This is a genomic window from Paraburkholderia hiiakae (assembly GCF_904848665.1).
In the GTDB taxonomy this organism is placed as follows: domain Bacteria; phylum Pseudomonadota; class Gammaproteobacteria; order Burkholderiales; family Burkholderiaceae; genus Paraburkholderia; species Paraburkholderia hiiakae.
The window spans coordinates 1-56077 of record NZ_CAJHCQ010000013.1 but is presented as its reverse complement, the minus strand read 5'-3'; the positions used below and the strand labels follow the sequence as shown (position 1 = coordinate 56077).

General features: G+C 65.7%; 52 protein-coding genes and 1 tRNA gene (1 of these 53 cut by a window edge). 24 read left to right on the top strand and 29 right to left on the bottom strand.

Going from position 1 to position 56077, the window contains the following annotated elements; all coding sequences use genetic code 11:
- A protein-coding gene (gene metK, locus JMY28_RS23465; RefSeq protein ID WP_201698300.1) for a methionine adenosyltransferase crosses the window boundary here: on the top strand, positions 1–45 show its final stretch. It extends 1146 nt beyond the left edge of the window; only the last 45 of its 1191 coding nucleotides appear in the window; its start codon lies off the left edge, out of view; the stop codon is at positions 43–45.
- A gap of 130 nt (positions 46–175) precedes the next feature.
- Here metK and JMY28_RS23460 read toward each other — a convergent pair whose 3' ends face one another.
- Positions 176–544 carry a hypothetical protein gene (locus tag JMY28_RS23460; RefSeq protein WP_201698299.1) on the bottom strand — a complete coding sequence of 123 codons (369 nt, stop codon included), beginning with the start codon at positions 542–544 and terminating at the stop codon, positions 176–178.
- Between the two features lie 526 nt (positions 545–1070).
- Between JMY28_RS23460 and JMY28_RS23455 the strand changes: the two genes are divergently transcribed.
- Positions 1071–1832, top strand: coding sequence for a phytanoyl-CoA dioxygenase family protein (locus tag JMY28_RS23455; RefSeq protein ID WP_201698298.1), 762 nt, complete (start codon positions 1071–1073; stop codon positions 1830–1832).
- A 22-nt stretch (positions 1833–1854) separates the two neighbouring features.
- Here JMY28_RS23455 and JMY28_RS23450 read toward each other — a convergent pair whose 3' ends face one another.
- A complete protein-coding gene (locus tag JMY28_RS23450; RefSeq protein ID WP_201698297.1) occupies positions 1855–2061 on the bottom strand; it encodes a DUF3185 family protein in 207 nt (68 codons plus the stop codon).
- A gap of 243 nt (positions 2062–2304) precedes the next feature.
- Here JMY28_RS23450 and mgrA point away from each other — a divergent pair, with 243 nt between their 5' ends.
- Both mgrA and JMY28_RS23440 read left to right on the top strand, forming a co-directional pair.
- Positions 2305–3348, top strand: a complete 1044-nt coding sequence (gene mgrA, locus JMY28_RS23445) for an L-glyceraldehyde 3-phosphate reductase (RefSeq protein ID WP_201698296.1) — start codon at positions 2305–2307, stop codon at positions 3346–3348.
- Between the two features lie 158 nt (positions 3349–3506).
- The gene (locus tag JMY28_RS23440) at positions 3507–4535 is read left to right on the top strand and encodes a fatty acid desaturase (protein ID WP_236597000.1); all 1029 of its coding nucleotides are present in this window, start codon (positions 3507–3509) and stop codon (positions 4533–4535) included.
- Positions 4536–4624: 89 nt separating this feature from the next.
- On the opposite strand, the gene JMY28_RS23435 is transcribed toward JMY28_RS23440, so the two are convergent.
- From JMY28_RS23435 to JMY28_RS23415, 5 genes are all read right to left on the bottom strand, one after another.
- Positions 4625–4810, bottom strand: coding sequence for a hypothetical protein (locus JMY28_RS23435; RefSeq protein WP_028203177.1), 186 nt, complete (start codon positions 4808–4810; stop codon positions 4625–4627).
- 315 nt (positions 4811–5125) lie between these two features.
- A complete protein-coding gene (locus JMY28_RS23430; RefSeq protein WP_236596999.1) occupies positions 5126–6367 on the bottom strand; it encodes an MFS transporter in 1242 nt (413 codons plus the stop codon).
- Positions 6368–6481: 114 nt separating this feature from the next.
- On the bottom strand, positions 6482–8038 hold the full coding sequence (locus tag JMY28_RS23425) for an efflux transporter outer membrane subunit (protein ID WP_407945529.1): 1557 nt from the start codon (positions 8036–8038) through the stop codon (positions 6482–6484).
- Positions 8035–9279, bottom strand: a complete 1245-nt coding sequence (locus tag JMY28_RS23420; RefSeq protein ID WP_201698294.1) for an efflux RND transporter periplasmic adaptor subunit — start codon at positions 9277–9279, stop codon at positions 8035–8037. The genes JMY28_RS23425 and JMY28_RS23420 overlap by 4 nt, the downstream gene beginning before the upstream one ends.
- Positions 9280–9289: 10 nt before the next feature.
- On the bottom strand, positions 9290–12472 hold the full coding sequence (locus JMY28_RS23415) for an efflux RND transporter permease subunit (protein WP_201698293.1): 3183 nt from the start codon (positions 12470–12472) through the stop codon (positions 9290–9292).
- 546 nt (positions 12473–13018) lie between these two features.
- Between JMY28_RS23415 and JMY28_RS23410 the strand changes: the two genes are divergently transcribed.
- Complete coding sequence (locus JMY28_RS23410) at positions 13019–13231, top strand: hypothetical protein (protein WP_201698292.1); 213 nt, start codon at positions 13019–13021, stop codon at positions 13229–13231.
- Between the two features lie 136 nt (positions 13232–13367).
- Positions 13368–14429 carry a serine/threonine protein kinase gene (locus JMY28_RS23405; protein WP_407945533.1) on the top strand — a complete coding sequence of 354 codons (1062 nt, stop codon included), beginning with the start codon at positions 13368–13370 and terminating at the stop codon, positions 14427–14429.
- 15 nt (positions 14430–14444) lie between these two features.
- Here JMY28_RS23405 and JMY28_RS23400 read toward each other — a convergent pair whose 3' ends face one another.
- The gene (locus JMY28_RS23400) at positions 14445–16403 is read right to left on the bottom strand and encodes a DUF3857 domain-containing transglutaminase family protein (RefSeq protein ID WP_201698290.1); all 1959 of its coding nucleotides are present in this window, start codon (positions 16401–16403) and stop codon (positions 14445–14447) included.
- Positions 16404–16852: 449 nt separating this feature from the next.
- Between JMY28_RS23400 and JMY28_RS23395 the strand changes: the two genes are divergently transcribed.
- From JMY28_RS23395 to JMY28_RS23385, 3 genes are all read left to right on the top strand, one after another.
- Positions 16853–18253, top strand: a complete 1401-nt coding sequence (locus JMY28_RS23395; RefSeq protein WP_201698289.1) for an L-lactate MFS transporter — start codon at positions 16853–16855, stop codon at positions 18251–18253.
- Positions 18254–18266: 13 nt separating this feature from the next.
- A complete protein-coding gene (locus JMY28_RS23390; protein WP_201698288.1) occupies positions 18267–18395 on the top strand; it encodes an MFS transporter small subunit in 129 nt (42 codons plus the stop codon).
- A gap of 201 nt (positions 18396–18596) precedes the next feature.
- Positions 18597–20003, top strand: coding sequence for an HdeD family acid-resistance protein (locus tag JMY28_RS23385; protein WP_201698287.1), 1407 nt, complete (start codon positions 18597–18599; stop codon positions 20001–20003).
- 29 nt (positions 20004–20032) lie between these two features.
- On the opposite strand, the gene JMY28_RS23380 is transcribed toward JMY28_RS23385, so the two are convergent.
- The 14 genes from JMY28_RS23380 to JMY28_RS39000 all read right to left on the bottom strand — a co-directional run bounded on the left by JMY28_RS23380 (position 20033) and on the right by JMY28_RS39000 (position 35536).
- Positions 20033–21055 carry an XdhC family protein gene (locus JMY28_RS23380; RefSeq protein WP_201698286.1) on the bottom strand — a complete coding sequence of 341 codons (1023 nt, stop codon included), beginning with the start codon at positions 21053–21055 and terminating at the stop codon, positions 20033–20035.
- Complete coding sequence (locus JMY28_RS23375; protein ID WP_201698285.1) at positions 21028–21600, bottom strand: CoxG family protein; 573 nt, start codon at positions 21598–21600, stop codon at positions 21028–21030. Before JMY28_RS23375 ends, JMY28_RS23380 begins: the two co-directional genes overlap by 28 nt.
- Positions 21591–22904, bottom strand: coding sequence for a vWA domain-containing protein (locus JMY28_RS23370; RefSeq protein WP_407945532.1), 1314 nt, complete (start codon positions 22902–22904; stop codon positions 21591–21593). Before JMY28_RS23370 ends, JMY28_RS23375 begins: the two co-directional genes overlap by 10 nt.
- Positions 22905–22924: 20 nt before the next feature.
- Positions 22925–23812: an AAA family ATPase gene (locus JMY28_RS23365; protein ID WP_201698284.1), complete on the bottom strand. Its 888-nt coding sequence runs from the start codon at positions 23810–23812 to the stop codon at positions 22925–22927.
- Positions 23813–23890: 78 nt separating this feature from the next.
- The gene (locus JMY28_RS23360) at positions 23891–24688 is read right to left on the bottom strand and encodes an FAD binding domain-containing protein (protein ID WP_201698283.1); all 798 of its coding nucleotides are present in this window, start codon (positions 24686–24688) and stop codon (positions 23891–23893) included.
- A gap of 13 nt (positions 24689–24701) precedes the next feature.
- Positions 24702–27092: a xanthine dehydrogenase family protein molybdopterin-binding subunit gene (locus JMY28_RS23355; protein ID WP_201698282.1), complete on the bottom strand. Its 2391-nt coding sequence runs from the start codon at positions 27090–27092 to the stop codon at positions 24702–24704.
- A 14-nt stretch (positions 27093–27106) separates the two neighbouring features.
- Positions 27107–27604, bottom strand: a complete 498-nt coding sequence (locus JMY28_RS23350) for a (2Fe-2S)-binding protein (RefSeq protein ID WP_201698281.1) — start codon at positions 27602–27604, stop codon at positions 27107–27109.
- Positions 27605–28043: 439 nt separating this feature from the next.
- On the bottom strand, positions 28044–29462 hold the full coding sequence (locus JMY28_RS23345) for an amino acid permease (protein ID WP_201698280.1): 1419 nt from the start codon (positions 29460–29462) through the stop codon (positions 28044–28046).
- A 296-nt stretch (positions 29463–29758) separates the two neighbouring features.
- Entirely contained in the window at positions 29759–30415 is a 657-nt protein-coding gene (gene rqpR / locus JMY28_RS23340; protein WP_201698279.1) for a response regulator transcription factor RqpR, read from the bottom strand.
- Entirely contained in the window at positions 30412–31431 is a 1020-nt protein-coding gene (locus JMY28_RS23335; RefSeq protein ID WP_201698278.1) for a sensor histidine kinase, read from the bottom strand. The genes rqpR and JMY28_RS23335 overlap by 4 nt, the downstream gene beginning before the upstream one ends.
- A 406-nt stretch (positions 31432–31837) precedes the next feature.
- The gene (locus tag JMY28_RS23330; RefSeq protein WP_201698277.1) at positions 31838–32608 is read right to left on the bottom strand and encodes a ferredoxin--NADP reductase; all 771 of its coding nucleotides are present in this window, start codon (positions 32606–32608) and stop codon (positions 31838–31840) included.
- 639 nt (positions 32609–33247) lie between these two features.
- A complete protein-coding gene (locus tag JMY28_RS23325) occupies positions 33248–33892 on the bottom strand; it encodes a LysE family translocator (RefSeq protein WP_201698276.1) in 645 nt (214 codons plus the stop codon).
- 142 nt (positions 33893–34034) lie between these two features.
- A complete protein-coding gene (locus tag JMY28_RS23320; RefSeq protein ID WP_201698275.1) occupies positions 34035–34835 on the bottom strand; it encodes an endonuclease/exonuclease/phosphatase family protein in 801 nt (266 codons plus the stop codon).
- 65 nt (positions 34836–34900) lie between these two features.
- Complete coding sequence (locus JMY28_RS39000) at positions 34901–35536, bottom strand: hypothetical protein (protein ID WP_407945531.1); 636 nt, start codon at positions 35534–35536, stop codon at positions 34901–34903.
- Between the two features lie 391 nt (positions 35537–35927).
- Here JMY28_RS39000 and JMY28_RS23310 point away from each other — a divergent pair, with 391 nt between their 5' ends.
- The 3 genes from JMY28_RS23310 to JMY28_RS23300 all read left to right on the top strand — a co-directional run bounded on the left by JMY28_RS23310 (position 35928) and on the right by JMY28_RS23300 (position 38063).
- Positions 35928–36242 (top strand): DUF4148 domain-containing protein, encoded by a 315-nt coding sequence (locus tag JMY28_RS23310; RefSeq protein ID WP_201698274.1) that lies wholly within the window; start codon positions 35928–35930, stop codon positions 36240–36242.
- 198 nt (positions 36243–36440) lie between these two features.
- Positions 36441–37547 carry an NAD(P)/FAD-dependent oxidoreductase gene (locus JMY28_RS23305; RefSeq protein ID WP_201698273.1) on the top strand — a complete coding sequence of 369 codons (1107 nt, stop codon included), beginning with the start codon at positions 36441–36443 and terminating at the stop codon, positions 37545–37547.
- A 204-nt stretch (positions 37548–37751) separates the two neighbouring features.
- Positions 37752–38063 carry a high-potential iron-sulfur protein gene (locus JMY28_RS23300; RefSeq protein ID WP_028203157.1) on the top strand — a complete coding sequence of 104 codons (312 nt, stop codon included), beginning with the start codon at positions 37752–37754 and terminating at the stop codon, positions 38061–38063.
- 82 nt (positions 38064–38145) lie between these two features.
- Here the strand turns inward: JMY28_RS23300 and JMY28_RS23295 are convergent, their stop codons facing one another.
- Together JMY28_RS23295 and JMY28_RS23290 are read right to left on the bottom strand one after the other, a co-directional pair.
- Positions 38146–39660, bottom strand: coding sequence for an amidase (locus JMY28_RS23295; protein WP_201698272.1), 1515 nt, complete (start codon positions 39658–39660; stop codon positions 38146–38148).
- A 225-nt stretch (positions 39661–39885) separates the two neighbouring features.
- A complete protein-coding gene (locus JMY28_RS23290) occupies positions 39886–40584 on the bottom strand; it encodes a dienelactone hydrolase family protein (RefSeq protein WP_201698271.1) in 699 nt (232 codons plus the stop codon).
- Between the two features lie 265 nt (positions 40585–40849).
- Here JMY28_RS23290 and JMY28_RS23285 point away from each other — a divergent pair, with 265 nt between their 5' ends.
- Together JMY28_RS23285 and JMY28_RS23280 are read left to right on the top strand one after the other, a co-directional pair.
- Positions 40850–41971, top strand: coding sequence for an NAD(P)H-dependent flavin oxidoreductase (locus JMY28_RS23285; protein ID WP_201698270.1), 1122 nt, complete (start codon positions 40850–40852; stop codon positions 41969–41971).
- A 569-nt stretch (positions 41972–42540) separates the two neighbouring features.
- Positions 42541–43686 carry a branched-chain amino acid ABC transporter substrate-binding protein gene (locus JMY28_RS23280; protein ID WP_201698269.1) on the top strand — a complete coding sequence of 382 codons (1146 nt, stop codon included), beginning with the start codon at positions 42541–42543 and terminating at the stop codon, positions 43684–43686.
- Between the two features lie 105 nt (positions 43687–43791).
- Here JMY28_RS23280 and JMY28_RS23275 read toward each other — a convergent pair whose 3' ends face one another.
- Positions 43792–45012 (bottom strand): MFS transporter, encoded by a 1221-nt coding sequence (locus JMY28_RS23275; protein ID WP_201698268.1) that lies wholly within the window; start codon positions 45010–45012, stop codon positions 43792–43794.
- 149 nt (positions 45013–45161) lie between these two features.
- On the opposite strand from JMY28_RS23275, the gene JMY28_RS23270 reads away from it, so the two are divergent.
- From JMY28_RS23270 to JMY28_RS23260, 3 genes are all read left to right on the top strand, one after another.
- On the top strand, positions 45162–45839 hold the full coding sequence (locus JMY28_RS23270) for a HugZ family pyridoxamine 5'-phosphate oxidase (protein WP_201698267.1): 678 nt from the start codon (positions 45162–45164) through the stop codon (positions 45837–45839).
- A gap of 414 nt (positions 45840–46253) precedes the next feature.
- Positions 46254–46562 (top strand): H-NS histone family protein, encoded by a 309-nt coding sequence (locus JMY28_RS23265; protein WP_091993872.1) that lies wholly within the window; start codon positions 46254–46256, stop codon positions 46560–46562.
- A gap of 304 nt (positions 46563–46866) precedes the next feature.
- Positions 46867–48048, top strand: coding sequence for a cation diffusion facilitator family transporter (locus tag JMY28_RS23260; protein ID WP_201698266.1), 1182 nt, complete (start codon positions 46867–46869; stop codon positions 48046–48048).
- A gap of 46 nt (positions 48049–48094) precedes the next feature.
- Here JMY28_RS23260 and JMY28_RS23255 read toward each other — a convergent pair whose 3' ends face one another.
- From JMY28_RS23255 to JMY28_RS23245, 3 genes are all read right to left on the bottom strand, one after another.
- Positions 48095–48565 carry an Lrp/AsnC family transcriptional regulator gene (locus tag JMY28_RS23255; protein WP_174479506.1) on the bottom strand — a complete coding sequence of 157 codons (471 nt, stop codon included), beginning with the start codon at positions 48563–48565 and terminating at the stop codon, positions 48095–48097.
- A gap of 77 nt (positions 48566–48642) precedes the next feature.
- Positions 48643–49275: a 3'-5' exonuclease family protein gene (locus JMY28_RS23250; RefSeq protein WP_201698265.1), complete on the bottom strand. Its 633-nt coding sequence runs from the start codon at positions 49273–49275 to the stop codon at positions 48643–48645.
- 14 nt (positions 49276–49289) lie between these two features.
- Positions 49290–49934: an MBL fold metallo-hydrolase gene (locus JMY28_RS23245; RefSeq protein ID WP_201698264.1), complete on the bottom strand. Its 645-nt coding sequence runs from the start codon at positions 49932–49934 to the stop codon at positions 49290–49292.
- A gap of 760 nt (positions 49935–50694) precedes the next feature.
- Between JMY28_RS23245 and JMY28_RS23240 the strand changes: the two genes are divergently transcribed.
- The gene (locus tag JMY28_RS23240; RefSeq protein WP_201698263.1) at positions 50695–51294 is read left to right on the top strand and encodes a septal ring lytic transglycosylase RlpA family protein; all 600 of its coding nucleotides are present in this window, start codon (positions 50695–50697) and stop codon (positions 51292–51294) included.
- Between the two features lie 155 nt (positions 51295–51449).
- Here the strand turns inward: JMY28_RS23240 and rsmI are convergent, their stop codons facing one another.
- Positions 51450–52352: a 16S rRNA (cytidine(1402)-2'-O)-methyltransferase gene (rsmI, locus tag JMY28_RS23235; protein WP_201698262.1), complete on the bottom strand. Its 903-nt coding sequence runs from the start codon at positions 52350–52352 to the stop codon at positions 51450–51452.
- Here rsmI and JMY28_RS23230 point away from each other — a divergent pair.
- From JMY28_RS23230 to JMY28_RS23205, 6 genes are all read left to right on the top strand, one after another.
- Entirely contained in the window at positions 52351–52878 is a 528-nt protein-coding gene (locus JMY28_RS23230) for a YraN family protein (protein WP_201698261.1), read from the top strand. The genes rsmI and JMY28_RS23230 overlap by 2 nt on opposite strands.
- 113 nt (positions 52879–52991) lie before the next feature.
- The gene (locus tag JMY28_RS23225; RefSeq protein WP_201698260.1) at positions 52992–53579 is read left to right on the top strand and encodes a phosphoheptose isomerase; all 588 of its coding nucleotides are present in this window, start codon (positions 52992–52994) and stop codon (positions 53577–53579) included.
- Between the two features lie 28 nt (positions 53580–53607).
- The gene (locus tag JMY28_RS23220; protein WP_201698259.1) at positions 53608–54390 is read left to right on the top strand and encodes a BON domain-containing protein; all 783 of its coding nucleotides are present in this window, start codon (positions 53608–53610) and stop codon (positions 54388–54390) included.
- Positions 54390–54737 (top strand): c-type cytochrome, encoded by a 348-nt coding sequence (locus JMY28_RS23215; protein WP_201698258.1) that lies wholly within the window; start codon positions 54390–54392, stop codon positions 54735–54737. The genes JMY28_RS23220 and JMY28_RS23215 overlap by 1 nt, the downstream gene beginning before the upstream one ends.
- Positions 54738–54804: 67 nt before the next feature.
- Positions 54805–54880 (top strand) — tRNA-Ala (locus tag JMY28_RS23210).
- Between the two features lie 189 nt (positions 54881–55069).
- Entirely contained in the window at positions 55070–56077 is a 1008-nt protein-coding gene (locus JMY28_RS23205; protein WP_201698257.1) for a tyrosine-type recombinase/integrase, read from the top strand.

Genomic DNA, 56077 nt, shown 5'->3' with positions numbered 1-56077 from the left:
GCCGAAGCCGCTGGCACGGAGCCGGTGAGCGCAGCCGTCGCGTAGGCGTACGCAAGCTGGCTTCGCGCCGGCCGGCGGCAACGCCGGTAAAGCGCGAAGCGACGCGAAGAAAAACCCCGCAGGGCGCAAGCCCGTGCGGGGTTTTTGTTTTCTGCGGACCTGCGCGGCGTGGGTCCTAGCGCATCGCGAAACCGAACCAGCCCTCGCTACTCGCGCCCATGCGGCGCGGCTTGCGCGTGCTGCGCGCCACATGAACCGTGGCGGGCGCGGCGAGCGTGCGCAGTGGCGCGTTCGGGCGATAGAGCAGCGTGCGCAGCGAGAAGTGGCGCGTGCCCGAGCGCATGCGCAGCACAGCGAAGAACGAATGGAACCAGGTGCGCATGCTGTCGACGGGCTTCGTCTCGCGCACCTGCTGTGCGAGCGCGCGGGTGCGGGCAGTGTGGTGGCGCAGTGCGCGCACCAGATGTCGGCGGGCGGGGCGTGCCGCTTTCAGCGCGGTATGAGCGGCGTGGGTCATGCGTTGAGTATCGAAGAGGGTATGCATGGCGGTTGAGCAATCGGGTTCGAGGTGCGCCTTGCGCGACGCTTTGCGTCGAGCAGCAAACGTGCCTGTCTTCCAGGGCGTCACGATCTGGGTGGACGGGAGACGGGCAGCATGGCGCGGCGTGGGACGCGACGCGACAGATTCTTCTGTTGGAGCGCCTTGTGTGGCAAGGCGTTCACGGCGATCCGTCGGTGCGATGAGAATTCGGCGAAGTGAAACAACATGCGCAACAGGCTACACGCGAATCATGACCGCAGAAAGTCGGTTAATACCCGGCCCTGCGCGTCTTTGATGCACACGATCCCACCCTTTGTCCTCATCGCGGTGCGTGCGCGCCATTCGCGTGCGACGCGATCGACGCGGCGCATGGAGCCACCTCGTGCGACCGCGTGGTCCTTCCCGCCGTGCCGGCACGCTTTACAATCGAAGCGTCGGCGCGCGCCGACGCCTCAGCCTTGTCGTTTCGCGAAGCCACGAACGCAGGCTGCGGCCCTTGCTCGCATCGAGATCGCATAACGGAAGTCCCATGTCAGTCCAGTCAAAGAAAGAACAGGTGCAGGCGCTGCGCGAGCGCGGCTTCGTGGTCGTGCCGGGGCTCGTCTCGCCCGAGCGCTGCGAGGCGATCAAGCGGGTGGCGCAGGAGCAGTTGCAAGCGGCTGCCACGCCGCTCGAATTCGAAGCCGATTTGCGCTACCCCGGCGCGCCCGAATCGAAGGACGCCCCGGGCGGCCACACGGTGCGGCGCCTGCTCGACGCCTACTCGCGCCACGCGCTGTATCGCGAATGGGCCACGTCGCCGGAAATCGCGGGGTGGATGGAGTTGTATTTCGGTGAGGAGCCGGTCCTCTCGCGCGTGCATCACAACTGCATGATGACGAAGCACCCGCACTACGGCAGCCTCACGGGCTGGCACCGCGACGTACGCTACTGGTCGTTCGAGCGCGACGACCTCGTTTCGGTCTGGCTCGCACTCGGGCCGGAGAAGATGGAAAACGGCGGCCTGTGGTTCGTGCCGGGCTCGCACGACGCGCCGTTCACCTCGGATCGCTTCGACGCCGCGAAATTCTTCCGCGCCGACCTGCCCGAGAACAAGGCGTGGATCGACCGCGCGATCGCCCCGACGCTCGCCGCCGGCGACGTGGTCTTCTTCCACTGCAACACGCTGCATTCGGCGGGGCAAAACCAGAGCGATCAGGTGAAGTTTTCGCTCGTGTACACGTATCACGGCGCTAGCAACGTGCCGCTGCCGGGCACGCGCTCGGCGTCGAAGCCCGAGGTGAAGTTCTGAAGCGGCGCTGGGTGGCTTTCGCTTAGCGCCGGCGCCCCGACATCGTGAGCCCGGTGATGCCCGCGAGCGTCGCGGCGATGCCGCCCCCAATCAAGAGGATCGTGCGATTGGTGGGCGCGCCGGTGAAGAGGCGCGACATGTCGTTCGCGAACGAGTGGAGCGACTGGCCGCCGAAGTACAACAGGACGACGCCACAGGCGATGAGCGCGATCGAAATCGCTTTGGCCATGAACAACCTCTCGCAAAGGATGGACGCCGCAGTGTAGGCGAGTGGCCGCGGCGCGTCCAGGGTGCGGTTTTTCTGGCGCCGTGACGCGCGCGTTGGCGCGTCTTTCATCGCCTTTCCCGCATAGTGGGCATCTGCACGGCTTGGGCGGATTGGCTAACATAGCTGCCTCACGCGAGCGGCACGCCCCACGGCGCGCCCGTGCCCATCCCTTCGCTCATACCGGTTTTCGCAGAGGATCACACCATGGCTTACGAAGCAGCCTCAGAACGCTATTCGGACATGCAGTACCGCTTTTGCGGCAAGTCGGGGCTCAAGCTGCCCGCACTGTCGCTCGGTCTGTGGCACAACTTCGGCGACACCACGCCGATCTCGACCCAGCGCGATATCCTGCGCACCGCGTTCGATCTCGGCATCACGCACTTCGACCTCGCGAACAACTACGGCCCGCCGTACGGCAGCGCCGAAACGAACTTCGGGCGCATTTTCAAGGATGATTTCCGTCCGTACCGCGACGAGCTGCTGATCTCGTCGAAGGCGGGCTGGGACATGTGGCCGGGTCCGTACGGCCAGGGCGGCGGCTCGCGCAAGTACGTGCTCGCGAGCCTCGACCAGAGCCTGCAGCGCATGGGGCTCGACTACGTCGACATCTTCTATTCGCATCGCTTCGACGTGGAAACGCCGCTCGAGGAAACGGCGGGCGCGCTGGCCACGGCCGTGCAGCAGGGCAAGGCGCTGTATGTCGGCATCTCGTCGTATTCGCCCGCCAAGACGCGCGAAATGGCCAGGCTTCTCGCCGAATACAAGGTGCCGCTGCTCATTCACCAGCCGTCATACAACATGCTCAACCGCTGGGTCGAGGAAGAATTGCTCGACACGCTCGAGGACCTGGGCACGGGCAGCATTGCGTTCACGCCGCTCGCGCAGGGCGTGCTCACGAACAAGTACCTGAACGGCGTGCCCGAAGACGCGCGGGTGAACCGCCCGGGCGGCGGCTCGCTAAAGAGCGAGCACCTGAGCGCGCAGAACATCGAGCACGTGCGCAAGCTCAACGACCTCGCGCTGCGCCGCGGCCAGAGCCTCGCGCAGATGGCGATTGCCTGGACGCTGCGCGGCGGCCGCGTCACCTCGGCGCTGATCGGCGCGAGCCGCGCGGAGCAGGTGCGCGAGAACGTCGCGGCGCTGAAGAACCTGGAATTTTCGAAGGAAGAACTCGCGGAGATCGACCGTTATGCGACGGAAGGCGGCGTGAACCTGTGGGAGAAGCCGTCGACCGATCAGCGCGTCTGAGCCACGTTTCCCGACTCGAAAAACCGCCTCCTTGCGAGGCGGTTTTTTTATGCGCGAATGATCGGGCAACTGCGTGCCGCGGCCGCACTGCGCGCCGTTCTTCGCACTGTCATGTGGCCCTGCTACCGTCGCGGCTGCCTTTGCTGCGAGGAATCACCATGGAGTCCTTGAGCGCCGAATCTGAAGCGCTTTCCCCGTCCGCCACGCGCGCCGAACCCGCCGGGCGGCCCGAACGAGCGATGCGCCCGCCGCAGCCCGCGACGGCGGTCCGCACGAATGCCGCGCTGATCGCCTTTGCGTTCACGGCGCTGTGCTACGAACTCATCGGCTTGCCGCTTCTGCTGGGCGCAGCAGGCGGCCCGACGCTCGCCCTGCTGGCAACGCTTGCGCCCGTCGTGCTGGCCACGCCGATCCACTGGGGGCTCATCCACGAAGGCATACACGGGCAACTTGCGCGCGACCGGCGAGCGAACGAGTGGCTCGCGCGCGTGCTCGCGATCGGTCTGGCGATGCCGTTCGACGCCGTGCGTTTCGGACACCTGATGCATCACCGCTTTACGCGCGAGCCGTTCGACCGGCCCGATGTGCACGACGCGAGCGGCCCGCGCTGGCGTCGTCGTATTGCGTATTACGCGCGGTTGATGGGCGGCCTGTATGTCGCCGAATTACTGCTGCCGCTGCTGGCTTTTATGCCTGTGCGGCTCGCACGCGCCATCATCGCGCGCGGCGTGGGCGCGCATGGCCGCGAGGGCGTGCAGGTGCAGCGGCTCTTCGCAAACCACGCCGCCGATCCTGTGAGGCGCCGCCGCGCGCGGCGCGACTGGCTCGCCTCGCTCGCGCTTTACGCGGCTTCGTTCGCGCTGTACGGCAAGGCCTGGCCCGTGCTGCTCGCGGCGATGTACCTGCGCGGACTGTGGCTATCGATAGCCGATAACCTGCCGCACTACGGGGTCGCGCTCGACGAACCGGGCCGCGCGCGGGATTTTCGCGTGCCGCGCGGTCTGGGCGTTGTGCTGATGAATCATCATCTGCATCGCCAGCATCATCTGCATCCGACGCTGCCGTGGACGGCGCTGCCCGCGCTCGCGCACGCCGAAGGGGCCGCACGCGCGGAGGCGCGAGCGGGCTATGTCTCCGCCGCGTTGCATCAGTTCAAAGGATTGCAGCCGGGCGTTGATCCCGGCTGAGAGGGATGGTGCGAGCGAATGGCGCGCATGCGCGCAAGCCGCGGCGCATCGCAAGCCGCCGCGCGTGCGAAGTATTCCGAAAACGTACGCTACATCAGCGCTGGCAGCGTCTCGACAAGCGCAACGGCCGCGAGCACGCCGATCAGCGCGCCGATCACGCGCAGCGTGTTGTGCCTGAATTCCGTCGCGCACGGCACCGCGCCAAGAAAGAGCGCGCCAGCGAGGGCCATCGGGATGATCATCACGAAATCGCCGATCGTGAAATAACCTTCCATGCTCGTCTCCTTATCGTATGGGCGACAAAGGCTCGCAACGGTTGTCGTTCTGGTGGTCATGCCCATGGCAGGACGCTTCGAGTATAGGTGAGGGCGGCGAGCGTAGCGGCGTGCGTGTGCGCCGTGAGGCTCCCCGCGACGTTCATGCCGCGCCGCAAAAGGCCGCCAGGGGCGGAGTTCCGCTGCGGTGCGATGCGCGCAGGGTTCAAATCGCGAGTCGTCTGAATATTACGGACGCCTTTCCATTGCAGCGGCGCGTGGCGCACAAGGATGAAACTGCGCATGTTGCGTGCCGCGCCGGGCGATATCGCGGGCTCAGGCCGCGCCAGCACGCTCGCGCGCTCGCAGCTTGAGCGCCAGCGCAAGCCCCACGACCAGCAGCACGATCACGAGGCCGGCCACGCCGCCCCAGCCTGCCCCAGTCCAGAAGTGCCCGCCGATCGAACCCATCACGCTCGAGCCGAGGTAGTAGGCCAGCAGGTAAAGCGCGGCGGCCTGGCCCTTCGCTTCGCGCGCGAGCCGTCCAACCCAGCCGCTCGCCACCGCATGCCCAGCGAAGAAGCCAATGGTCAAGCAGGCGATGCCCGCCGCAATGGCCGCGAGCGGTGCGAACAGCGTGAGCACGACGCCCGTGAGCATCAGCGCGAGACTGGCGATCAACACGCGGCCGCGCCCGAAGGTGTCGGCCATGCGGCCCGACCACGGCGAGGCGACCACACCGGTCAGGTAGACGAGAAAAATCGCGCCGATCGCCGCCTGGCTCATGTGATACGGCGGCGCGATCAGCCGGTAGCCGATGTAGTTGTAAAGCGTGACGAAGCTGCCCATCAGCACGAAGCCCATGGCGAACAGCATGGGCAGTCCCGGCCGCGCGAAATGACGCAGCAGCGCCGCGCGGTGATGCGCGAAGCCGAGGCCGCTCTTCGGCACGAAGTGGCGCGAGGGCGGCAGGAGCGAGCGGAACGCGAACATGGAGGCGAGCCCGAGCACGCCGATCACGGCGACTGCCGCACGCCAGCCAAACAGGTCGGTGACGATGCCCGTGATCACGCGCCCCGCCATGCCGCCGATGGCCGTGCCGCCCACGTAAAGGCCCATCGAAAGCCCGAGCCCATCCGGGTGCATTTCTTCGGCGAGCCAGGCCATGGCCACGGCGGGCACGCCGCCCAGCGCGATGCCCTGGAGCGTGCGCAGCACGAGTAACTGATGCCAGTGCGGCACGAAGGCGGTGGCGAGCGTGAGCAGCGACGAGGCGCACAGCGACGCGGTCATCATGCCGCGCCGGCTCCAGCCTTCGGAGACGAAGCCCGCGACGAAGATCGCGATGGCGAGCGCCGCCGTGGTGAACGAGAGCGAGAGGCTGCTCTGCGCGGGGCTCACGCCGAAGGTTTCGGAGAACGCGGGCAGGAGCGGCTGCACGCAGTAGAGAAGCGAAAAGGTGGCGTAGCCGGCGAACAGCAGCGCGAGGCTCGCGCGCCAAAATTCGGGGGTGCCGCGTTCGATGTACGGAACGGCGGAGGGCGCGGAATTGCGCGAGGCGCCCGGTGATGCAGTCACGGCAAGATCTCCAGCAAATTGCAAAGGCGCAACGATACGCCTGTTGGGCGAACGGCGCTGTCGAGCGCCGCAGGCCGGGTGCCCCGCGCTGCCCGGCGCAATCGCGTGGCCGCTTTAGCCCGGTGCCCGCGCCGTACCCGGCTGCGCGCTGCGAGCCGCGCGCGCCGAAGCGCCTTGTGGCCCGCTGGCGGGCTGCGTTTTTTGCGCGTCGTCCGGGTGCACGAGCGCCGCATCGCTCGGCAAATCCGCCGCGCTCCAGCCGCCGCCCAGCGCCTTCACGAGCGCGACGCTCGCCGCCATGCGACGGCGCGAGATCGTCACGGCCTGGCGTTCGTTGGTGAGCGCCGTGGTTTGCGCGACGACCACGTCGAGGTACGTGATCGCGCCGCCGAGATAGCGATTGTTGATGGTGACGAGCGTGCGCTGCGCGGCGTCCACCGCACGGTCCTGGGCCGTCGCCTCCTGCTCCAGCACGCGCAGGGCCGCGAGGTTGTCCTCGACATCGCCGAAGGCGTCGAGCACCGTTTGGCGATACTGCGCCACGTTCTCGTCGTACTGGGCGCGCGCTTCGTTGCGCACCGCCTCGCGGCCGCCGAAGTCGATCAGCGTGCCCGCGAGCGTCGGTCCGAGCGACCAGAAGCGCGCGGGCGCGACGAGCCACTGGCTGAAGTTGGTCGCCTCCAGGCCGCCCGTGACTGCGAGCATGAGGCTCGGGAAGAACGCCGCCGTCGCCACGCCCACTTGCGCGTTCGCGGCGGCCACGCGGCGCTCGGCAGCGGCGATGTCGGGGCGCCGTTCGAGCAGCGTGGAGGGCACGCCTGGCGGGCTCGCGATCGCGCGCACCGTGTAGGCCTCCTTAGGTGCGGCGGCGAGGGTGAACGTGGAAGGCGACTGCCCGATCAGAATCGCAATGGCGTGCTCGAGCTGCGCGCGTTGCACGCCGAGATCGATCGCCTGCGCCTGGGTGGTCTGCAGTTGCGTTTGCGCCTGGCCCACATCCGCGTCGGTGGCGATGCCGCCCGCGTAGCGATGCTGCGTGAGTTCGAGCGATTCGCGGTAGGCCTCGATCGTGTCGTCGAGCAGCTGCCGTTCGCGGTCGATGCCGCGCAGCTCGAAGTAGTCGGTCGCGAGTTCGGCCTGCATGGAGAGCAGCACGGCCTGCATGTCGGCGGCGCTCGCCTGCGCACTCGCCTTCGCGGCCTCGACGTTGCGCGCGACGCGGCCCCAGATATCGGGTTCCCACGTGGCGTCGATGCCGACGGCGTAATCGTTGATCGTTTGACCGGCCTTCGACGTGTAGAGCACGTTCTGCGAGGTGCGGTAGCGCGAATAGTCGCCGCTTGCCGTCACGAGCGGAAAATAGCTCGAGCGCTGCTGCGCGACGTTCGCGCGCGCCGCACGAAAGTGCGCCTGTGCGGCCTGCACGTTCTGGTTCGCGCTCTCGACCTGGGCTTCGAGTGCGTCGAGCGTGGCGTCCTCGTAGATCGTCCACCACGCGCCGCGCGTCGCGTTGTCCGCGGGCTGCGCAATCGTCCAGCCCGTGCCTTCGAGTTCCTTGAACGTCGCGGCCACGGGCATGGCGGGGCGCACGTAGTCGGGCCCGACCGTGCAGGCACTCAGCGCCCCAAGCATGGCCAACGCGAGAAGTCGAACGCGTGCGTGCTTCATCATTCGCCCTGCGTTTGCGCGGTATGGCCCACAGCGCTCGCACCATGCGCCACACCTGCTTCGTGCTCGCCGTGCGGCTGCACGATGCGCACCGGCGTTCCGTCGACGATCGCGTCCTGCGGATTGACGATCACGCGCTCGTCGCCGGTGAGCCCCGCCGCCACGGCGACGCGCGTGCCGAAGTCGGTGCCGAGCGTGACCTTCACGAGCTGCACGCGGTCTTGCGCATCGACGGTCGCCACCTTCACGCCGTCCGGGCGGAACAGGAAGGCGTTGCCCGGCAGCGTCATCGGCGTGGCCGAACCGTCGAGCGCGAAGTGGACCTGCGCATAAGCGCCGGGCAGCAGCTCGCCGCTGCGGTTGTCCACATCGACTTCCACGAGCATCGTGCGCTGTTGCGCATCGACCGCGCCCGCCGTGCGCGCGACGATGCCTGGAAAGTGCTTGCCCTGCTCCTCGTTGAGCGTGAGATACGCGCGCTGCTGCACGCGGATCTGCTGCGCGTAAGCCTGCGGCACGTTCGCGTACACGCGCAGCCGGTCGGCCTGCGCGAGATGGAACAGCTCTTTTTGCGCGGTGCCGCCGTTGCCCGCGTCGATGAGCGCGCCCACGTCCACGTTGCGCGCGGTAATGATGCCGTCGAAGGGTGCCGTCACGCGTTCGTACGACTGCAGTTGCGAGAGACGCGAGACGTTGAAGCGCGCGGAATCGAGCGTGGCCTTTTTCGCGAGCATGTCGCCGACTTTTTCGTCGGTGTCTTGCCTCGCCACCGAACGCGTTTGCAGCATCTGCGTCCAGCGGTCGGCGGTGCTTTTCGCGAGTGCGTAATTGGCTTCGGCGTTGGCGAGATCGGCGCGCGCGGCACGCAACTGATCATCGACTTCGGGCGCGTCGATTTCGGCGAGCAACTGGCCCGCCTTCACGTGCGCGCCGATGTCGAAGTACCACTTTCGCAGATAACCGTTGGTGCGCGCGTAGATCGGCGTGTCGAGAAACGCCTGCACGTTGCCGGGCAACACGAGGTCGAGCGCGCGCGCCGAGCGCTGCGGCGCGACCACCTGCACGGAAAGTGTGCTCGCGGCTTTCGCGTCGCGTTCGAGCGCCGCATGCGCACTATGGCGTGACCAGATGCCCTGCGCGGCGAGCCCGATCACGACGAGCGCGGCGATCACGATGGGCCAGCGCCGCGGTTTATGTGGGCGATGCGGCTCTTGCGGCGGGGGCGTTTGCGAATGATTCGTCATGACAGGGTATTCATGATTTGGGCACCACGTTTTCACTGGCGCGCTGGCGGCGCTCGCCGAGCTTGCGGTAGATGAGCGAGAACACCACGGGTACGAAGATCAGCGTGGCGAGCGTGCCCACCGCGAGGCCGCCGATCACGGCGCGCCCGAGCGGCGCGTTCTGCTCGCCGCCTTCGCCAAGGCCGATGGCCATCGGCACCATGCCGATCACCATGGCGAGCGCCGTCATCAGCACCGGGCGAAAACGCGTGTAGCCCGCTTCGATTGCTGCGCGCGCCGCGTCGCCGTGCAGGTGCAACTGCTCGCGCGCGAAGCTGATGACGAGAATCGAATTCGCCGTAGCGATGCCGATACACATGATCGCGCCGGTGAGCGCGGGAATGGAAAGCGTGGTGTGCGTGAGGAACAGCATCCAGACAATGCCCGCGAGCGCGCCCGGCAGCGCCGTGATGATGATGAACGGATCGAGCCACGACTGGAAGTTCACGACGATCAGCAGATACACGAGCACGATCGCAAAGATGAGACCACCGAACAGTCCGGAGAACGAATCGTTCATCGTCTGCACCTGGCCGCGCAGCTGGATGCTCGAGGCCTTCGGCAGCTCGCCGCGCGTCTGGTCGATGATCTTCGCGATGTCGTCGGAAACGGCGCCCAGGTCGCGCCCGTCGGCGGTGCCGTAAATGTCGATGGTGGTCTGCGCGTTGTAGTGCGTGACGACCGCGTCGCCCGACACGCGCTGCATGCTCGCGAGCGAGCCGAGAATATTGCTGCGGCCGTTCGCGGTGAGCGGAATGTTGGCGAGCGACTGCAGCGAATCGATCGTGTATTGCGGCGCTTCGGTCACGACGTTGTAGCTCACGCCGTTGATCGGATTGAGCCAGAACGTGGGCGTGGTCTGCTGGCTGCCCGAGAGCGTGATAAGCAGATCGCTTGCCACGTCCTTCTGCGTGAAGCCCGCCTGCTGCGCGCGCGTACGGTCCACGTCGATGAAGATGCGCGGCAGGTCGGCGGGCTGCTGGATGCGCGCGTCGACGAAACCGGGCACGCCGCGCAAGCGCGAGAGCAGCGTCGCCGCGAACGCGCGGTTGCCGGCCACGTCGCGTCCCACGATCTGCACGTCGATGGGCGAGGGCATGCCGAAGTTCAGCGTCTGGCTCACGATGTCGGCGGGCAGGAAAGCGAACTGCACGCCCGGGAACTCGTCGTTGAGCGTGCGGCGCAGCAGGCGCACGTAACCGGCGGTGGCGTGGTGGTCCTCGTTCAGCGAGATCAGCACGTCGGCGTCCGAGGTGCCGATGGTGCCCGTATTGCTGTACGAGAGGTTGATGCCCGAAACCGGCAGGCCGATGTTGTCGATGATCGAATGCAGTTCGTCCGGCGGAATCAGCGTGCGCACGCGCTTGTCGATACGATCGACGAGCACGGCGGTTTCCTCCACACGCATGCCGGTTTTCGCGCGCACGTGCAGCGCGATGGTGCCTGCATCGACTTGCGGAAAGAAGTCGCGCCCGAGGAACGGCATGAGCAGCAGCGACGCGCCACAGCAGGCGAGAAACGCCACGACGAACCACACGGGATGCTTCACGCGCGCCGCGAGAAACACGCGATAGCGCTCGCGCAACCTCTCGAAGCCGCGTTCGAACGCGAGGTGCACGCGCATGAACGGATTACGCGTCGTGCCATGCATGTGATGCAGGTCGGCGGCCTTGTGATGATGGCGCATCAGGTACTTCGCGAGCGTGGGCACGAGCGTACGCGAGAAGAAGTACGAGGCCAGCATCGCGAACACCACGGCTTCCGCGAGCGGGATGAAGAGATAGTGCGCCACGCCCGTGAGCAGGAACATCGGCACGAACACAATGCAGATGGAGAGCGTGGAGACGAGCGTGGGAATCGCGATCTGCTGCGCGCCGTCGAGAATCGCCTGTTCCAGCGTCTTGCCTTGCTCCAGTTGCTGGCTGATGTTCTCGATGGCGACCGTTGCGTCGTCAACGAGAATACCCACCGCGAGCGCAAGCCCGCCGAGCGTCATGATGTTGATGGTCTCGCCGAGCGCCGCGAGCGCGATGACCGAGGTGATCATCGAAAGCGGAATCGAGATCGCGATGATGAGCGTGGCGCGCCAGTTGCCGAGAAACAGCAGGATCATGAGCGCCGTGAGCGCCGCGGCGATGAGCGCTTCGCGCAGCACGCCCTGCACGGAGGCGCGCACGAAGAGAGACTGGTCCGCGACGGGATCGATATTGAGCGACGGCGGCACGAGATTGCGCAGCGTCGGCATCATCTCCTTGATGCGATCGACGATTTCGAGCGTGGACGTATTGCCGCTTTTGTTGATGGTGAGGAGCGAGGCGCGCTGACCGTCCACGCGCACGATGTTGGTTTGCGGCACGTAGCCGTCGCGCACGTGCGCCACGTCGCGTATGTAGATCGTGCCGCTTTCCGTGGTTTTCACGGGAATGTCGTTCAGGCCCGCTAAGCTGTCGGGGCTTGCGTTCATCGTCACCGAATATTCGGTTGCACCTATTTTTGCCGTGCCCGAGGGCAGGATCAGGTTCTGCGCGCTGATCGCGTTCACCACGTCCATGGGCGAGAGATTGTGCTGCTGCAGCGCGCGCTGGTTGATGTCGACCATGATCTGCCGCTGCTTGCCGCCATAGGGCAGCGGCGCGGAGGCGCCCGGCACGGTTGCGAGCTGTGTCTTCAGGAAATTGTTGCCGTAGTCGAACAGCTCTTGCTCGGTGAGCTGCAACGAGGAGAGCGACAGGCGCAGGATCGGCACCGTCGAGGCGTTGTAGCGCAGAATGTTCGGCGGCTGGATGCCAGGCGGCAGCGAGCGCAGCTGCGCTTGCGACAGCGCCGTGACTTCGGCGAGCGCTTCCTGGATATTGGCATGCGGCTGGAAGAAGATCTTCACGACCGCAATGCCGTTGAGCGACGTCGATTCGGTGTGCTCGATATCGTTCACCGCCACGGAAAGGCCGCGCTCGTAATTGAGCACGATGCGCTTTTCCATCTCGTCGGCGGGCAGGCCCGTGTAGGTCCAGATCACCGAGAGCACCGGTATGTCGATGTTCGGGAAGATGTCCGTGGGCGTGCGCAGGATCGTCAGTGGCCCGACGATCAAGAGCAGCAACGCGAGCACGACGAACGTGTACGGGCGCTTGAGCGCGAGTCGAACGATCCACATGGAACGGCGGGTTCCTTCGCTGGTGGCGGAGTGTGGCTCGCGCGGCTGGTCTGGCCGCGGTGGCGAGCGTTTAGGTTATCGGTACCGTGGCCGGCTATTGTGGCGCGCGTGAGGTCATTGCCTGTGCTGCGCCGAGCCTTTATGGTGCACGGTTGGGACAGGACTATAGCGCCAGTCACCACGCATCAGCGTACTTTTTCAGGGACTGCGCTAGCAAGCGCGCGGGGAATGGGGTTTACCATCTGTTACAGTCAGGCTTTCGTAAGTTGCGTGAGCGAGGCAGGGCGAGGTTGTGACGGCGCAACGCGGCGTCTGCATGCTGCCGTTGATACACCCCCCTATTTTTTTGCTTTGCTCACGCGCTCAAACAAGCAACAATGGGTATGCCAAGGGTCCGGCCGTGCTCAAGCGCGCGCAAAAAGCGGGTCGCCCGAGGCACGTTTGGATGCGCGCGCAACCGTTGGTGCGCATCGGTTTTTTGTCAGCATGCCGACCGGTCTTCCTTCGAGGGAGCCGGCGAAGGTAGCGAGGTAACGGGGAAACATCATGCAAATCGGTTCTATTGTTCGTTCCGTTCATATCGCCGTGCCACAGGGCGCGCGCGGCATCGTGATGCGCATTCTCGGCGACATGGCGATGGTGACCTGGTATGCCGGGGAGCCTGGCTCGTCGGCGCAGCTCAGCACCGAGCCCTTTTTTCTCGAAGATCTGATCGATACGGGCGAGCACGTCATGCCCGCCGGCGCGCAGATCCACTGAGCCTGGGCCGTGTGACACGTTGACGAGGCGCGCCGCGTCTCGTCGCAGCGTTGTGCGCCGCGCGTTTGTGTTCATTGTGTCTGTCGTGCCCGTCGTGAATACGGCGCGCTCGCAGGCATTGCCCGCAAGAGGCACAATCGCGGGTATGAATCACGATCCTTCTCCTCTCCCGGGCGAGCCTTGCGGTCCCGGCGATTCCAGCGACCAGCAAGCCGCGCCGTACGCGCGCCTGACGCCCGAATGCGTGCTTGACGCCGTCGATGGCGTGCTGATTCCGGCCAACCGCCGCACGGACGGCCGCATGCTCGCGCTCAACAGCTACGAGAATCGCGTGTACCAGGTGGGCGTGGAAGACGGGCCGCCGGTCATCGCCAAGTTCTATCGCCCCGAGCGCTGGAGCGACGAGGCGATACTCGAAGAGCACGCCTTTGTCGCCGAACTCGCCGCGCGCGAGATTCCGGTTGTGCCCGCGCTCGCTTTCGAAGGGCGCACGCTGCACGAGTTCGATGGCTATCGCTTCTCGCTTTTCGAGCGCCGTGGCGGCCGCGCGCCTGATCTGGACCACAGCGACACGCTCGAATGGCTGGGCCGTTTCATTGGCCGCATTCACGCCGTGGGCGCGACCGAGCCGTACCAGGCACGGCCGACGCTCGACATCCAGACATACGGCTACGAGCCGCGTACCTACCTGCTCGAACATGGCTTCGTGCCCTCCGATGTGCGCGAAGCGTGGCAGGCCGCGGTGACGCTCGCGCTCGAAGGCGTGGAGGCGGCATTCGAGCGGGCGGGCGAATTGCGTTCGCTGCGACTGCACGGCGATTGCCATCCGAGCAACGTGCTCTGGACCGACGCCGGCCCGCATTTCGTGGACTTCGACGACAGCCGCATGGGTCCCGCTATCCAGGATTTGTGGCTGCTGCTGCCCGGCGATCGCGCGGGCGCCTCGCGTGCGATGGCGGATTTACTCGCCGGTTATGAGGACTTCTGCGAATTCGAGCCGCGCGAGCTACATCTCGTCGAGGCGCTGCGCACGCTGCGCCTCATCCACTATTCGGCCTGGCTCGCGCGCCGCTGGCACGATCCCGCGTTTCCGGCCGCCTTCCCGTGGTTCAACACGCAGCGTTACTGGGAAGAGCGCATTCTCGAACTGCGCGAGCAGATCGGCGCGATGCAGGAAGGGCCGCTCTGGCCCGTGTGAAGGTCGTGCGCAGAATCACTGCGCACTCGCCGGACTCCCCGGCGTGGCGCCCTGCGCAGACGGCTTGACGATCAATTGCGCGCGCAGGTCGCGCGCCATCGTCTCGAACGCTGGGCGCATCTGCGCGAAATCGTCTGCGCTGCACACGTCGCTCGCGAAATGCGTTTGGCCCGTGCGCGTGACGCGCAGCACGTTCGCCTGCGCGTCGAGCGAGTACTGCGAAGTGAAATCGATGAAACGGTTATCGGCGTGCTGCGGCATGGGCACGTCGAGCACGCGCATGCCCGCCGGCAGGACGATGCGCGCGCGCTCGGTCATCACCACGTTGCGGCACATGAAGGGCTGCGTGCGGCGCGGCTCGCCAAGCCAGTAGCGTAGATTCGCGTCGAGTCCACCCACGAAGCTCGTGAGCGTGGGCACAGGCGTGGTCATCTCGGGGTCGACGAAACCGTCGAAGGTGCCCGTGAGCGTGAGCACGAGCGGGCCCGCCGTCGCATCGAGCGGACTGGAGGCGAGCGTGGCGTTGCCGCGCAGGTTGGCGTTGCGCAGCTCCCATTGCAGCGACTCCTCGCGTTGCGCGGGCGTCTGCAGGCGCAGCACGCTGCGTGTCTGTTCGGCGGACCAGCCCTCTGCCTGCAAGCGGAAGATGAAGCGCGCCGAGCCGTCGGGCGCGACCGTGATGTCGAGATCGCTCTCGCGCGTGGTCGAGGCCGTGGCGGGCGTGCGGACCTGCGTGCCGTCGCCGGCGAGCACGGCCTCGCGGTCCATATCCGTCGACGGCAAATAGCCGAACTCGATGTTGCTCGCGGTCGAGTCCGCGAACATCTGCAGATCGGGCAGCCAGGTGATGACGTGATGGATCACGCCGAAGCCGGGCACGCTCGGCAGCGTGTAGACCGTGCCGCTGTTCACGAGCGCAGGCGTACTGCGGATGCCCACGGCGTCGAGCAGCGCGCCGTAGAGCGCGACGTGATCCTTGCAGTCGCCATAGCGGTTCGCGAGCACGTCGGTTGCGCTGTGCGGCACGATCTCGCCGCGCCCGATATTCATCGCCACGTAGCGGATGTTGCGGCGCACCCAGTCGTAGAGCGTTTGCGCTTTCGCGCGCGGCGTGTCGTCGCGCGCCGTGAGCGTCTGCGCGAGATGCACGATGGCCGGGTCGCGCACGGTTGGATCGGCGGCCGCCTCGCGATAGACCTTCGCGAAGGCCGCGTAATCGGGGAAGGTGGACACCATCAGCCGGTCGCCGTAGCTCACGTAGGCCACCGAGCCATATTCGAGGCGCTGGAAAATCGACTTGTCGTAGCGATACTCATAACGGGTGCGGCCGTTCACCGTGGCGGGCGGCAGCACGGTGAAGCCGCGCGCGTCGGCGTAGAGCGGCACTTTCGCGGGCAGGTCGTAGATCACGCGGAAGTTGTGCGTGGGCGCGAGGTCGGGCGGCGTGAAGTCGCTGAACCAACCGGGCACGAGCGGCACGCGCTGGATCTTGCGCCACGTGAGATGCACGCGCGCGCCAGGCTCCACGGCCGGGAACACGATCACCTTGTCCTGCACGTCCTGGAACATCGGGGCGTCGAACGAGCGCACTTCCTGCACGTCGCGGATCTGCTCGGGGCGCACGTCGTGACGGCCGCCCTGGGCGTCCTCGGTCCACGCTTCGAGCACGTCCACGTGGGCCATCTCGCGGTTGAACCACACGTAATACTGGCCCGCGCGCGCGATGCCGGCCTCGGTGTTCACGCGCAGCGTGAGCGAGTCGAGCTTGGTGTACGAGCCGTCCGCATTGACCGTGAAGGTCTGCGTTTCCGATTCGTTGGTGTAGGGCGCCTGCGCGGCGCTGCCTGCCGGATTCAGCGCGCTCGCTTCGAGGGGCACGGGTGTGAGCTGCGCCACACCCGGACGCAGGTCGGCGGCGAAGGTTCCCGTGGCGGGGCCGAGCACGGCTAGGCAAAGAGCGAGAGCGAGGCGCATGGGGGGGCTCGGCTGGTGTCGGGGCGCGGATGAGCGCTACTTCTGCCACTTAAAAGTCATACAACCCGCTTGTCAAGCGGGTGGCCCGCACACAGCCCACAGGGGGCCCTGTATCGAGCATTGAGTCTACATGCTGGGGCGAGCCATGAAACGCCCGCTTGCGTCGTTCTCCCTGGCGTTCTACGTGGCTGCCGCCAGTTTGCTGCGCGCGCAACAATCGATCGAGCATAACGGCGCACGGGCCGCTGAATGACATATGTATGTTTACCTCATATTGCCAAGGCAGCGCTTGGGGACTAAGGTGCGTGCAGCCGTCAAGCGGCAAATAAGTGTTCTGTGCGTTTGCGCATAAAAGAACACGAAAGACCACGCCTACCAACAGCCATTTTGGATGGGACCAGAGCGAGCGTTCACCCCTCTCTCAACCTCTGGTCGATTCGGGAGATCCCATGAGCAGCGTTGCAGATTCGACGCGCGATGCGCAAAGCGCACCCTTCTTTTCCAAAGAGGCGACCGTCGCCCCGCCGGGCTTTTCGCGCTGGATGGTGCCGCCCGCGGCGCTGGCCGTGCATCTGTGCATCGGCCAGGCCTACGCGTTTTCCGTGTTCAACGCGCCGCTCACGAAGGTGGTCGGCATTACGCAGTCCGCGTCCGATGACTGGTCGCTTACCACGCTTGGCTGGATTTTCTCGCTGGCAATCGTGTTTCTCGGGCTTTCCGCCGCCTTCGGCGGCAAGTGGCTCGAACGTGTGGGCCCGCGCCGCACGATGTTTACCGCCGCATGCTGCTTTGGCGGTGGTTTCCTCGTTTCCGCGCTCGGCGTGTATTTGCATCAGATCGCGCTGCTCTATCTCGGCTACGGCGTGATCGGCGGCATCGGCCTCGGGCTGGGCTACGTCTCGCCGGTTTCGACGCTGATCCGCTGGTTCCCCGACCGCCGCGGCATGGCCACGGGCCTCGCGATCATGGGCTTCGGCGGCGGCGCGATGATCGCCGCGCCCCTCTCGGTCAATCTGATGAAGCACTTCGCGAGCGACACAAGCGTGGGCGTTGCCCAGACCTTCGTGGTGCTCGGCGTGGCGTACTTCATCTCGATGTCGATTGGCGCACTTACCATCCGCGTGCCCGCGCCCGACTGGAAGCCCGCGGGCTGGACGCCGCCTGTCGTGGCGAAAAAACTCGTGTCGAACCAGCACGTGCATATCGACCAGGCGCTCAAGACGCCGCAGTTCTACCTGATCTGGCTCGTGCTGTTCCTCAACGTGACGGCCGGCATCGGCATTCTGGGCCAGGCCTCGGTCATGATCCAGGAGAGCTTCAAGGACACCGTGAGCGCCGGCGCGGCGGCGGGCTTCGTCGGTCTGCTCTCGCTCTTCAACATGGGCGGGCGCTTCGTGTGGGCTTCGGCTTCCGACTGGGTGGGCCGCAAGAACACCTACTTCATTTTCTTCGTGTTCGGCGCGTTGCTCTATTACGCGGTGCCGCAGTTCGCGCAGAGCGGCAACATCGTGTTCTTCGTGCTCGCGTTCTGCCTGATTCTCTCCATGTACGGCGGCGGCTTCGCGACCGTGCCCGCGTATCTCGCTGACATGTTCGGCACGGCGTTCGTGGGCGGCATTCACGGCCGTCTCTTGACCGCATGGGCTGCCGCTGGCGTGGCGGGCCCGGTGCTCGTGAACTACGTGCGCGCCTATCAGGTCGCGCACGGCGTGGCGAAGGCCGACGCGTACACGATGACCGTGCACATCATGGCCTCGCTGCTCGTGCTTGGCTTTATCTGCAATCTGCTCGTGCGCCGTGTGGACGCAAAGCATCACATGAGCGAGACGCAACTCGCCGCCGGTAAATAAGGAGGAACGCGCAATGTCTACTCAAGCTGCCCCGAAATCGTCGAACAAGGCGCTGATGGCGATCTTCTGGCTCTACGTGCTGGTGCCGCTCGTGTGGGGCGTGACCAACACGCTCGCGCAGGCGATGAAGCTGTTCGGCTGATGCCTTGAAGGGAAGCCGGGCGGCGGCCGCCGCCCCCGAAAGAAACCCCGCGCTGCGGGCCGCCGACGCGAGTCGCGGCCCGCCGTTTTTTTGGGGTCCGTAGCAACGCCATGGAGGCGACGCGCCCCGCGCACATTGCAGGCAAACCGTCGCCGCACCGCAGTACGATGCGCTTTCGTACGCGGCTGCCGGAGAAGGGCGATGGTGCGGATCATGATGATCCTGCTGGGCGTGGAGTATTTGCGCGAGCGCTGGCGCGGCGTGATGGCCGCCGGCGTGGTGAGCGCCCTCGTGGGCGCGGCGCTTTTCATCGACGCGCTGGACGGTGTGCTGTATTTCCATATCGCACCGTTCGCCTGGCTGCTGCTGATCGAAGGTCTCGCCACGCTCGCGGTGGCATGGACCGGCATGGGCGGCCAGCGCACGCTGCGCTATGTGAAGGGCTTCGGATTTTGCATGACGGCGGTGCTCGTGCTCTCGGGCTACCGGCACGCGTCGTTCATCATTTCGATGGTGTTCGCCACGCTCTTTCTCGCCGATGGCATGCTGCAGATCGCCTCGGCCTGGGTCGTGCGCTATCGCACGTGGCGTCTCGCGGTGGCGGGCGGCGCGCTGCAGATCGCCATCGCCATCTTTCTCTACCAGCCTTATCCCACGCACTACAAGGGCACCGTACCGTACTGCCTCGGACTCATTTTGATGTTCGCGGGCTGGAACCTGCTGCTGCTCGCCTTGCGCGCGCGCCGGCTCGCCGTCAATCCGGCCGCGGCGCAGGGCGGCGCGGCTGCGCTCGTGGCGAGCGCGGTGGGCGCGGCGAATTCGGCAAAGGGCGCAGATCCGAAGCTCGCGCAAACCGTGTTCGATGGGCCGCCCGAGCCGCAAGAGCGTGCGCTTACGGTCCATGTGTGGACGCCGGTGGGCACTTCGAAGTCCGAGGCGCGGCGCCAGCCGCTCATCAACCGCTATATTGCCGCCGTCGATCGCGATGGCGTGATTTCCACGGGGCACGCGGCGCTCGAATCGCCCGAGCGCGTGTACATCAGTCTCTACCCGGCTGTGGAAATCGATCGTTCTCCCGATGAATTCACGCGCACCCTGCGCGCGACCCGCGAGAACGACGTGCCGGGCCTCTTCCAGCCCGACTACGTGACGGAGTCGAAGGCGTGGTGTCCGTCCACGCGTCAGGTGCGCATCCGGAACTACGATCCACTTCGACTGGAAAGCTTCTGGCAGCGTTATCGCGAGGACACGACCTATAACCTTACGCACCGCAATTGCTCGAGCACGGTTTCGCACGCGCTGGAGGCGGCACTCGAAGGCGCGACGCCGCGTGTGTGGGGCCACGGGTGGCTCGCGTTCGCGCGCATGCTCATGACGCCGGAGCTATGGGTGGCGGCACAGGTGCGCAAACGCGGCCAGACGATGGCGTGGACGCCGGGACTCACGCTCGACTATGCGCGCGCGCTGAGCATGCTGGCGGACCCGCGTCCGTCGGGCTGGACGCGCATGCTTAGGTCGCTGCGCGCGTCGATGTTAAGACGGGAGCGCAGGCACGAGCGCGAGCGCAAGCACGAGGCCGACCACGACGGGCGCTCGCCTCACGCGTGAAGGCAACAACGGGCAGCAGCGAAGCGGCTTCACACATCGCACGTCGAACCTGCGCCCGCCGCGTGTTCGCGCGCGGCCTTGGCGCCTTCCACCTGGAGAATGGTCGGCAGCGACACACCGTTCTTCGCCGCCGTGACCTCCGCGAGGATCGACACCGCGATCTCCGGCGGCGTGCGGCTGCCGATGTAAATGCCCACCGGGCCATGCAGCCGCGCGAGTTCCGCCTCGCTCAGGTCGAACTCCTTGAGCCGCTCGCGGCGCGCCGCATTGTTGCGCCGCGAGCCCAGCGCGCCCACATAGAACGCGGGCGTCTTGAGCGCCTCCATCAACGCGAGATCGTCGAGCTTGGGGTCGTGCGTGAGCGCGATCACGGCGCAGCGTTCGTCGAGCTTCATGTCGAGCACGGTGTCGTCGGGCATGGTGCGCACGAGCGCCGTGCCGGGCACGTCCCAGGTGTCGGTGTATTCCTCGCGCGGGTCGCACACGGTCACCTGGTAATCGAGCCCCACCGCGATCTGGCAGAGATAGCGCGAGAGCTGCCCCGCGCCGATCACCAGCATGCGGTAGCGCGGGCCGTGAATCGTGAGCAGGCGCGCGTCGTCGAAGTCCACGCCATCGGTCGCTTTCGCGGGGCCGAGCGTGGTGCGGCCGGTCGCCATATCGAGTGTGCGCGCAACCAGTTCGCCGCGCTCGACCGTTTCGAGCAGTTCGCGAATGCCCGAGGCCTCTGAGAGCGGTTCGAGCACGAGCTGGATCGTGCCGCCGCATGGCAGTCCGAAACGATGCGCCTCTTCCGCCGTGATGCCGTACTTCACGGCCTCGGGTCTGGCGATCGTGACGCCTTCGCGGCGCACGCGATCGATCAGATCGTCCTCGATGCAGCCGCCCGAAACGGAGCCGACCACGTGCCCATCGTCTCGCACCACGAGCATCGCGCCCTCGGGGCGCGGCGACGAGCCCCACGTTTTCACCACTGTCACCAGCAGCGCGCGGTGCCCTGCGTCGAGCCAGTGCACGCTGGATTTCAGGACTTCGAGATCCACGCTGTCCATGATCGTTTCCTCTTCGGTGTTTCCTCTGCGCCTTCGCCTTGCGGCTGGCCTTCTGCGTCGCTCGCGCCAGCTGCGGCCGCTTCGTCGATATTTTGCTGCGCATCGCCGCCCAGCTGTTCCCCGAAACGCCTGAAAAACTCGCCGGCGATCTTGCGCGCTGCGCCGTCCACGAGGCGCGAGCCGATCTGCGCGAGCTTGCCGCCCACCTGGGCGTTCGCGGTGTAAGTGAGCGTGGTCGACTCGTCACCGGCGGATTCGAGCTTCACGTGCGCGTCGCCCTTGCCGAAGCCCGCTGCACCGCCCTGGCCCTCGAAGACGATCGTGTAGCTGTTCGGGGCGTCGATATCGGCGAGCTGCATGCGGCCCTTGAAGCGCGCCTTCACCGGACCCACGGCGGCGGTCAACGCGACGGCGTAGGCATTCTCGCCATCGGCTTCGATGCTTTCGCAGCCCGGTATGCACGCCTTGAGGATTGCCGTGTCGTTGAGCGCTTCCCAGGCGCGCTGTTGCGGCACCGGCAGCGTGTGGCTTTCGGTCAGCTCCATCGTGTTTCTCCTTGTGCCGGGCGCCCCTGCAAGGTGCGCAATACGCGTGCCGGTTGTGCCAGATGAGGTGCCGTGCGAGGCGCATGTGCAACCGGCGCGGCTTCGCACAGGCTGCGCGCGAACGCTTCGAGGCTGTCGAGATTGTGGACGGGGTAATGCGCGTCGACGTGCGGCAGCATCGCCTGCACGCCGCGCGCCTTGGGTGCGAAATCGCGGTAACGCAAGAGCGGATTGAGCCAGATCACGCGATGCGCGAAGCGATGCAGGCGCGCCATCTCGTCGTTTAGGACACCGCAATCATCGTGATCGAGCCCGTCGGTGACGATCAGCACCGTCGCGCGCCCGCCGAGCATGCGGCGCGCCCAGCGGCGGTTGAATTCGGCTAGCGTCGCGCCGATGCGCGTGCCGCCCGACCAGTCCGCGACCTGAGTGGCGAGCTGCGCGAGCGCGACGTCGGGGTCGCGTTCGCGCAGCGCGCGCGTGGCGTGCGTCAAGCGCGTGCCGAACAGAAACACCTGCAGGCGTTCGCGCGATTGCAATAGCGCATGGCAGAAGTAAAGTACCGCGCGCGAATAGCTGCTCATCGAGCCCGAAATGTCGAGTAGCAGCACGAGCGGCAGCTTGCGCTCCACGGGCGCGCGATATTTCCACACGGTCCAGTCGCCGCCCGCGCGCACCGCGTGGCGCGCGCTCGCGCGCAAATCGGCGTGCGTGCCGTGCGACGATGCCTTGAGGCGCCGCGTGCGTTCGGTGGCGAGCGGCAGGCGGCGCGCGCGGATCAGATGGCGCAGCGCGCGCCACTCGTCGGCGGAAAGGGTGTCGAAATCGCGCTGGCGCAGGCGCTCTTCGGCGCTGAACGTGGCGTGCGCGCGCAACTCGTGTTCTTCGTGCGATGGCGGCGGCTTCGCGCCGGGGCGTGTGGCGGGGCGTGCGGCGAGCGCGTCGGCCAGGCGGTTGTTGCGACGCGGCGGCGGCACGCCGCCTTGTACCTTTGGCAACAAAAGCGCGCGCAGCTTGCCTTCGAAATCCGGATCGCGCCAGAAGAGGGCGAACGCGGCGTCGAAGATCTCTCGCTCGTCGGGCGCGCTCGTGAGGAGTGCTGCGAGCGCCGCATGCACGTCGTCGCGGCGGCCGAGGTCGATATGGCGCAGCGCTTCGATCGCGTCGACGGCGCGCGAAGGCGACAGCGGCAGGCCCGCGCCGCGCAGCAAGCGCACGAAATGCACGACATTGCGCGCGAACACCGGCGCGAGCGCGGGCATTGCGGTGGGCGATGTGGCGTGGGTTCCGGGCGTTTCGGACATGGAGGGGGCAGACATCGCGCTCACTCCGCGAGCGCGAGCGTTTGCACAATGCGTTGCGCGTCGAGCTGCGCGAGGTCGTCCTGGTACTTGAGGAGCACGCCCAGCGTGTCCTGCACCGATTGCGGATCGAGTTCCGTCACGGCGAGCGCGGAAAGCGCGCGGCACCAGTCGATCGTCTCCGCAATGCCGGGCGCCTTGAAAAGGTCCATTGTGCGCAACTGGTGCACGAACGCCACGGCGCGATGCTGCAATTCCGGGGCGGTTTCAGGCGCGCGCGCGGCCACGATCGCGAGTTCGCGCGCGCGGTCCGGGTAGCCGAGCCATTGATAAAGACAGCGCCGCTTGAGCGCGTCGTGTACGTCGCGCGTGCGGTTCGAGGTGATGACGACGAGCGGCGGCGTACTCGCGCGAACGGTGCCGTATTCGGGAATCGATACCTGGAAGTCCGAAAGGAGTTCGAGCAGGAAGGCTTCGAACGGCTCGTCGGCGCGGTCGATTTCATCGATCAACAGCACGCGGCGCGCGCCAGGGTTTTGCGGATCGGGCTGCAGGGACTGGAGCAGCGGGCGCTTCAAAAGAAATTCGTCGCGATAGAGCGTGTCGTTGCGCGGCTTTTCGCCGGCGGCTTCGGCAAGACGCAGCGCCATGATCTGGCGCGGGTAGTCCCACTCGTAGAGCGCGCTCGCCGTGTCGAGTCCTTCGTAGCATTGCAGGCGCAAGACCGTCGTACCGAGCATCGCCGCGGCAGCCTTCGCGAGTTCGGTCTTGCCCACACCCGGTTCGCCTTCGAGAAAGAGCGGGCGTTCCATGCGCAGCGAGAGAAAGAGCGCCGTAGCGAGCTCGCGGCTCGCGAAATAGCCGTGCGCTTCGAGTTGCGCGAGGGTGTCGTCGATCGAGGCGGATTGCATGAGTCTGTCTTGCGCTCGCGGATCAAAGGCGGCGAGCGCTTCCCTGTCTACGCGGAAGCGCTCGCCCTCGGGACAAGCCTAGCCGTTGGCCTTCGCCACCGCGCGCGCCGCGAGCACCGGTATGAGGTGCGCGCGATACGCCGCGCTCGCGTGCAGGTCGGTGTTGAGGTCGTCGGCGGGAACTTTCACCGCGCGTGCGGCTTCGGGCGCGAAATTCGTCTTCAACGCGCTTTCCAGCGCGCCCGCGCGGAACACTGAAGCTCCGGCGCCCGTGATCGCCACACGAATTTCACCGGCGTACTTCGCGACGAACACGCCCGTGAGCGCGAAGTGCGAGGCCGGATTGCGAAACTTCTCGTAGGCCGCGCGTTCGGGCACCTGGAATTCGACGGACACGATCAGCTCGTCGGGCGCAAGCGCCGTTTCGTACATGCCGCGGAAGAAGTCGTCGGCCGCGATGCGCCGCCGGTCCGTCACCACCGTCGCGTTCAGTGCGAGCACCGCGGCCGGATAATCGGCGGCGGGATCGTCGTTCGCGAGCGAGCCGCCCAGCGTGCCGAGCGCGCGCACCTGGCGGTCGCCGATCATACCCGCGAGGTCCGCGAGCGCCGGCAGCGCGTTGCGGATCTGCGCGTTTTCGGCGACGTCGGCATGGCACACGGCCGCGCCGACCTTCACCACCTTGCCGTCCACCTGCACGGCTTTGAGCTCGGGAATGCGCGTCACGTCCACGAGCGTGGTGGGCTGCGCGAGGCGCAGCTTCATTGCCGCGAGCAGGCTCTGGCCGCCGCCCAGGAATTTGGCGTCGGCATCGGCCGCGATGGCTTTCACGGCGCCTTGCGCGTCACTGGCGCGCTGATAGTCGAATGCGTACATGGAGCGCCTCCGCTCAAGGTTGTGAAGGGGCCTGCGCGGCCTGGATCGCTTGCCATACACGATGCGGCGTGGCCGGCATCTGCAGGTCTTTCACGCCGAGCGGCGCGAGAGCATCCAGAATCGCGTTGATGACGGCGGGCGGTGAGCCGATCGCCCCGGCCTCGCCGCAGCCCTTCACCCCAAGCGGATTGTGCGTGCACGGCGTGCCTTTCGCGGTTTCCACCGTGTACGAAGGCACATCCGACGCGTGCGGCATCGCATAGTCCATGTACGAGCCCGAGAGCAACTGGCCGCTCTCGTTGTCGTACACGCACTGTTCGAGCATCGCCTGGCCGATACCCTGGCCGAGCCCGCCATGCACCTGGCCTTCGACGATCATCGGATTGATGACGTTGCCGAAGTCGTCGACGGCGGTGAAGCGCTCGATGCGCGTTTCGCCCGTATCGGGATCGACTTCGACTTCGCAGAGATACGCGCCCGACGGATACGTGAAGTTGGTCGGGTCGTAGAACGCGCTTTCGTCGAGGCCCGGTTCGAGCGTCTCCAGCGGATAGTTGTGCGGCACGTACGCGGCGAGCGAGATTTCGGCGAAAGTCTTCGTGCGGTCGGTGCCCGCCACGCGGAACACGCCGTTGGCGAACTCGATGTCCTCCACGCCCGCTTCGAGCATGTGCGCGGCAATCTTCTTCGCCTTTGCCTCGATCTTGTCGAGCGCCTTCATGATGGCCGAGCCGCCCACCGAGATCGACCGCGAGCCGTAGGTGCCCATGCCGAAGGGAATGCGGCCCGTGTCGCCGTGCACAATCTCGATCTGCTCGATCGGCACGCCTAAGCGATCGGCGACGACTTGCGCGAAGGTCGTCTCGTGGCCCTGGCCGTGGCTGTGCGAGCCCGTGAACACCGTGACGGAACCGGTCGGGTTCACGCGGACCTCGCCCGCTTCGAACAGGCCCGCACGCGCGCCAAGCGCACCCGCGATGTTCGATGGCGCAAGCCCGCACGCCTCGATGTAGCACGAGTAGCCTAGACCGCGCAGCAAGCCTCGCGCCTTCGATGCGTCGCGGCGCGTGGCGAAGCCCTTTACGTCGGCGAGTTCGAGCGCGCGCCCAAGGCACGCTTCGTAATCGCCAGTGTCATAGGTGAGGCCCACGGGCGTCGCATACGGGAAGCTCGTGATGAAGTTGCGGCGGCGGATCTCGGCGGGATCGATCTTCATCTCGCGCGCGGCTGTTTCCACCAGACGTTCGACCACGTAGGTCGCTTCCGGGCGCCCCGCGCCCCGATACGCATCCACCGGCACCGTGTTCGTGAACACGGCCTTCACCTCGGCGTAGATCGCGGGCGTGGTGTACTGGCCCGCGAGCAGCGTGGCGTAGAGGATGGTCGGCACGCTGGAGGCGAACGTGGAAAGATACGCGCCCATGTTCGCCGTGGTGTGAACACGCATGGCGAGGAACTTGCCGTCCTTGTCGAGCGCGAGTTCGGCTTTCGTGACGTGGTCGCGGCCGTGTGCGTCGGATATGAAGGACTCCGATCGTTCGGCGGTCCACTTCACCGGACGGCGGATCTTCTTCGAGGCCCACGTGAGCGCGACATCTTCGGCGTACAGAAAGATCTTCGAGCCGAAGCCACCGCCCACGTCGGGCGCGACGATGCGCAGCTTCGTTTCAGGCAGCCCGAGCACGAACGCGGCCATGAGCAGGCGCTCGACGTGCGGGTTCTGGTTCGCCACGTACACGGTGTAGCTGTCGTCGTGCTGCGAGTAGCTCGCGTTCACGGCGCGCGGCTCGATGGCGTTCGGTATGAGGCGGTTGTTGATGATGTCGAGCGTCGTCACGTGCGCGGCCTGTGCGAACGCGGCGTCGGTCGCGGCCTTGTCGCCGTGGCCCCACGTGTAGCAGGTATTGTTCGCCACGCCGTCGTGCACGAGCGGCTGGCCCGCGTCGGCGGCGTGCGCCGTGTCGACCGTGGCGGGCAGCTCTTCGTAATCGACTTCGATCAGTTCCGCAGCATCCTTCGCGGCCTTGAGCGATTCGGCGATCACGAGTGCGACCTGGTCGCCCACGTGGCGCGCCTTCTCGTGCGCGATCACAGGATGAGGCGGCTCGTTCATCGGCGTGCCGTCGATGCTGTGAATGAGCCAGCCGCACGGCAGGCCGCCCACGTTTTCCGCCGCGAGGTCCGCGCCGGTGAAGACGGCCACGACGCCGGGCGAGGCCTTCGCCGCGTTCGTGTCGATGCTCTTGAGACGCGCATGCGCGTGCGGCGAGCGCACGAACACGGCATAGGTTTGCGCGTGCAGCACGACGTCGTCGGTGTACTGTCCGGCGCCGGTGAGGAAGCGGAAGTCTTCCTTGCGCTTGACTGGCGCGCCGATCATGCGATTGGGCTCGGGTGCGTTCATGGTGGCCTCCCGAATCAAGCGGTCGTGGCGGCAGCGGGGGCGGGAGCGCGCATTTCCTGCGCGCCCGCGACCACGGCCTTCACGATGTTGTGATAGCCCGTACAGCGGCAGAAGTTTCCGTCGAGCCCTTCGCGCACGTCCGCTTCGGTGAGGTCGGGCTTGGCGGCGGCGAGCGCGGTCGCGCACATCACCATGCCGGGCGTGCAGAAACCGCATTGCAGGCCATGGCATTCGCGAAACGCGGCCTGCATCGGATGCAGCGTGCCGTTTTTCGAGAGGCCTTCGATCGTCGTCACCTCCATGCCGTCGCACTGCACCGCGAGCTGGTTGCACGACTTGATCGCGCGGCCGTTCAGGTGGACGGTGCAGGCCCCGCATTGCGCCGTGTCGCAGCCGACGTGCGTGCCGGTGAGACGCTGCTGTTCGCGCAGGAACTGGACGAGGAGCGTGTGAGGTTCGACCTCGGCGGTCACGGGCGCGCCGTTGACCGTGAGGCTAATTCTGATCGCCATTGATTGTCTCCAATGTCGACCGGAGCCGGTGCTGCGTGACTCCGGTCCCATACCATGCGATGGGATAGAGACCTGCCTGGGCCCGCTTTATCACACTGAATCGACCGCCATACCCGCCCGCAGTAAAACTTGCCCGTCTAACGCATTGCGCCTCATTGCGAGCGCAAGGCAAACCACCGCGCAAAAAAGCGCGGGGCGGCTCGGGCGAATTGAACCAATACGGGTGGAGCGGAATCTGGGTCCGGCTGGTGCCTTGCTGTTCAGTGAAGCCTGGGGGTGACGCGTGGACAGTAAAGCACAATTTGCTGAATTCCGCTGCGCGGGGTTTTACCCTCCAGAACGCTTGCGGCGCGCGAAAAAAAACGGCCCGCCTCGATGATTCGGGGCGGGCCGTTGCGTTGCAGTGCAGCGATCGAAGCGCCGCGAGATCACGCGCGGATCAATCGTGATGCACTGGCTCGTGCGGTGCGTGCGCGAGGCGCGAATGCCGGCGCGAATAGCCGAAGTAGACGATGAGGCCGAACCCGGTCCAGACGAGGAACGCGATCCACGTGAGCGGCTGGAGGTTGATCATGAGAAACAGGCACGAGCCCACCGCGAGAATTGGCACCACGGGCACGCCCGGGCAGCGGAACGCGCGCGGCAGGTGCGGGTGCGTCTTGCGCAGCACGAGCACGGCGATCGACACCATCGAGAATGCGGCGAGCGTGCCGATGTTGATGAGCTCGGCCAGCACGTTCAGCGGCACGAGCGCGCCGATCAGACCAAAGAAAATGCCCACGAGCCATGTCGTGAAGAACGGCGTGGCGAAGCGCGGGTGCACCTTCGAGAGCTTGGGGGGCAGGAGGCCGTCGCGCGACATCGCGTAGATGATGCGGGTCTGGCCATAGCTCATCACGAGGATCACGGTGAGCATGCCGAGCACGGCGCCCAGATCGATAAAGCCCGCGACCCAGTTTTCGCCCACCGCCTGGAGCGCGAACGAGACCGGGTGGCCAACATGGGCGAACCGCTGCGAGGGCACGATGCCGGTCACGACCGCCGCCACGGCGACGTACAGCACCGCGCACACGGCGAGTGAGGCGATGATGCCGATGGGCAGATCGCGCTTGGGGTTCTTCACTTCCTCGGCGGCGGAAGACACCGAGTCGAAGCCGATGAACGCGAAGAACATCACGGCCGCGGCGCCGAACACGCCGTGCCAGCCGTTGGGCATGAACGGATGCCAGTTCGCGGGGGTGACGTGGAACACGCCCACGGCGATCACGAGCAGCACCACGGTCACCTTGATCGCCACCATGATGTTGTTGATGCGCGTGGATTCGCGCACGCCCACGGAGAGGAGCGCCGTGATCGCCATCATCACGAGGAAGGCGGGCAGGTTGAAGAGCGTGTGCACGCCGGGCACGGCGCCGGGTGCGGCCGAAAGCGCGGCGGGCAGCGTGAGGCCGAAGCCGGAAAGCAGCGACTGCAGGTAGCCCGACCAGCCCACCGAGACTGCGGAAGTGGCGAGTCCATACTCGAGCATCAAGTCCCAGCCGATCACCCACGCGGCCAGCTCGCCGAGCGTCGCGTACGAGTAGGTGTAGATCGACCCGGCCACCGGAATGGTCGAGGCGAACTCGGCGTAGGCGAGCGCCGCGAAGCAGCACGCCACGGCGGCGATGAGGAACGCGATCATGAGGGCCGGGCCGGCCTGCACGGCGCCCGTGCCGGTCAGCACGAAAATGCCGGTGCCGATGATCGCGCCGATGCCGAGAAAGGTGAGGTCGAGTGCGCCGAGTGCTTTTTTCAGGCCGGCGCCCTTGGCGCTCGCCTGCAACATGTGCTCAACGCTCTTCTTGCGAAAGAGGGACATTTGGCGGGGAACTCCACGTAAAACGCGCGAAGGCGCGGCACTGGCGCGGTGATCCACGCCCGCCTTCGCCGGCTTCGCGTGCCGGATGTCTGGGGGAAACCCTAAATTTTAGCGGATGTGGTGCGAGAGACCGGTTGAGCAGGGTCGGAAACGCTCGCGTGGCGCGGACGAATCCGCCGCAAACCGGGGCGCGCGAGCGCGATCCTTGCCGGGACCCGCGCAAACGGCGAATTCCATTTCCGGATCAACGGGTTGTGGCGAGAAGGCAGCCTTGATGCCGAAGCGTCGCCTGGATATCAGGCGCTGACGGTAGGCGAGAGGTCGACGAGCCGGTTGCTCATCACATAGAAGGTCAGCTCGGCGTTGTTGGTGAGCTTCATCTTTTCGAGCAGGCGCGTGCGGTAGACGCTCACCGTCTTCACCGAAAGCGAAAGCGCGTGCGCGATGTCGGTGAGACGCTTGCCCGAGGCGAGCATGCACAGCGTCTGGTATTCGCGGTCGGAGAGCTTCTCGTGCGGCAGTTGCTCGCCGTCCACCAGCACGTAGTCGGCGAGTGCTTCGGCCATGGCCGGGCTCACGTACTTGCGGCCCGCGGCGACCTGCTGGATGGCTGCGATCATCTGCGCGGCGTCCACCGTCTTCGAGAGATAGCCCGCCGCGCCCGCCTTGAGCGCGCGCACCGCGTATTGATCCTCGCGATACATCGAGAACATCAGCACCGGCACGCGTGGCGCCTTTCTCTTGGCGCGCTTGAGCACCTCCACGCCGTTCATGTCCGGCAGCGAGATGTCGAGGAGGACCACGTCGCACACATGCTTCGCGATCGCGGCGAGCGCCTCAGCGCCCGTTTGCGCCTCGATCACCTCGGCGGCAATGCCGCGATCGAGCAGCAACTGGCGAACGCCCTGGCGCACGACGGCATGGTCGTCGACGAGCAGGATGCGATGGGTCATGAGCGGGCGCCTTCTTTCATGAGGAGGGGCGAGGCGGAATGGGAGACGGCAAGCAGCGCGTCCCAGGCAAAGCGCGCGCGCACGGTCGTGCCGCGCTGGGGGGCTTCGTGCTGTGTGTCGTCGTGAACCCTGCGCGCGATGCCGCCCTTGGCGGCGCGCAGCGAGCCGCCGAAGGCGGCGCAGCGCTCGCGCATGCCGGCGAGGCCGTAATGACCGGAACGAGTGTCGCGTGTTTCCGTGCTGCCTTTGTCCTGCCCGGCTGCTGGGTTGCGGCGCGTGCGACCGGCGCTGCGCGCGAGGCCGATGCCGTCGTCGGCGATGGTGAGCGTGAGGTGGCGCGCGGTGCTTTCGAGCCGCACCTCGGCGCACGTGGCCTGTGCGTGGCGCGCCACGTTGGCGAGCGCTTCCTGGGCTACGCGGAACACGGCGAGCGCGGCCTCGGCGGGCAGGCGGGCGAGGCGCGCGTCGTCGCTGGCGCCGGCCACGCGGGCGGCGAGGCCCGTGCGCGCCGCGAAGCCGCGCACCCAGCCCGAGAGCGCGGGAGCCAAGCCCGCATCGAGTTGCGGCGCGTGCAGACCGTCGAGCACGTGGCGCATCGCGCCGGTCGCGGCTTCGAGCGAGCGGGCCACGAGCGCGAGCGCCTCGGCGCATTGCGGCGGGGCGTTGGCGGGCAACCAGGTGTGGACGTTGGCGAGCGCGAAGTGCGTGGCGGCGAGTTCCGCGCCAACGCTGTCGTGCAGGTCGCGTGCAAGCCGGTGACGCGCGGCTTCGTCGGCGTGAATGGACTGGGCGGCGCCGCCGTGGGAAAGCGCCCGCCTGGCGCGCCGGCCTTCGCCGCGCGCAGGCGCGGCAATTTGCCGATGCGCCCGGTCGAGGTCTTCGAGCGCGGTCACCGTGGCCGCATCGTCGGCGGCGGACCATGCGAGGAACGCGAGGGCGTCGACGCCATGAGCGGCGCGCGGCGCATCGCCGGCAGGCGTGCGCGCGGTCGGCGCGGCGTATCTCGACGTATCCATCCTTCCCCCGTTCAGGAACCGGTTCCAGCTATTAGACATCCGTCGGGATTGGACTCCCCGGCGTGACGGTGAACAGCACGGCGCAGCGTAACGAAATTTACAACCCGTAACAACCTGGCTCTGCCCCTGGACACGATGCAGTGTATCCAATGTTGCGCTGCGATAATATCTTAAAAAAAGAAAAACTTCAGTCTGGACAAGGGTTAGCGGCAAAACCTCAGGTGTAGCATGAGGTCACGGGCCTTTGTCATGTAGGAAAAATACTGACAGAGAAGGTATCGTATTTGTGTGACAACTGTAACGGCGTCAGCGACAAAATAAGGGGCCAAATTAAAGCGCGCGGGCGAAAAAAAACCGGAGCGCAAAGCTCCGGTTCTTCGAGTCGTGAGCGACCAGGGCGCGGCGCTTAGCCGACGAACGCCTTTTCCACCACGTAGTGACCCGGCTGGTTGTTGCTGCCTTCCTTGAGGCCGGCCTGCTCGAGCAGCTCGACGGTGTCGCGCAGCATGTGCGTGCTGCCGCAGAGCATGATGCGGTCGCGCTCCGGCGAGAACGGCGGCAGGTCGAGGTCTTCGAACAGCTTCTTCGTGTCGATCAGCTCGGTGATACGGCCGCGGTTGTCGAACACTTCGCGCGTGACGGTCGGGTAGTACACCAGCTTGTCGCGCACGATGTCGCCGAGGTATTCGTGCTCGCGCAGTTCTTCGGTGATGAAGTCCTTGTACGCGAGTTCGTCGACGAAACGGCAGGTGTGCGTGAGCACGATCTTGTCGAAGCGGTCGTAGATGTCCGGGTCCTTGATGATCGACATGAAGGGCGCGAGGCCCGTGCCGGTCGAGAGCAGCCACAGCACCTTGCCGGGCAGCAGGTTGTCGGCCACCAGCGTGCCGACGGGCTTCTTGCCGATCAGAACCTTGTCGCCGATCTTCAGGTGCTGCAGGCGCGACGTGAGCGGGCCGTCCGGCACCTTGATGCTCAGAAACTCCAGATGCTCTTCATAGTTCGCGCTCGCAAGCGAGTACGCGCGCATCAGCGGCTTGCCGTCCACTTCGAGGCCGACCATGGTGAACTGGCCGTTGTCGAAACGCAGGGCCTGGTCGCGCGTGCAGGTGAAGCTGAAAAGCGTGTCGGTCCAGTGATGGACGCTCAGAACGGTTTCTTCGGTGAATTTGCTCATGGTTCCTGAAGTGCGAAACAAGCGCCGCCTGACTGCGGCGATCCTGCCGGCCTGCTGTCCAGTACAGCGTAGCTTTGACGATATGCCCGGGACCCGGCTGCAAGGCTTTAGGCCACGGCAGGCAAGTCCCTGTTGTGTTGCCAGTTCGCTTCGCTGCGAACGAAGCGCAATCCACTATTTTACCGCGCTCGAGCCGCGAGGACGCGGTCGATCCTGCTTGTCGAGCCGCCTCGCCCGGGTTGGGTCCCCCAAGCGCCGCAAGGGAACGCGGCTCGCTGCGGCGTTGTGCTGGCTCCCGCACGCGGGCACAACACGCATCGGCGGGGTTTGCTGGCGACGGCAAAAGGTGGCGGCGAGGTCAGCCTCACGGCCTCGCGGGCCGGACTGGACCTTGCCAGGACCCGCGAGAGCGAGTCCTCGTACCGCTGGCAACGCGTGCCAGATCCCGATAAGGCGAACGGCGCGTGCGAATTTTCGGCTAAATGATACCGGAAGGTCTGACAGCCCGCAGCATTGACCCTGCTGGCGGGGCAGTTTCGGCGTGGTCTTTAGGCGCCGATGCGCGCGTAATGACGCCATTTTCGACGCTGCAGCAGTGATGCGGCAGTGCGTCGCGGCGCGTGAGGCGCATGACCCGACTTAGCGGTCGGCCGCGAGCTTCACGCCGAGCCCGATCAGCGCGGCGCCGCAAAATGCGTCGATGGGGCGGCGCAGGCGGCGATAGCCGCGCTGGGTGCGGTCGTCGGCGAACAGGAAGGCGAGACTGCAATGCCAGCCGAACGACATCGTCGCGACCGTGGCGAGCGCGACGCCATAGAACCACAGCGGCGGGTGCGCCGGAAACACGGCTGCGAACACGCTGGTCCAGAACACGCACGACTTGGGGTTCGTGAGGCAGGTGATGAGTCCCGCGCGCCAGGTGCGTAGCCACGTGCGCCGGTCGGCGGGAGGCAGCGGTGCGACTACGGCTTGCGCCGCGGCGGCCAGTTCGCGCCGCACGCCCGAGCGCAGCAGCTTGAGCCCGAACCAGACGAGATAGAGCGCGCCCGCGACGCGCACGCCGTTGTAGAGCCAGCCAATGTGCTGCAGCACGGCCGCGAAACCGAGCATGGCGAGCGCCGCCCAGAGTGTGGAGCCTACGCCGACGCCTGCCGCCGAGGCCACGCCCAGCCCGCGGCGGCCGGCAAGCGAAAGCTGCGTGACCATGAAGAAGTTGGGGCCGGGGCTGATGAGCGCAAACAGATAGACAACAACGATCTGCAGCAGCGTGGCGAGGTAATGCATCTGAGGACACCTGACGAAACGCTCGGCGCGCGCGACGCGACATCTTAGCGCGGGCCGGTGCCTGGCGGGGCGCGCCGCTGGCCCCGAACGGGGGAGTGTCGCGCGGATGCTTCGGCTGGGCAGCGCGGCGTTGTTCAGCGCGTCATTCTTCGAGCCGCAGGCGCGCCATGTACGGCAGGTGGTCGGAGAGCCAGGCGGTTTCCTGCGCGGGCTGGATCAGCTCGACGGGCTTGAGGCCCCGCACGAACATCTTGTCGAGCGCGAGCGCCGGGGAGAACGCCGGGAAAGTACGCGCGGGCTCACCGAGCAGCGTCGCGACTTCCTGCAGACCATGCTCTGCAAAAAGCGGGACGGAGTCGTTGCGCCAGTCGTTGAAGTCGCCGGCCAGCACGAGCGGCCCCTGCGGCGCCTCCTTCACGATCCAGTGTGCAATCCAGTTCATCTGTCGCAGCCGCGCGCTGCGCGTGAGCGCGAGATGCGCGCACAGCAGCGTGACGGACTGTCCGCCGACGTTTGCGCGCGCAACGAGCAGCCCGCGCCGCTCGAACCGGTGCGCGGAGATGTCCCAGCGTCCGCCCAGGTCGAGGGGATGCGGCGAGAGAATCGCATTGCCGTGCCGCCAGGAAGGCTTGAACACATTGGGCCCGAGGGCGATCTGCAATTCGAGCGCAGTGGCGATTTCGGTGGCCTGGCAGTGCCAGACGTCGTCGAGCGGGTCGCCCAGCTGCGCGCCGAAGGCGGAGGCCAGCATCGGCCGCGGCAAGCGGCGGGCCATCGCTTCCTGGAGAAACCAGGCGTCGGCGTGGGTGGACTGCACCCAGCGCCGCATGGCCTCCCAGGCCTCGAAGCCGAGCGGCGAGCGGCCTTTATGCAGATTCCAGCTCACGGCGACGAAGTCTTTGCTCGGCGAGGTGTCGATGAGCGGTTGTTCGGGATTTCGCATGCGTTCTTTTCTAACGGATTGGGTCACGCCGGGTCATGCATTGGATCTGTACGCTCACTTCGCGCTCACTGCGCGGACGGCGGCGCGAGCGTTGCGCGCACCCGGTACGCAAGCGAGGGGTGCTGGTCGACGATCTGCCAGGTCACCCATTGCCCGTCCGGCACGATCAGGCCCGGATGGCTCGCATTCACCTGACGCGGCTGCGGCGGCAGCCGGCAGCCTTCGGGCGTGCTCGGCGTGGCGTCGTTTTCGAGCGTTTCCTGCGCGTCGATCGAAAGGACGACCAGGTTCGCGCGCACCTGCAGCGGCGAAACGGTGATCGTGCGCGACAGATCGATGCTGCCTGCCGGCTGATCCTTGCAGCCCACGCTGTGCGAGACGACCTTGTGATGCGTGTCGGTGTGCGCCTGGCCGATCGAGGTCGTGGCATTGAACGCGTCGATTTGCTGGCCGTCTCGCATCACCTGCAGCTCCCACTGGACAGCGCCCTGCGTCACAGGTGCCGTTGCTGGTGCCACAGCAGTCGCGGCGGGGGCAGTCGGCGGCGGCGGCGGCGGTTCCGTCGGGGCTTGCGCGATCGGCGGGACGGGCGGTTCCGAAGCCGGCGCATAGGCCGCCTGCGGCGTTCCTTGCGCCAGCGCGCACACGCTCGTTCCCGCGAGGGCGGCGAACAGCGTCACGGCAAGGCAATGTTTCCACAACTTCATATGGGTGGCTCCGTGCACGGCGCCGCGCGAGGCGACAGTGTCGGCAACGCTACGGCGGGGCGGGTACGTTCTGACCATCGATCCTATACCGGGTTCGCAAACGCCGGACCGCAGCGGCTCAGTGGAGATGGGGGCGCGGCGGGCGCGCTTCAACCATAGCGCACCGAGCGATTGGTTATTGAAGCGCAACAACTACAAATATGGTGGGGGGATTTGTCGCAGATTGTTGTCGTGACTGCAACGCTGACTTGTTGCTTATCGGGATGGTTTTTCGATAGCCCGTGTTTACACTGGCTTCGACGTGTCCAACACGTCGTTTGGATTCCGCCGGCTGGCCAGCATGCGTTGCAAACCTTGCCGGGCATCGCCACGAAGGAGCATCGCCATGAAGACGTCCGTTACGCTTGCTGCCCTGCTGGTCAGCGCCACCACCGCCCTTGCCACCGCGCCCGCATTCGCGAGCGGCGATGCGCCGACATCGACGGTTCAATCGCTTCCCGTCGCGGCCGTCGCCACGAACGATGCCCCGAAGACGCGCGCGGAAGTGAAGGCCGAACTGGCCAGCGCCCGTGCTCACGGCGAACTGAGTCTGGACCCGAATTCGCCGGCTTATCCGCAGCAATACGCGATGGGCGGCTACACTGCGCCGCGCGAGCAGGCCACGGCGGGCTTCTTCCACGTTCGCAGCGCCGCCAACTGAGGCTTCGGCAGCCTCGCAACTCCCATCCTCTGTTCCCTTCCGCTCCTTCCTGGCGAGAGTCTGGCGTAGCCTTACTGCCGGGCGGCGTACAATTTTTGTCATGCGGTGGCGCGATTTTTGCGCTACCGGCCCCATGGCAGAGAGGATCGCGGCGCGGCCGACGTGCCTGCCGGCGCGGCGAAGGCGGGACGCAGGGACATGGACCAGATCGAATGCGTGGTGATCGGCGCGGGCGTGGTCGGCCTCGCCGTAGCGCGTGCGCTTGCCGCGCGCGGGCGCGAGGTGATCGTGCTCGAAGCCGCCGAGGCCATCGGCACCAGCACCAGTTCGCGCAATAGCGAGGTGATTCACGCCGGGCTCTACTACCCGCGCGGCTCGCTCAAGGCGACGCTCTGCGTGCGTGGGCGCGAAATGCTCTACGAGTACTGCGCGTCGCGCAACGTCACGCACGCGCGCTGCGGCAAACTGCTCGTCGCCACGGCGGCGAACCAGATTCCGCAACTCGAGGCGATTCGTGCGCGCGGCAAGGAAAACGGCGTGTTCGACCTCACGCGCATCAGCGGGAGCGAGGCGCTCGCGCTCGAACCGGCGCTCGAATGCGTCGCCGCCGTGTACTCGCCGCAAACCGGCATCGTCGACAGCCATCAGCTCATGCTCGCGCTGCAAGGCGACGCCGAGCGCGACGGCGCCGTGATCGCGCTGAAGTCGCCCGTCGAGTCGATCGATGCGACCGGCGGCGGCTTCACCGTCAGGACGGGCGGCGACGCGCCAATCGACATTCGCGCCGCCTGTGTCGTCAACAGCGCGGGCCTTTACGCTACGAAGCTCGCGAAGCGCATTCGCGGGTTCGACGCGCGCCACGTGCCGCCGTTTTATCTTGCGCGCGGTAATTACTTCAGCGTTTCGGGTCGTGTGCCGTTCACGCGCCTCATCTACCCGATGCCCAACGACGCCGGTCTCGGCGTGCATCTCACGCTCGACCTGGGCGGCCAGGCGCGCTTTGGCCCCGACGTCGAATGGATCGATGCAGTCGATTACGACGTCGATCCCCGCCGCGCCGAATCTTTCTACGCGCAGATCCGCACCTACTGGCCAGCGCTCCCCGACGGCGCCCTGCAGCCGGCCTACGCGGGCATCCGCCCGAAGCTCTGCGGCCCGGGCGAACCCGCCGCCGACTTCATGATCCAGGGCGCGGCTTCGCACGGCGTGCGCGGGCTCGTGAACCTGTTCGGCATCGAGTCGCCGGGGCTCACAGCGTCGCTCGCGATCGCTCAGCGCGTGTGCGAGATGGCTTCGTTCGATTGATCCGGCTTCGCTCCATTCTTCCGCGGGCGGCATCATGCCGCTCACTTATCTCCACCATTGCAGCGTCACCGGGGCTTGCTTCGTTGTTAAGCTTCTTCGCGACGCCGCCACCAGAGCGGCTCAGAGGCATGCGCGGCGCGAGCCACACAAAAGCGCCGTGCGAAAACCCAGCGAACGAATCGCCACAATACTGGAGTGAGTCATATGAAATCGTCCCGTCGCAGCTTTCTGATCACGAGCATCGGCGTCGCTTCGACGCTCGCGCTTTCGCGCCAGGCCTTCGCCGACGCGCCCAAGGCTGCCGAATCCGATCCCACCTCCCAGGCGCTCGGCTACAAGCTCGACGCGACCAAGGTCGACAAGGCGAAGTTCGCGAAGTACGCCGCCGGCCAGGACTGCAGCAACTGCACGTTTTACCAGGGCAAGGCCACCGACGCTTTCGCGCCGTGCCCGATGTTCGGCGGCAAGCAGGTCGCGGGCAAGGGCTGGTGCAGCGCATATAACAAGAAGGCGTGATGAAACGGCGCGGGCGGCGCAGCGCGTAGACCCCACACGTGCCTCACCGCCCGCGCGCGTCGTTCGTAAAAGCTCGGGCGCGCTAGAGCCGCGCCAGCAGCAAAGGCGGCCGACGGTTGAACCACGGCCGCGCCGCCTCCAGTTGCGCCGCGAGGCGCAGCAACAACGCGTCGTTGCCCTCGCGTGCGGCAAACTGAACGCCAATCGGCAGCCCACGAGCGTTCCACGCGAGCGGCACGGACATCGACGGCTGGCCCGTCAGGTTGAAAAGCTCCGTGCACCCCGCCCACGCGAATGCCTTGTTCGAGGCTTCGGTCAGCATCTTTCTCATCAGCACTTCCATCGGCATGGCCGTGACCGCGCGCATTTGTATGCGTTCGCTCTGGCTCGGCTTCAGTTCGCCGATCTTCACCGGCGGCGCGGCGAGCGTCGGGCACAGCAGCACGTCGTAGCGTTTCATCAGGTCGGCGAGTTGTGCCGTGATGCGCTGCTGCACGTCGAGCGCCGCGGGCAGCTCACGCTCGCCGAGTTTTTGGCCGATGTGCGCCATGGCCCACGTCGCGATCTCGAACTCCTGGCGGCGCGGCTTCGTGCCCGTGATGTCGTCCGCGTGCAGCACGTACTGTTCGGCCACCACCGACCACAGCATGAGAAACGCTTCGCGCGCCTCCCCGTAATTCACGGGCAGCGAATACGGCTCCACGCGATGGCCGAGCGAAGTGAGCAGCGCGGCGGCATCGTCGAGCGCGCCGCGCACTTCGGGCGAGAGCGTGTCCGCGAACATCGGCTCAGTCAGTAGCGCGATGGCAAGCGGCTTCGAGCCGTCGAGCGGCGTGCGCGCGGCGTCGAGGAACGTGCCGGGCGCGCCGGTGGGCAGCGCGGGGTCGCCGGCGATCAGGTCGAGCATGAGCGCGCTGTCACGCACGCTGCGCGAAACCGCGAGATCGACACCGAGCGCCCCGGGCGGCGGCGGCACGTCGGACGCCGGCTGGAACGCACGCGACGGTTTGAAGCCGAAGAGCCCGCAGCACGACGCCGGAATGCGGATCGACCCGCCGCCGTCGGACGCGTGCGCGAGCGGCACGATACCCGCCGCGACCGAAGCGGCCGCGCCGCCGCTCGAGCCGCCGGGGGTGTGATCGAGATTCCACGGGTTGCGGCACGCTCCGAACAGCTCGGGCTCGGTGTAGGGCATTTGCCCGAGTTCGGAGGCGCTCGTCTTGCCGAAGATGTTCAGGCCCGCAGCGCGAAAACGCGTGACCACGGGCGCGTCGGCGGTGGGAACGTAGTGGCGGTAATGGCGGCTGCCGAACGTCATGCGCAGCCCGGCCACCGCCGCGCCGAGGTCCTTTACGAGAAACGGCACGCCCGCGAGCGGTCCGACGCTTAGCGCGTTCACGCCGTTGCCGGACGCCTCGATGCGCAGCGCGCGCTCGCGCGCGGCCTCGTAGTCCTTGAGGACGATGGCGTTGATCGCGGGATTGGTGGCTTCCGCGCGGGCGATGGCGGTGTCGAGCAGTTCGCGCGCGCTCACTTCGCGGCGGCGCACGAGTTCGGCGAGGCCGATGGCGTCGTATTCCAGATAGTCGGACTGCAAGGCGCGCACTCCTCGTCTTCGGGTTGGGGCTGGGCTGGATTGGGACCGCGTTCGGGCCGCGTTGGGGCGATAGAGGCAGCGTACGCAAGGAGTGTAAGCGGGCAGCGTGCTCGCTGGGCGTGTCGTTGCGCACGCATCGATGCGCCAGGGCATGCGCGGGCAACGACAGCCGGGCGGCGGCGAGGCATCAACGCAACAACCGCCGCCGCCCGTGGGACAACGGTATTACAGGTGCTCGGCGAGGAAGCTCAGCGTGCGGCCGTGCGCGAGCGCCGAAGCGTGCTGGTTGTACGACGCGCGCACCGAGCAGTTGAAGCCGTGATCGGCGTTCGGGTACAGATGGAACTCGGCGTTCGGGCGGCCCGCGAAACGCTCCTTCACCTGGCCCACCGCCGAGAGCGGAATGCCGTGATCGAGTTCGGCGTAGTGGAAGAGGATCGGCTTGGTGACCTTGTCGGCGAGGTCGAGCTGATTCTGGATGCCGCCGCCGTAGTAGGACACCGCCGCATCCACCGAGCCGCTCGCGGCCGCAAGGTAGGCAAGACGGCCACCAAAGCAGTAGCCGATCGTCGCGACCTTGCCCGTGCACTCCGGCAGCGCGCGCAGCGCGGCCGCCGTCGCGGCGATGTCCTCGACCACGAGGTTGACGTCGGTCTTCTGCATCAGCGCGATGCCGCGATCGCGGTCCGCGCCGACGTATTCGAGTTCGACGCGCGGGGCCGCCCGCCAGAACACGTCGGGCGCGATCGCAACGTAGCCGTCGAGCGCGTATTGCTCGACGACGTCGCGGATGTGTCCGTTCACGCCGAAGATCTCCTGGAGGATGACGATGCCCGGGCCCTTGCCGCCCTTGGGCAGCGCGAGATACGCGCCGAAGCTGTCATTGCCGGCGGGAATGTCGATCCATTTGGTCGAAACGCTCATGTTGTTTCTCCGTCTTCATTAACGAGTCATGCAATGCGCCGCAGTGGGCTGGCGGTGGACTGGCAAGCGGCCAGCGCGCCGCCCGTGCGCATCGCGAAATCGGGGAGCCAGTTTGCCATAGGCCCTTGAACCTCTGCAGCGCCGGTCAATCTCGCAAGCGGATCGTAATGATCTCGATTATTCATTTTTCGGGCAGACGGGCTTTGGCTAGAGTCGGTAGCGATTTGTATCGTCACGCCTCATTCAGCTATATAAGGATCGCGTCATGAGTTCTGTTCCCGCGTTGCGCACGTCGCCCGAGTCTTCCACACCGTTCAGCCGCCGCTTCGGTTTGCGCCTGCCGCTCGTGCAGGGGCCGATGGCGGGCGGTCCGACCACGCCCGCGCTCGTCGCGGCGGTCTCGAACGCAGGCGGACTCGGCTTTCTCGCTGGGGCGGCGCTTGCGCCCGAGAAGATCGCGAGCGAAGTCGCCGCGATTCGCGCACTCTCGGACAAACCCTTCGGCGTGAATCTCTTCGTCCTCGACGCGGCGAATCCCAACGAAGCCACCGTGCGCCGCGCGCTCGAAGCCGTCGATCCGCTGGCGGCGCACTTCGGTCTGCCGCCGGGCGCTGCGCTCGCCCGTTACGCGCCCGACTTTCGCGCACAGCTCGACACGGTGATCGAGCTGCGCGTACCGGTGGTGAGCTTTACGTTCGGCCTTTTGCCCGCAGCCGATGTCGTGCGCCTGCACGCGGCGGGCAGCTACGTGATGGGCACGGCGACGCACGTGGCCGAAGGCCTCGCGTGGCGCGATGCGGGCGCGGATGCCATTGTCGCGCAAGGCGCCGAAGCGGGCGGCCACCGCGGCACGTTCATCGGCGAGGCGCCGCACGCGCTCGTCGGCACGATGGCGCTCGTGCCCCAGCTTGTGGATGCGGTCGGCCTGCCTGTGCTGGCGGCGGGCGGCATCATGGACGGACGCGGCATCGTCGCGGCACTCGCGCTGGGCGCGCAAGGCGTGCAGATGGGCACCGCGTTTCTCGGCTGTGCCGAAAGCGCGATTCCTGCCGACTGGAAGGCGCGGCTGCGTGCATCGACGGATACCGCGACCTCGGTCACGCGCGCGATCACCGGGCGCCACGCGCGCGGCATTCGCAATCGGCTCATGCAGCAACTCGAGGCGCGGCACGAAACGGTCGCGCCGTACCCCGTGCAGAACGCACTCACGCAGCCGTTGCGGCAGCGTGCAGCGCGCGAGAACGACGGCGATTATCTTTCGCTGTGGTCGGGGCAGGGCGCGCCGCTCTCGCGCACGCGCGACGACGGTCTCGGCGCCGGACAAATCGTCGAAGCCCTCGATGCCGAATGGCGCGCGGTGCTCTGCAAACTCAGTCACGCGTCGTAAGACACGTAGTCGCATCAGATGCGCGTGGCAACGTATCGGCATCCGAAATTAATCGAATACTTACTTGAACCGGTACGCGCTAAAAAGCGCGTGGGCGACAGCCGTGCGACTCGCAAACGTTATCGAGAATGCGAGGGATTTTCATATCGTCGCAACACGTCCTGGTGTATTCCCGGAACGGGTGCGCTAACACACCAATAACTCCTGTTAAATAATCTCAAAAACGATTCGCGCCGGGCGCCTCAGGGAATCTCCCAATAATTGGACCCACAGTCGGGATGCCTTATTACACAAGGCTTGCGGTCGATTGATCAGGGTTTCGAACTGTTCTTGCAGTACGCATATTGGTACTCGCACCAATATCTGAAAAAAGTCCCCCAAATTAATTTGATCACCTACACTTGCGCGCAAGTATGGATGGGCGGCCCGCCATGAACGGGTCATTCGCCATGCTGGCCAGGTGCATCAAGGATGCATCCTGCGTGGTCGTCCGCACGGGGAGCGACACGTTCGGGGCGCGGGAGCACTGGGCGATTACGTAGCTTTTGGGTTCGAAACTGGAGACTTACATGAATATCAAGCTTCACAAGCTGTTGCCGATTAGTGCTGCGGCGATGCTGGCTGCGTCGTTCGCAACGGTGGCGAGCGCTGACGAAACGATCAAGATTGGTCACGTCGCGCCGCTGACGGGCGGCATTGCGCACCTCGGCAAAGACAACGAAAACGGCGCACGTCTCGCAGTCGAAGAGATCAACGCGAAGGGCCTCGTGATCGGCGGCCAGAAGATCACGCTCGTGCTCGACGCACAAGACGACGCGGCTGACCCGCGCACGGCCACCCAGGTCGCGCAAAAGCTCGTCGACGACAAGGTCGTTGCCGTCGTTGGCCACTTGAACTCGGGCACGTCGATCCCGGCATCGAAGATCTATAGCGATGCAGGCATCGTGCAGATCTCGCCGTCGGCCACGAACCCGGCCTACACGCAACAAGGCTTCAAGACGACCTACCGTGTCGTGGCGACCGACGCCCAGCAGGGTCCGGCGCTCGCGAACTACGCGGCCAAGAACCTGAAGGTCAAGACCGTTGCTGTGGTCGACGACTCGACGGCTTATGGCCAGGGTCTCGCGAACGAATTCGAGAAGACCGCGAAGGCGCTCGGCATGACCGTGGTGTCGCATGACGCGACCAACGACAAGGCCGTGGACTTCCGCGCTATTCTGACGAAGATCAAGGGCGAAAACCCCGACGCGATCATGTACGGCGGCATGGACGCCACCGGCGGCCCGTTCGCGAAGCAAGCCAAGCAGCTTGGCCTGCGCGCGAAGGTGCTCGCGGGTGACGGCGTCTGTACCGACAAGCTGGCCGACCTCGCCGGCGACGCGACCGACAACATCGTGTGTTCGGAAGCAGGCATGGCGCTCGAAAAGATGCCGGGCGGCAAGGAATTCGAAACCAAGTTCGAGAAGCGCTTCGGCCAGCCGATCCAGATCTACGCACCGTTCACGTATGACGCTGTGTACATCATCGTCGACGCAATGAAGCGTGCGAACTCGACGGATCCGGCAAAGATCCTCGCCGAAATGCCGACCACGGACTACAAGGGCGTGATTGGCGAGACGACCTTCGATTCGAAGGGCGACCTCAAGCACGGCGTGATCTCGCTGTACAACTACAAGTCGGGCAAGAAGTCGCTGCTCGACGTCGTGAAGATGTAAATCGCGCTTAGCGATTTCGCTCACGCGATTGAAAAAGCCCGCGGGTTTTCGGACCCGTGGGCTTTTTTGTTTGGCGTTTCGCGTGACGCGGCAACCGGTGCGCTGTTAGATCCCCAGCCGCCGCAACACCTTCGGCCCCGCAAACGCCACGAGTGCCGCGCACAACGCGACGACGGCGAGCCCGACCGTGAGATTGGTCACCTGCGTAATGCCGCCGATCACCACCGGCCCGAACAGCAGGCCGAAATACGCGATGCCCGCCACATGCGCGAGCCCTTCGGCCGCGTGGATGCCTTTCACGCGCGCGGCGGCTGCGAACAGCACCGGCATCATGTTGGCGAGGCCGAGGCCCATGAGCGTGAAGCCCGTGAGCGCCGTGAACGAGTACGGCAGCAGCAGTGCGCCGATCATGCCGGCGCATGCCAGCGACGCGCTCGCCATCACGAGCTGCGGCGCGCCAAAGCGTGCGCGCACGGCGTCGCCGGCGAAGCGCGCCGCGGCCATGCCGCCCGAGAACGCCGCGTACGCTGCGCTGGCGAGCGCAGGCGTTGCGAGCACTACGTCTCGCATATAGACCGTGGCCCAGTCGTACATCGCGCCTTCGGCGATCAGCGCGATGAGCGCGATGGCGCCGAGCGCCCAGAGCGCGGGCGTACGCCAGCGGTTGCCGGTTTTCGCGTGCTCACCGTGCGTGGCGTGCGGTACATGCGGCAGGACGGCCGGGCACGAGACAAAGAGCACGAGCGCCGCAAGCGCCGAAGCCAGAAAGAGATGAAGCGCTGGCGCCATGCCGCGCGCGAGCAGCGCGCCGCCAATCGCCGCGCCGGCCATGCCGCCCAGGCTGAACATGCCGTGCAGCCCCGACATGATCGGCTTGGCGACGGCTTCTTCCACGGCGCTCGCCTCGGCGTTCATGGCGACGTCGAGCGTGGCCATGCCCACGCCGAAAAACGCGAGCACGACGATCAGCATCCAGTAATACGGGACGACCAGGATCAGCGCGCCGCACACGGACATCGTGAGGCCGCCGGTGAGGCACGCGCGTCGCGAGCCCACGCGCGCGATCCAGCCGCCGATGGCCGTCATCGCGGCGATCGAGCCCCCCGCTACCGCGAAAAGCGCGTATGAAAGCAGCGCCGGGCTCAGATGGAACTTGTCGCGCACCGTCGGCACGTGCACGCCCCACGACGCGTACATCATTCCGGCAACGAAAAAGAGCGCCATGGTCGCGATGCGCGCGCGATGACGCGTGGCGGCAGGCAGCGCCCGATGGTGGGCGGCGGGGCTCGCCACGCGGAGGGCGGGATCGGTCGGGCGGTCGGACACGGGAATTTCGGGCAGAAGGAAGAGAAGGGACCAGGAAGGCGCCTGAAAGCAAACGATGATTCTAACGAAGGTCCGACTCGCCTGTCGGAACGCGTTTGTCGAGCCAGCTGCTCTAATATCGGGAGGATCCATCGTTCGAGGACGCGCCCTTGAAGATTCCCGCTCACGCCCCGCTGCATCTGCTGCATCAGACGGCCACCGGCACGCTCGCCACGCACTCGCGCGAGCCGCGCGGCTTCCCGTATCCCACGCTGCTGCCGTTCGCTCCCGACGCGCGGCACCGCCCGGTGATACTCGTGAGCCGGTTGGCCGAGCACACGCGCAATCTGCTCGACGACCCGCGCGCGGGCTTTCTCGTCGCGCACTCGCCCGACGCCGATGTGCTCAACGCACCGCGCGCCACGCTGCTCGGCCGCTTCGAACCGGTCGATGCCGCCGCCCGCGAAGGGAGCGAGGCGCTGGCGCGGCGCTACGTGCGCTATCACCCGGACGCCGAGCGTTATCTCGCACTCGGCGACTTCACGTTCTGGGTGATGCAGATCGAGCGGCTGCGCTACATCGGCGGCTTCGGCGCGATGGGCTGGATGGACGGCACCGACTTCGACCCGTTGGAGCCACTCGCAAGCGCCGACGAAATCACGCTGATCCGCTTTTTCGAAGCCCACCCCGCGCGCCGCGCCGGACTGGATCTGGCAGGGGTGGACCGCTACGGCGCCGATCTCGTGATCGACGGCGCACGCACGCGCTTCGTTTTCGATGCGCCGCAGTCTGATTTGCAATCCTTGCATGCGGTGCTAGCGGATTGCATTGAGCGTCATATGCCCTGACGGGATTTTTCCGCCAATGCGGGCGTTATCCGGCTGCCTATATAGCGTGCCGTTTCATGCTGCTTCGCAGCAATCGCTTTCTGTCCCCATTGATTCACTCAAAGTTCTCATGCGATGAAATGTTTGACGTATTTCAAAGCATTTAATTTTCATCTGCTGCTAATTACGAGATGTGAATTTATCCGGCAAATGCGAGATTTAGTAAAAATACCGATTTGCACGAAATGACAATGAGTTAGGCCCTTGTTGGAAGCGACAGGATTCGAAATCTGGGTTAAATTATTTTTACTTCTTACGCGCATCCCGGCATTCAATTCTGTGTTAATCTCGCCACCGATTTCCGAGGCACGCGTCTATCAATCGGCATACTGGCGCGAGATCAGTAGCCATTAAGATCAAACCACAAGGGCACCTATGTCTTCCTACAAGGAACTCCTCGCTCAGCGAGAAAAGCTGGAAAAGCAGATTGAAGAGGCGAAGGCTCGCGAATATGCCGAGGTCCTCGACGAAATCAAGCAGAAAATGGCCGACTACGGCATTACCCTGGCAGAACTCGGTGGTGGCCGCGCCAACGCCAAAGCCGCGAAGGCAGCCAGCCGTTCGCGTGCGAGCGTCGCGCCGAAATACCGCGATCCCGACAGCGGCAGCACATGGTCGGGCCGTGGCAAGCCGCCGCGCTGGATCGCCGGTCAAGACCGCGATCGTTTTCTGATCCAGAAGTAAATCAACTTATCAGCGGCGCGTTTGAACGCGCTGCGCATGAGTCGAAGCAGGAGCGGAGTCAGGCAAGGTATCTCCTGATTCCCGAAAACCAGAAGCCGCGCAGTCCGGGGACGCGCGGCTTTTTGATTTTCTGCGCCGCGTTGCGCCCCTCCGGGTCGGAACGGGCAGTACCCATGGCGTGAATGCGAATGCTTCCTGGTATTGTAGGCATCTGATTTAAAAGAGATTTTTAGGGCTATCCATAAAATCGACGCATACGGTCGCTACAATCGCGGTTATTCCCTAATTTGCTCTCTCGCCGCGTATGACTTCTTCCGCCGCCCCACCGTTATCAGATAAACACGAGGTCGCGCGCCGGACCACGTGGGTCAGCGTTGCCGTCAATAGTGTTCTGGTGGTGCTGCAAATCGTCATCGGCGTGTTTGCGCATTCGCAGGCGTTGATCGCCGACGGCGTTCATTCACTGGCCGATATCGTTTCCGACTTTGTCGTGCTGCTCGCCAACCGGCATAGCGGCGCAAAACCGGACGCCGATCATAACTACGGCCACAGCCGTTATGAGACGGTCGCGTCGTTATTCCTCGGCGCATTATTAATTGCGGTGGGCGTTGGCATGCTGGTGCGCGCCGGCACGCGCCTTATGAATCTCGGCGATATTCCGGCGCTGCACGTGAGCGCGCTGATCGTTGCGCTCCTCGTGCTGGTTTCCAAGGAGGGGCTGTTTCGCTACATGCTGCGCGAGGCGCAGCGCGTGCGCTCGGCCATGCTGATCGCCAATGCGTGGCATGCGCGCTCGGACGCGGCTTCGTCGCTCGTGGTGGCTATCGGCATCGTGGGCAGCCTCGCGGGCGTGCGGCTGCTCGATCCGATCGCGGCGGCCATTGTCGGCTTCATGGTCGCGCGCATGGGTTGGGTGTTCGGCTGGGACGCGCTGCAGGACCTCTCCGACCGCGCACTCGACGAAGCCGCCGCGGCTGACCTGCGTGCGCTCCTGACGACCACGCCGGGTGTGCTCGACGTGCACGAGATGCGCACGCGCAAGACCGGCGACCTCGCGCTCGTGGATGCGCACATCCTCGTCGATCCGCTGATTTCGGTTTCGGAAGGGCATTACATTGCGGAGACGGCGCGCGCTCGCCTGCTCACCGATTCACGCGTGCTCGATGCGCTGATTCACGTCGATCCCGAAGACGACATGCATGTGCGCTCCGTGGCCAACTTGCCGCCGCGCGACGACGTGTCGGAGCGGCTGCGAAACGCGCTGTCGGAGCATGACGTGCATGTCGAAGCGGTGACGCTGCACTACTTGAGTACGGGGCTGGAAATTCAGGTGGTGCTGGCCGCGGCGGACGACGCGCGCCGCGTGGCCTCGATGGACCTGGAAGCGCTGCGCGCGAGCCTTGGCGCGAGCAAGCTCGACGTGATGCAGTCGCTCGATACGCACGGCACGCCGGCCACGCGCGATAAACCGCGCGAGACACATTGAATCGCGGTGAGAGGCACGGCAAAAACGCCGCCGCGCCTTCGCGGCTTCAAAGCGGCAATTGCGTGTCGAACTTGATTTCCCGCAGCACGACGCTCGTGCGCACCTGCGCCACCGCGGGAATGCGGAAGATGCGCTCGTGCAGGAAGGCGTCATAGGCCTTGATGTCGGGCGCAACGATCTTGAGGATGTAGTCCGATTCACCCGTGGTGCTGTAGCACTCGGTGACTTCGGGGCAGGTGGCGATCTCGCGCTCGAAGGCCTCGACGCCGCCTTCGGTGTGTCGCGTGAGATGGATATGCGCGAGTGCGCAGACGTGCAGGCCAAGCTTCTCGCGATCGAGCAGCGCCGTGTAGCGCTGGATCACGCCCGACTGTTCCATGTCCTTGATACGGCGCCAGCACGGCGTGCTGGAAAGCCCAACCTGGTCGGAGATTTCCTGCACCGAGCGGCGCGCGTCGAGCTGCAGCAGGCGCAGGATCTTCTGAGAGAACGTATCGAGTGTCAACTGCGCCTCCATTGCGTCGCTGTATTCCTGAATGTTAGAGGCCAGGAGAACGGAACGCAATGTAAAGCGCTGCTGACGAGGGAGATCACCTAATTTGCCGGAGTGCTCGCGGCGTTTTCCCCTGAGTCGTCCCCATCTGCGGCCAGCGCGGCTTGCTGTACGCGCAGGTCGGCCAGCATGTTGCAGAAGAGGGCGCCTTGCTCGATCGCGTCGTCGAGCGCGACGTGCGTGTGCGGATGGTCGTCGAACCAGTGTTTCGGAAAGCGCGGCTTGATGCACTTGCGGTACGGCAGGCCCGTCATCGCGAAGGCGAGCGTCTTGATGTCGAGCGCCGACCACGAGAACGGGCAGCGTCCGGCGAAGCGCATCATGTACCAGAACATGAAGGTGAAATCGAAGCCCGCCGGCATCGCCACGAACACGGGCTTGCCAGGCAGTGCCTCGACCCATTCCACATAGGCGACGAGCGCCGCGGCCGGATCTTGCAGATCCTTGCGGCAAGCGGCCCAGGCCTCGGGTTGTGTCTCCCACCAGGCGGCCTGCACGGGGTGCGGCGCGGCGCCTTCGAGCATCTCGAGATTGGCCGAGAACGTGGCGATCAAACGCTTGTCGGCGGTATACGCCGCCGAAGCAAAACTCAGCATCGAATGCGGGCCGGGAATGGGACCATCGGCCTCGACGTCGGTGCTGACGTAGATCTCCTCAATAGCGGCTTGATTCATCGTACTTTTCACTCTCATCCAGGTACGCCATCTGCGACGTAGGGGTTGGAGCGGCGCTCCTCGCCAAATGTCGAAACCGGGCCGTGGCCCGGCACGAACGTGACGTCGTCGCCGAGCGGCCAGAGCTTTTCGCGGATCGAACGAATCAGGTCCGCATGATTGCCGCGCGGAAAGTCCGTGCGGCCGATCGAACCCGCGAACAGCACGTCGCCCACCGTGGCGACCCGGTGCTTGCGGCTGAAGAAGATCACGTGACCCGGCGTGTGCCCGGGGCAGTGATAGACCTCAAGTTCCTCGTCGCCAAAGCGCACCGTATCGCCGTCGTGAAGCCAGCGCGCGGGCTCGAACGCCTCGGCGTGACCGAAGCCGAAGCGCACGCTCTGCTGCGGCAATTGATCGATCCAGAAACGCTCGTCTTCCTGCGGCCCTTCGATCGGCACGCCGAACTTCGTAGCGAGCGCCTTCGCGCCGGCACAGTGGTCGAGGTGGCCATGGGTGAGCAGCACCTTTTCCAGCTGCACGCCCTGGCGCTCGATGTCGGCCTCGATGCGCTCGAGGTCGCCGCCCGGATCGACGACGGCAGCGCGGTTCGTCGTTTCGTCGACAAGTAGCGAGCAGTTTTGCTGGAACGGCGTGACGGGAATCAGCGTGATTTTCATGTGGGGTTCGGGTGTCGCGGGGCGCACGCAACCGCGCTTCGAAAGCGACGGTGCGCGGCGGTGGCCCCAGCCAAAGGACCGATTGTACCGGTGTGCAGGAAGCGCCGCCGACACGGCCCGCGGCGGACCGAATCCCTTGTCTGACAAGGGATCTGGCTGCGCAAGACGAACGGCTTTGTTACATCAATAGTGAAAAATCATGGAGATTTGTGGGGCATCGGCGTGACAGGAATAACTTTTGGGTATAATGCGACCCATCAACGCACGGAATTCGTGCTTTCAAAGGGCGGTGTGACCTTCGCATAAAAAGAGGTCGCATACATCGCCGTCAAGCAGTGCTGTTGTTGAAGGCCGGCCGAAAGAGGCTGCCTTACAAGATAGCAAATCAGGTATCGATCCGTTCGATGCCGCACGTCTTGTCCAGCCAGGTGCCACGCGCCTGCAACGGCCTACATGCCGTGACGCTGGATGGGGCCTACGCCGCCGTTCCTGTGCGCCGAGAGTTTCCGGCGTGCCTGAACGAGTTTCATCGTTCGATGGCGGCATGTGGGGTCTGGTCAGGCTGCCGGGGACAGGTTGCGCCAGACGTGAAAGATAACTAGCGGTTAGCGGCTTATTAGGGCTGCATCCGGGCATTGGCACGCGTTCGCCTTTTTCATTCCAGGCGCGCGATGGCGAAGCCATGCCTGCGACCGCCGTAGCCTTCCGATAACGCGCATTCATGGCGCGGGACAGGCTTCGAACACGTGATGGCAATGTTATGAACCTTAGACTGACTCGACGACGACTCGGGAGTCTCGCAGCCGTGTCCATACTGGCCGGTTGCGCCATGCCGCCCGGCCAGCAGGACCAGGCGGCCAGCGACGCCCTTCGCACGACGGACGCGGCCTTCACTGCGCCGCAGGGCTACGGCTCCGCGCTTGCCGCGCTGCCCGCATCGGGTACCGAGAAGGACAACTCGCTCGCGAACGCCGAGGCGATCGACGAGAACAGCCCGGACGTCCACTCGTTCCACCAGACCGGCCGCGCCTCGTGGTATGGCCGCGCGTTCCATGGCCGACGCACCGCAAGCGGCGAGCGCTTCAACATGCAAGCGCTCACGGCTGCCCACCGCACGCTGCCGCTCGGCTCGTATGTGCGCGTGAGCGTGCCTGGCACGTCGAAGTGGATTGTGGTGAAGATCAACGACCGTGGCCCGTTCGCACGTGGCCGCGTGCTCGACCTCTCGTATGCCGCAGCCAAGCTCCTTGGCGTGCAGCACGCGGGTACGGCGAAGGTGAACATCGAAGGCCTCTCGCGCCAGGAAGCGAAGGTCGCGCAAGCGGAGATGGTTACTGCGAACTTGAACATCGACCACTAAGCGTTTCGTTTGGGCGTGGCGCTGAGTGCGCCGCGACGCGCCCGAGACTGAGCCGCCTGGTAGTGTTGGATGCATACGCGAAGGGCCGCCTGATTGACTCAGGCGGCCCTTCGGTTTTTCTGCCTCGTGCCTCTGGCCGTTATCGGCTGGGCGGCTCAGTCGTCTGATTCTTCCTCGCCTTCACCCTTCAATTCCAGCGCCCGCGCGTAGAGCGCGTTACGCGACGCGCCTGTGAGCGCCGCCGCGATCTTCGCCGCGCCCTTCACCGGCACTTCCTGAAGCAGCACGCGCAAGAGCGCGTCGTGATCGGCTTCGCCTTGTGCCTGCTCGCTCGCGCCTTCCACCACCAGGACGAACTCGCCGCGCTGATGGTTTGCATCCGCTGCAAGCCACGTTGGCGCTTCGGCCAGGGTGCCGCTCCAGAGCGACTCGTGTAGCTTTGTCAATTCGCGGGCGATGAGGATGCGGCGCGCGGGACCGAACGCATCGGCGAGCGACTGCACGGTTTCGACGATGCGATGCGGGGCTTCGTAAAACACCATTACGTGCGTATGCGCGGCGAGCGGCTGTAATGCGGCTGCGCGTTGCTTGGGCTTGGGCGGCAGAAAACCGAGGAACGTGAACGTCGACACCCAGTCGCCGGCAGCGGAAAGCGCCGTTGCGAGCGCGCTCGCGCCGGGGAGTGGCACGACGTTCAGGCCTGCGGCACGCACGGCGTCCACGAGCTTGGCGCCCGGATCGGAAATGCCGGGCGTGCCCGCGTCGGAAACACAGGCCACGCGCTCGCCCGCGCGCAGAAACTCGATCACGCGTTGCGCCGCTTCGCGCTCGTTGTGCTCGTGCACGGCGACGAGCGGCTTCGAAATACCGTAGCGCGCGAGGAGCTGGCCGGTGTTGCGCGTGTCTTCGGCGGCGATGCGATCCACGAGACCGAGCACATGCAGCGCGCGCAAGGTGATGTCGGCGAGATTGCCGATGGGCGTTGCCACGACGTACAGCGTGGCGGCCGGATACTGCTGGGCCTGTGCGAGTTCGAAGGGGGACGAGAGGGACGTCATGACACGCAACGCGCGAATGCAGGGGAAGAGGCCGACATTGTGCCACGCGGGCGCGAGCGCACCCGAGGGAAGCGGCGCGAGCGAACGCGCGCGCGCAGACAACTTTTGTGCGCGAGCGCAGTCGAATGCCAAACGCCGCGCGACGGGCGCGCGCTTCGAAGCGCACGCGTTAGCGTATTTGCGGCGCGAGCGGCTGGATCTGGTCGCGCGCAACGTGAATTGTCGAGGCGGCGAACTCGATCTCGTGATGCGCGAGCGGGACGGCACATTGGTTTTCGTGGAAGTACGCGCACGCGCGCGGCCGGAATTCGGCGGCGCGGCGGCAAGCGTGGGCTGGCGCAAACAGCAACGCGTGCTGCGCGCGGCGCGCTACTTCCTCGCGACGTGGCCAGGTGCCGATGTGAACGGCAAAGCGAACACGGAAGTGCGAACACCGCCCGCGTGCCGCTTCGACGTGATCGCGTTCGAGAGCGGCCGTCTCGTGTGGCTGCGCGACGCGTTTCAGGCGCAAGCGCACGAGAGCTAAAACTGAGGCAATAAAAAGAAGGGTGAAAATGAACGCCCTCGAGTGCGCTAAACTTGCGGCACGCCGCAACACGCGGAAATTTTGCGATACCCGCAGTACAGATTAGAGAGTCGATGTCCGTCGAACGCATTCAACAGCACTTCCGCGATAGCGCAGCCATTACGCTCGCGGCCATGGAAACCCTGGCGGTCCCGATTGCCGCCGCGGTCGATACGATGTTCGCCGCGCTGGCGAACAGCAACAAGATCCTCGCATGTGGCAATGGCGGATCCGCCGCCAACGCCCAGCAACTCGCCGCTGAACTGATCGGCCGGTTCGAGCGCGAACGCCCGGGGCTGCCCGCGCTCGCGTTGACCACCGACGCGTCGGTGATCACCGCCGTTGCCAACGACTACGCGTACGAGCAGGTATTCGCGAAGCAGGTGCGCGCGCTCGGCCAGCCTGGCGATGTGCTGCTCGCCATCACGACGTCGGGCAACTCCGTGAACGTGCTGGCCGCCATTCAGGAAGCGCACGAACGAGAAATGGTCGTGATCGCGCTGACCGGCAAGGGCGGCGGCGACGTGAATGGCGTGCTCGCCGATACCGACATCCAGCTATGCGTGCCGAGCGAGCGGACGGCGCGTATTCAGGAAGTGCATCTGCTCACGCTCCACTGCCTGTGCGATGGCATCGACGCGATGCTGCTGGGCGAAGACTGACACCGTAAGACAAAGAGAGGGGAAGTTGATGAGCAGATACGGCATGACGCGCGCGCTGGCACGGACCACGCTGACGATCGGCTTCGCAGCCTCGCTTTGCGCAAGCCTGCAGGGCTGCTTCCTGGCGCTGGCGGGCGCGGCAGGCGGCACGGCACTGGTGGCAACCGACCGGCGCACGGTGGGCTCGCAAACCGAGGACCGCGAGATCCAGGTGAAGGCGCTGGCCGATCTTGGCAAGCAACTGCCCGATACGGCGCACGTGAACGTGGCGGTGTTCAACCAGCGCGTGCTGATTACGGGTGAAGTGCCCGACGACGCATCGAAGCAGAAGGCCGAGAGCATTGTGCGAGCCGTGACGAACGTGGAGTCGATCGTCAACGAGCTGGCCGTACAGCCGGCTAGCTCGTTCTCCTCGCGCGCGAACGACTCGTACCTCGAAGGACGCGTGAAGGCGGAGCTGATTGCCTATAAGGACATCTCCGCGAACAACTTCAAGGTGGTGAGCGAGCGCGGCACGATCTATCTGATGGGGCTTGTTACGCCCGATGAAGGCAATATCGCCGCTAATGCGACTGCCGGGGTGATGGGCGTGGCGCAGGTGGTGAAGTGCTATCAGTACATCGATCCGCAGCAGGCGGCGGTGGCGACAGCGGCTGCGGCGAGTGCCCCGGCGGCGGCGCCTGCTGCCGATGCGCCGACGGTGGGGGCAGTGCCGGATTCGGGCGTGACCTCGCAGCCGATTGACCACCAACCGCCCGCGCCGGTAACGAATTCTTCGGCTACGCGGTCGGGGAATTCGGGGGCTTTGTGATGCGGAGTTTTGTTGGTGTTTTTGTTGCGGCGGTGGTGGTTGTTGGGGCTGGTTTTGGGTTCGCTGCGCCGGCTTTTGCTGCCGTGGCGGATGGGTTGAAGGTGGCTCAGGCTAATGCTTGCATGGGATGCCATGCGGTCGATCGCAAGCTTGTTGGGCCATCGTTTAAGGATGTCGCTGCCAAGTACAAGGGCGATGCCGCCGCGCAGGCCAAGCTGGAGAAGAAGGTGCGCGACGGTGGGGCTGGGGTTTGGGGGGCTATTCCCATGCCCTCTCACCCTGGGATGAGCGCCGCCGATATCCAATCCGTCGTGGGCTGGGTGCTCGCTGGAGCGTCTTCGAAGTAGGTTTGCTTGGGGTCAAATTTGACGCTTGGCAAAACGGATTTTGTGTGTGTAGAATCGGTAGTTCGTTGGGGCGGTAGCTCAGCTGGGAGAGCGTCGCGTTCGCAATGCGAAGGTCGTGAGTTCGATCCTCATCCGCTCCACCATCAGACATTCCAGGCAGTTCCGCAGTATTCCGCAAACCCCGCGTCCCGTAAGGCTCGCGGGGTTTTTGTTTCCACTTTTGGATGTGGTTTCCGTTGACAGCCGGGGGCATTTCGGCGCAGCTTTGGGGGCATTAGGCCTTATTTCCTAGCCGGCCAGAATTTGTGCCCCCACGCAACGGGAGGTGTCCGATGCCTCTTACCGATCTGGAAGTTCGCCGCGCCGCGCCGCGTGAGAAGACGTACCGGGTCTCCGATGGCCGTGGAATGTATCTCGAAATTACCGCCTCCGGCGGGAAGTACTGGCGCCTCAAATATCGCTTCAACGACCGGGAGAGGCGACTGGCGCTGGGTGTCTATCCCGATGTGACGCTCGCTCACGCGCGAAGGAAGCGCGATGAAGCTCGCGCGCTGCTCGCCGATGGCATTGATCCCGGCCAGGCTAAGAAGGACAAGAAACGCCTGGCGCGGCTCAACGCGGCCTCCACCTTCGAAGCTGTCGCGCTCGAGTGGTTCGAGCAGCAGGAGCCCGGCTGGGCAGCTAGCCACTCCGAGAAGGTCATGGGGCGGCTGAAGAAGGACCTGTTTCCCTGGCTGGGTCCGCGCCCCATTGCCGACATCAGCCCGCCTGAAGTCCTCGAAGTGCTGCGCCGTGCTGAGAAGCGCGGTGCTCACGACACCGCACACCGGCTTCAGCAGAACTGCGGCCAGATCTTTCGCTACGCCGTGGTAACCGGGCGCGCGATGCGGGATGTGAGCGCCGATTTGCGCGGCGCGCTGCGACCTAATCGGCATACCCATTTCGCCTCGATTACGGATCCACAGAGGGTCGGGGAAATGCTGCGCGCCTTCGATGGTTTTACTGGAACGTTGGTCGTGCGCGTGGCGCTGCAACTTGCGCCGCTGCTATTCGTGCGACCCGGCGAGTTGAGGCAGGCCGAGTGGGCGCACATTGACCTGGAACGGCGCGAATGGCGCTATATCGTTTCCAAGACAAGCACGGAACATTTAGTGCCACTAGCAACGCAAGCGGTGGAAATGCTGAAAGAGTTGCAAGCGATGACGGGCAAATGGCGTTACGTTTTTACGGGTGTCACGGATCGGCGTAATCGAGCCGGGGATGATCGGCGTAATGAGGCCACCTGGAATGGCCCCGAAACGCGATTTCGAAGGGACTCAAGAATGCGGTTTTTTGCCTGA

Bases quoted from the DNA above. Each gene is read 5' to 3' on its own strand.
- JMY28_RS23460 (WP_201698299.1), bottom strand. From the start codon at position 544: ATGCATACCCTCTTCGATACTCAACGCATGACCCACGCCGCTCATACC.
- JMY28_RS23455 (WP_201698298.1), top strand. From the start codon at position 1,071: ATGTCAGTCCAGTCAAAGAAAGAACAGGTGCAGGCGCTGCGCGAGCGC.
- JMY28_RS23450 (WP_201698297.1), bottom strand. From the start codon at position 2,061: ATGGCCAAAGCGATTTCGATCGCGCTCATCGCCTGTGGCGTCGTCCTG.
- mgrA (WP_201698296.1), top strand. From the start codon at position 2,305: ATGGCTTACGAAGCAGCCTCAGAACGCTATTCGGACATGCAGTACCGC.
- JMY28_RS23440 (WP_236597000.1), top strand. From the start codon at position 3,507: ATGGAGTCCTTGAGCGCCGAATCTGAAGCGCTTTCCCCGTCCGCCACG.
- JMY28_RS23435 (WP_028203177.1), bottom strand. From the start codon at position 4,810: ATGGAAGGTTATTTCACGATCGGCGATTTCGTGATGATCATCCCGATG.
- JMY28_RS23425 (WP_407945529.1), bottom strand. From the start codon at position 8,038: ATGATGAAGCACGCACGCGTTCGACTTCTCGCGTTGGCCATGCTTGGG.
- JMY28_RS23420 (WP_201698294.1), bottom strand. From the start codon at position 9,279: ATGACGAATCATTCGCAAACGCCCCCGCCGCAAGAGCCGCATCGCCCA.
- JMY28_RS23415 (WP_201698293.1), bottom strand. From the start codon at position 12,472: ATGTGGATCGTTCGACTCGCGCTCAAGCGCCCGTACACGTTCGTCGTG.
- JMY28_RS23410 (WP_201698292.1), top strand. From the start codon at position 13,019: ATGCAAATCGGTTCTATTGTTCGTTCCGTTCATATCGCCGTGCCACAG.
- JMY28_RS23400 (WP_201698290.1), bottom strand. From the start codon at position 16,403: ATGCGCCTCGCTCTCGCTCTTTGCCTAGCCGTGCTCGGCCCCGCCACG.
- JMY28_RS23395 (WP_201698289.1), top strand. From the start codon at position 16,853: ATGAGCAGCGTTGCAGATTCGACGCGCGATGCGCAAAGCGCACCCTTC.
- JMY28_RS23390 (WP_201698288.1), top strand. From the start codon at position 18,267: ATGTCTACTCAAGCTGCCCCGAAATCGTCGAACAAGGCGCTGATGGCG.
- JMY28_RS23385 (WP_201698287.1), top strand. From the start codon at position 18,597: ATGGTGCGGATCATGATGATCCTGCTGGGCGTGGAGTATTTGCGCGAG.
- JMY28_RS23380 (WP_201698286.1), bottom strand. From the start codon at position 21,055: ATGGACAGCGTGGATCTCGAAGTCCTGAAATCCAGCGTGCACTGGCTC.
- JMY28_RS23375 (WP_201698285.1), bottom strand. From the start codon at position 21,600: ATGGAGCTGACCGAAAGCCACACGCTGCCGGTGCCGCAACAGCGCGCC.
- JMY28_RS23370 (WP_407945532.1), bottom strand. From the start codon at position 22,904: ATGTCCGAAACGCCCGGAACCCACGCCACATCGCCCACCGCAATGCCC.
- JMY28_RS23365 (WP_201698284.1), bottom strand. From the start codon at position 23,812: ATGCAATCCGCCTCGATCGACGACACCCTCGCGCAACTCGAAGCGCAC.
- JMY28_RS23360 (WP_201698283.1), bottom strand. From the start codon at position 24,688: ATGTACGCATTCGACTATCAGCGCGCCAGTGACGCGCAAGGCGCCGTG.
- JMY28_RS23355 (WP_201698282.1), bottom strand. From the start codon at position 27,092: ATGAACGCACCCGAGCCCAATCGCATGATCGGCGCGCCAGTCAAGCGC.
- JMY28_RS23350 (WP_201698281.1), bottom strand. From the start codon at position 27,604: ATGGCGATCAGAATTAGCCTCACGGTCAACGGCGCGCCCGTGACCGCC.
- JMY28_RS23345 (WP_201698280.1), bottom strand. From the start codon at position 29,462: ATGTCCCTCTTTCGCAAGAAGAGCGTTGAGCACATGTTGCAGGCGAGC.
- rqpR (WP_201698279.1), bottom strand. From the start codon at position 30,415: ATGACCCATCGCATCCTGCTCGTCGACGACCATGCCGTCGTGCGCCAG.
- JMY28_RS23335 (WP_201698278.1), bottom strand. From the start codon at position 31,431: ATGGATACGTCGAGATACGCCGCGCCGACCGCGCGCACGCCTGCCGGC.
- JMY28_RS23330 (WP_201698277.1), bottom strand. From the start codon at position 32,608: ATGAGCAAATTCACCGAAGAAACCGTTCTGAGCGTCCATCACTGGACC.
- JMY28_RS23325 (WP_201698276.1), bottom strand. From the start codon at position 33,892: ATGCATTACCTCGCCACGCTGCTGCAGATCGTTGTTGTCTATCTGTTT.
- JMY28_RS23320 (WP_201698275.1), bottom strand. From the start codon at position 34,835: ATGCGAAATCCCGAACAACCGCTCATCGACACCTCGCCGAGCAAAGAC.
- JMY28_RS23310 (WP_201698274.1), top strand. From the start codon at position 35,928: ATGAAGACGTCCGTTACGCTTGCTGCCCTGCTGGTCAGCGCCACCACC.
- JMY28_RS23305 (WP_201698273.1), top strand. From the start codon at position 36,441: ATGGACCAGATCGAATGCGTGGTGATCGGCGCGGGCGTGGTCGGCCTC.
- JMY28_RS23300 (WP_028203157.1), top strand. From the start codon at position 37,752: ATGAAATCGTCCCGTCGCAGCTTTCTGATCACGAGCATCGGCGTCGCT.
- JMY28_RS23290 (WP_201698271.1), bottom strand. From the start codon at position 40,584: ATGAGCGTTTCGACCAAATGGATCGACATTCCCGCCGGCAATGACAGC.
- JMY28_RS23285 (WP_201698270.1), top strand. From the start codon at position 40,850: ATGAGTTCTGTTCCCGCGTTGCGCACGTCGCCCGAGTCTTCCACACCG.
- JMY28_RS23280 (WP_201698269.1), top strand. From the start codon at position 42,541: ATGAATATCAAGCTTCACAAGCTGTTGCCGATTAGTGCTGCGGCGATG.
- JMY28_RS23265 (WP_091993872.1), top strand. From the start codon at position 46,254: ATGTCTTCCTACAAGGAACTCCTCGCTCAGCGAGAAAAGCTGGAAAAG.
- JMY28_RS23260 (WP_201698266.1), top strand. From the start codon at position 46,867: ATGACTTCTTCCGCCGCCCCACCGTTATCAGATAAACACGAGGTCGCG.
- JMY28_RS23255 (WP_174479506.1), bottom strand. From the start codon at position 48,565: ATGGAGGCGCAGTTGACACTCGATACGTTCTCTCAGAAGATCCTGCGC.
- JMY28_RS23250 (WP_201698265.1), bottom strand. From the start codon at position 49,275: ATGAATCAAGCCGCTATTGAGGAGATCTACGTCAGCACCGACGTCGAG.
- JMY28_RS23245 (WP_201698264.1), bottom strand. From the start codon at position 49,934: ATGAAAATCACGCTGATTCCCGTCACGCCGTTCCAGCAAAACTGCTCG.
- JMY28_RS23240 (WP_201698263.1), top strand. From the start codon at position 50,695: ATGAACCTTAGACTGACTCGACGACGACTCGGGAGTCTCGCAGCCGTG.
- JMY28_RS23230 (WP_201698261.1), top strand. From the start codon at position 52,351: ATGACACGCAACGCGCGAATGCAGGGGAAGAGGCCGACATTGTGCCAC.
- rsmI (WP_201698262.1), bottom strand. From the start codon at position 52,352: ATGACGTCCCTCTCGTCCCCCTTCGAACTCGCACAGGCCCAGCAGTAT.
- JMY28_RS23225 (WP_201698260.1), top strand. From the start codon at position 52,992: ATGTCCGTCGAACGCATTCAACAGCACTTCCGCGATAGCGCAGCCATT.
- JMY28_RS23220 (WP_201698259.1), top strand. From the start codon at position 53,608: ATGAGCAGATACGGCATGACGCGCGCGCTGGCACGGACCACGCTGACG.
- JMY28_RS23215 (WP_201698258.1), top strand. From the start codon at position 54,390: ATGCGGAGTTTTGTTGGTGTTTTTGTTGCGGCGGTGGTGGTTGTTGGG.
- JMY28_RS23205 (WP_201698257.1), top strand. From the start codon at position 55,070: ATGCCTCTTACCGATCTGGAAGTTCGCCGCGCCGCGCCGCGTGAGAAG.